The organism is Gordonia sp. McavH-238-E (assembly GCF_022348225.1).
GTDB classification, from domain to species: domain Bacteria; phylum Actinomycetota; class Actinomycetes; order Mycobacteriales; family Mycobacteriaceae; genus Gordonia; species Gordonia terrae.
The window spans coordinates 1-57,671 of sequence record NZ_JAKRFE010000001.1 but is presented as its reverse complement, the minus strand read 5'-3'; the positions used below and the strand labels follow the sequence as shown (position 1 = coordinate 57,671).

At 68.4% G+C, this 57,671-nt stretch carries 54 protein-coding genes and 1 riboswitch (1 of these 55 running past the window's edge); of the genes, 10 read left to right on the top strand and 44 right to left on the bottom strand.

Features of this window, described 5'->3' with window-relative positions:
- Positions 1-139, top strand: partial view of a quinone oxidoreductase gene (locus tag MHN80_RS00270; RefSeq protein ID WP_239398619.1) — the 3' portion only. 836 nt of this gene lie to the left of the window's left edge; the window shows 139 of its 975 coding nt (coding positions 837-975); its start codon lies beyond the left edge, outside the window; it ends in the stop codon at positions 137-139.
- Between the two features lie 7 nt (positions 140-146).
- Here MHN80_RS00270 and MHN80_RS00265 read toward each other — a convergent pair whose 3' ends face one another.
- A complete protein-coding gene (locus tag MHN80_RS00265) occupies positions 147-1,142 on the bottom strand; it encodes a heme o synthase (protein ID WP_086535445.1) in 996 nt (331 codons plus the stop codon).
- Positions 1,143-1,480: 338 nt separating this feature from the next.
- Between MHN80_RS00265 and tkt the strand changes: the two genes are divergently transcribed.
- From tkt to pgl, 5 genes are read left to right on the top strand one after another with little or no spacing between them, the layout of a single operon-like run.
- Positions 1,481-3,559: a transketolase gene (tkt, locus tag MHN80_RS00260; protein WP_004021954.1), complete on the top strand. Its 2,079-nt coding sequence runs from the start codon at positions 1,481-1,483 to the stop codon at positions 3,557-3,559.
- A gap of 27 nt (positions 3,560-3,586) precedes the next feature.
- Positions 3,587-4,708: a transaldolase gene (gene tal / locus MHN80_RS00255; RefSeq protein WP_239398617.1), complete on the top strand. Its 1,122-nt coding sequence runs from the start codon at positions 3,587-3,589 to the stop codon at positions 4,706-4,708.
- Positions 4,709-4,714: 6 nt separating this feature from the next.
- Positions 4,715-6,268, top strand: a complete 1,554-nt coding sequence (zwf, locus tag MHN80_RS00250) for a glucose-6-phosphate dehydrogenase (protein ID WP_239398615.1) — start codon at positions 4,715-4,717, stop codon at positions 6,266-6,268.
- Positions 6,269-6,317: 49 nt separating this feature from the next.
- Positions 6,318-7,250, top strand: a complete 933-nt coding sequence (locus tag MHN80_RS00245) for a glucose-6-phosphate dehydrogenase assembly protein OpcA (protein ID WP_239398613.1) — start codon at positions 6,318-6,320, stop codon at positions 7,248-7,250.
- Positions 7,247-7,984, top strand: coding sequence for a 6-phosphogluconolactonase (gene pgl, locus MHN80_RS00240; RefSeq protein ID WP_239398611.1), 738 nt, complete (start codon positions 7,247-7,249; stop codon positions 7,982-7,984). The genes MHN80_RS00245 and pgl overlap by 4 nt, the downstream gene beginning before the upstream one ends.
- A gap of 8 nt (positions 7,985-7,992) precedes the next feature.
- Here pgl and ppc read toward each other — a convergent pair whose 3' ends face one another.
- From ppc to MHN80_RS00145, 19 genes are all read right to left on the bottom strand, one after another.
- A complete protein-coding gene (gene ppc / locus MHN80_RS00235) occupies positions 7,993-10,824 on the bottom strand; it encodes a phosphoenolpyruvate carboxylase (protein WP_239398609.1) in 2,832 nt (943 codons plus the stop codon).
- A 45-nt stretch (positions 10,825-10,869) separates the two neighbouring features.
- Positions 10,870-11,106, bottom strand: a complete 237-nt coding sequence (secG, locus tag MHN80_RS00230) for a preprotein translocase subunit SecG (protein WP_010841002.1) — start codon at positions 11,104-11,106, stop codon at positions 10,870-10,872.
- Between the two features lie 121 nt (positions 11,107-11,227).
- Positions 11,228-12,016 (bottom strand): triose-phosphate isomerase, encoded by a 789-nt coding sequence (gene tpiA, locus MHN80_RS00225; protein WP_064570776.1) that lies wholly within the window; start codon positions 12,014-12,016, stop codon positions 11,228-11,230.
- Positions 12,017-12,019: 3 nt separating this feature from the next.
- Complete coding sequence (pgk, locus tag MHN80_RS00220) at positions 12,020-13,231, bottom strand: phosphoglycerate kinase (protein ID WP_239398607.1); 1,212 nt, start codon at positions 13,229-13,231, stop codon at positions 12,020-12,022.
- Positions 13,232-13,264: 33 nt separating this feature from the next.
- A complete protein-coding gene (gene gap / locus MHN80_RS00215; RefSeq protein ID WP_004021964.1) occupies positions 13,265-14,284 on the bottom strand; it encodes a type I glyceraldehyde-3-phosphate dehydrogenase in 1,020 nt (339 codons plus the stop codon).
- A gap of 192 nt (positions 14,285-14,476) precedes the next feature.
- Entirely contained in the window at positions 14,477-15,454 is a 978-nt protein-coding gene (gene whiA / locus MHN80_RS00210) for a DNA-binding protein WhiA (RefSeq protein ID WP_174316851.1), read from the bottom strand.
- A gap of 70 nt (positions 15,455-15,524) precedes the next feature.
- Entirely contained in the window at positions 15,525-16,550 is a 1,026-nt protein-coding gene (gene yvcK / locus MHN80_RS00205; protein WP_101818829.1) for a uridine diphosphate-N-acetylglucosamine-binding protein YvcK, read from the bottom strand.
- Positions 16,547-17,479, bottom strand: coding sequence for an RNase adapter RapZ (rapZ, locus tag MHN80_RS00200; RefSeq protein WP_101818962.1), 933 nt, complete (start codon positions 17,477-17,479; stop codon positions 16,547-16,549). Before rapZ ends, yvcK begins: the two co-directional genes overlap by 4 nt.
- A complete protein-coding gene (uvrC, locus tag MHN80_RS00195; RefSeq protein WP_239398605.1) occupies positions 17,472-19,523 on the bottom strand; it encodes an excinuclease ABC subunit UvrC in 2,052 nt (683 codons plus the stop codon). The genes rapZ and uvrC overlap by 8 nt, the downstream gene beginning before the upstream one ends.
- 10 nt (positions 19,524-19,533) lie before the next feature.
- On the bottom strand, positions 19,534-20,028 hold the full coding sequence (locus tag MHN80_RS00190) for a PH domain-containing protein (RefSeq protein WP_004021969.1): 495 nt from the start codon (positions 20,026-20,028) through the stop codon (positions 19,534-19,536).
- The gene (gene ribH, locus MHN80_RS00185; RefSeq protein WP_101818827.1) at positions 20,025-20,537 is read right to left on the bottom strand and encodes a 6,7-dimethyl-8-ribityllumazine synthase; all 513 of its coding nucleotides are present in this window, start codon (positions 20,535-20,537) and stop codon (positions 20,025-20,027) included. Before ribH ends, MHN80_RS00190 begins: the two co-directional genes overlap by 4 nt.
- The gene (locus MHN80_RS00180; protein WP_064570772.1) at positions 20,534-21,859 is read right to left on the bottom strand and encodes a bifunctional 3,4-dihydroxy-2-butanone-4-phosphate synthase/GTP cyclohydrolase II; all 1,326 of its coding nucleotides are present in this window, start codon (positions 21,857-21,859) and stop codon (positions 20,534-20,536) included. Before MHN80_RS00180 ends, ribH begins: the two co-directional genes overlap by 4 nt.
- Before the next feature lie 20 nt (positions 21,860-21,879).
- Positions 21,880-22,518, bottom strand: a complete 639-nt coding sequence (locus MHN80_RS00175; protein ID WP_239398603.1) for a riboflavin synthase — start codon at positions 22,516-22,518, stop codon at positions 21,880-21,882.
- Between the two features lie 44 nt (positions 22,519-22,562).
- Positions 22,563-22,719, bottom strand: a riboswitch (FMN riboswitch).
- Between the two features lie 82 nt (positions 22,720-22,801).
- Positions 22,802-23,827, bottom strand: coding sequence for a bifunctional diaminohydroxyphosphoribosylaminopyrimidine deaminase/5-amino-6-(5-phosphoribosylamino)uracil reductase RibD (gene ribD, locus MHN80_RS00170; protein ID WP_239398601.1), 1,026 nt, complete (start codon positions 23,825-23,827; stop codon positions 22,802-22,804).
- 4 nt (positions 23,828-23,831) lie between these two features.
- Positions 23,832-24,536 (bottom strand): ribulose-phosphate 3-epimerase, encoded by a 705-nt coding sequence (rpe, locus tag MHN80_RS00165; RefSeq protein ID WP_239398599.1) that lies wholly within the window; start codon positions 24,534-24,536, stop codon positions 23,832-23,834.
- A gap of 53 nt (positions 24,537-24,589) precedes the next feature.
- Positions 24,590-25,318: a hypothetical protein gene (locus MHN80_RS00160; protein WP_239398597.1), complete on the bottom strand. Its 729-nt coding sequence runs from the start codon at positions 25,316-25,318 to the stop codon at positions 24,590-24,592.
- A 52-nt stretch (positions 25,319-25,370) separates the two neighbouring features.
- Entirely contained in the window at positions 25,371-27,491 is a 2,121-nt protein-coding gene (locus tag MHN80_RS00155; RefSeq protein WP_239398595.1) for a hypothetical protein, read from the bottom strand.
- Positions 27,492-27,879: 388 nt separating this feature from the next.
- A complete protein-coding gene (locus MHN80_RS00150) occupies positions 27,880-28,188 on the bottom strand; it encodes a hypothetical protein (protein WP_239398593.1) in 309 nt (102 codons plus the stop codon).
- 96 nt (positions 28,189-28,284) lie between these two features.
- A complete protein-coding gene (locus MHN80_RS00145) occupies positions 28,285-29,544 on the bottom strand; it encodes a DUF222 domain-containing protein (protein ID WP_239399252.1) in 1,260 nt (419 codons plus the stop codon).
- Between the two features lie 190 nt (positions 29,545-29,734).
- Between MHN80_RS00145 and MHN80_RS00140 the strand changes: the two genes are divergently transcribed.
- The 3 genes from MHN80_RS00140 to MHN80_RS00130 are packed head-to-tail and all read left to right on the top strand — an operon-like array spanning position 29,735 to position 31,106.
- On the top strand, positions 29,735-30,070 hold the full coding sequence (locus MHN80_RS00140; RefSeq protein ID WP_064570765.1) for a helix-turn-helix transcriptional regulator: 336 nt from the start codon (positions 29,735-29,737) through the stop codon (positions 30,068-30,070).
- Positions 30,067-30,546, top strand: coding sequence for an SRPBCC domain-containing protein (locus MHN80_RS00135; protein ID WP_239398591.1), 480 nt, complete (start codon positions 30,067-30,069; stop codon positions 30,544-30,546). The genes MHN80_RS00140 and MHN80_RS00135 overlap by 4 nt, the downstream gene beginning before the upstream one ends.
- Positions 30,543-31,106 (top strand): dihydrofolate reductase family protein, encoded by a 564-nt coding sequence (locus tag MHN80_RS00130; protein WP_239398589.1) that lies wholly within the window; start codon positions 30,543-30,545, stop codon positions 31,104-31,106. The genes MHN80_RS00135 and MHN80_RS00130 overlap by 4 nt, the downstream gene beginning before the upstream one ends.
- A 70-nt stretch (positions 31,107-31,176) precedes the next feature.
- Here MHN80_RS00130 and MHN80_RS00125 read toward each other — a convergent pair whose 3' ends face one another.
- The 18 genes from MHN80_RS00125 to MHN80_RS00040 form a co-directional block, all read right to left on the bottom strand.
- Complete coding sequence (locus MHN80_RS00125) at positions 31,177-32,550, bottom strand: RsmB/NOP family class I SAM-dependent RNA methyltransferase (protein ID WP_239398587.1); 1,374 nt, start codon at positions 32,548-32,550, stop codon at positions 31,177-31,179.
- The gene (gene fmt, locus MHN80_RS00120) at positions 32,547-33,509 is read right to left on the bottom strand and encodes a methionyl-tRNA formyltransferase (RefSeq protein ID WP_239398585.1); all 963 of its coding nucleotides are present in this window, start codon (positions 33,507-33,509) and stop codon (positions 32,547-32,549) included. Before fmt ends, MHN80_RS00125 begins: the two co-directional genes overlap by 4 nt.
- On the bottom strand, positions 33,510-35,474 hold the full coding sequence (locus tag MHN80_RS00115; protein WP_004021984.1) for a primosomal protein N': 1,965 nt from the start codon (positions 35,472-35,474) through the stop codon (positions 33,510-33,512).
- 64 nt (positions 35,475-35,538) lie between these two features.
- Positions 35,539-36,747 (bottom strand): methionine adenosyltransferase, encoded by a 1,209-nt coding sequence (metK, locus tag MHN80_RS00110; RefSeq protein WP_004021985.1) that lies wholly within the window; start codon positions 36,745-36,747, stop codon positions 35,539-35,541.
- An 89-nt stretch (positions 36,748-36,836) separates the two neighbouring features.
- Positions 36,837-38,108: a bifunctional phosphopantothenoylcysteine decarboxylase/phosphopantothenate--cysteine ligase CoaBC gene (coaBC, locus tag MHN80_RS00105; protein WP_239398583.1), complete on the bottom strand. Its 1,272-nt coding sequence runs from the start codon at positions 38,106-38,108 to the stop codon at positions 36,837-36,839.
- A gap of 13 nt (positions 38,109-38,121) precedes the next feature.
- Positions 38,122-38,421, bottom strand: coding sequence for a DNA-directed RNA polymerase subunit omega (rpoZ, locus tag MHN80_RS00100; RefSeq protein WP_004021987.1), 300 nt, complete (start codon positions 38,419-38,421; stop codon positions 38,122-38,124).
- Between the two features lie 41 nt (positions 38,422-38,462).
- Entirely contained in the window at positions 38,463-39,092 is a 630-nt protein-coding gene (gmk, locus tag MHN80_RS00095; protein WP_180819267.1) for a guanylate kinase, read from the bottom strand.
- A gap of 40 nt (positions 39,093-39,132) precedes the next feature.
- Entirely contained in the window at positions 39,133-39,447 is a 315-nt protein-coding gene (gene mihF, locus MHN80_RS00090) for an integration host factor, actinobacterial type (protein WP_004021989.1), read from the bottom strand.
- Positions 39,448-39,954: 507 nt separating this feature from the next.
- Positions 39,955-40,785 carry an orotidine-5'-phosphate decarboxylase gene (gene pyrF, locus MHN80_RS00085; protein ID WP_239398581.1) on the bottom strand — a complete coding sequence of 277 codons (831 nt, stop codon included), beginning with the start codon at positions 40,783-40,785 and terminating at the stop codon, positions 39,955-39,957.
- Positions 40,782-44,117, bottom strand: a complete 3,336-nt coding sequence (carB, locus tag MHN80_RS00080; protein ID WP_239398579.1) for a carbamoyl-phosphate synthase large subunit — start codon at positions 44,115-44,117, stop codon at positions 40,782-40,784. The genes pyrF and carB overlap by 4 nt, the downstream gene beginning before the upstream one ends.
- Positions 44,117-45,304 carry a glutamine-hydrolyzing carbamoyl-phosphate synthase small subunit gene (carA, locus tag MHN80_RS00075; RefSeq protein ID WP_004021992.1) on the bottom strand — a complete coding sequence of 396 codons (1,188 nt, stop codon included), beginning with the start codon at positions 45,302-45,304 and terminating at the stop codon, positions 44,117-44,119. The genes carB and carA overlap by 1 nt, the downstream gene beginning before the upstream one ends.
- Positions 45,301-45,975, bottom strand: coding sequence for a hypothetical protein (locus MHN80_RS00070; RefSeq protein ID WP_239398577.1), 675 nt, complete (start codon positions 45,973-45,975; stop codon positions 45,301-45,303). Before MHN80_RS00070 ends, carA begins: the two co-directional genes overlap by 4 nt.
- Positions 45,972-47,297 (bottom strand): dihydroorotase, encoded by a 1,326-nt coding sequence (locus MHN80_RS00065; RefSeq protein ID WP_239398575.1) that lies wholly within the window; start codon positions 47,295-47,297, stop codon positions 45,972-45,974. The genes MHN80_RS00070 and MHN80_RS00065 overlap by 4 nt, the downstream gene beginning before the upstream one ends.
- A 31-nt stretch (positions 47,298-47,328) precedes the next feature.
- Positions 47,329-48,279: an aspartate carbamoyltransferase catalytic subunit gene (locus MHN80_RS00060; protein WP_239399250.1), complete on the bottom strand. Its 951-nt coding sequence runs from the start codon at positions 48,277-48,279 to the stop codon at positions 47,329-47,331.
- Positions 48,279-48,863, bottom strand: a complete 585-nt coding sequence (gene pyrR, locus MHN80_RS00055; RefSeq protein ID WP_033203415.1) for a bifunctional pyr operon transcriptional regulator/uracil phosphoribosyltransferase PyrR — start codon at positions 48,861-48,863, stop codon at positions 48,279-48,281. The genes MHN80_RS00060 and pyrR overlap by 1 nt, the downstream gene beginning before the upstream one ends.
- A gap of 118 nt (positions 48,864-48,981) precedes the next feature.
- Positions 48,982-49,458, bottom strand: coding sequence for a transcription antitermination factor NusB (gene nusB, locus MHN80_RS00050; RefSeq protein ID WP_004020881.1), 477 nt, complete (start codon positions 49,456-49,458; stop codon positions 48,982-48,984).
- 3 nt (positions 49,459-49,461) lie between these two features.
- Positions 49,462-50,025, bottom strand: a complete 564-nt coding sequence (gene efp / locus MHN80_RS00045) for an elongation factor P (RefSeq protein WP_004020880.1) — start codon at positions 50,023-50,025, stop codon at positions 49,462-49,464.
- Between the two features lie 21 nt (positions 50,026-50,046).
- Positions 50,047-51,156, bottom strand: coding sequence for a Xaa-Pro peptidase family protein (locus MHN80_RS00040; RefSeq protein ID WP_239398573.1), 1,110 nt, complete (start codon positions 51,154-51,156; stop codon positions 50,047-50,049).
- Between the two features lie 96 nt (positions 51,157-51,252).
- On the opposite strand from MHN80_RS00040, the gene MHN80_RS00035 reads away from it, so the two are divergent.
- Positions 51,253-51,783 carry a B-4DMT family transporter gene (locus MHN80_RS00035; protein ID WP_004020878.1) on the top strand — a complete coding sequence of 177 codons (531 nt, stop codon included), beginning with the start codon at positions 51,253-51,255 and terminating at the stop codon, positions 51,781-51,783.
- 40 nt (positions 51,784-51,823) lie between these two features.
- On the opposite strand, the gene aroB is transcribed toward MHN80_RS00035, so the two are convergent.
- From aroB to mltG, 6 genes are all read right to left on the bottom strand, one after another.
- Positions 51,824-52,939, bottom strand: coding sequence for a 3-dehydroquinate synthase (aroB, locus tag MHN80_RS00030; RefSeq protein ID WP_239398571.1), 1,116 nt, complete (start codon positions 52,937-52,939; stop codon positions 51,824-51,826).
- An 11-nt stretch (positions 52,940-52,950) separates the two neighbouring features.
- Positions 52,951-53,499, bottom strand: coding sequence for a shikimate kinase (locus MHN80_RS00025; RefSeq protein WP_004020876.1), 549 nt, complete (start codon positions 53,497-53,499; stop codon positions 52,951-52,953).
- Positions 53,496-54,704 carry a chorismate synthase gene (gene aroC / locus MHN80_RS00020; RefSeq protein WP_004020875.1) on the bottom strand — a complete coding sequence of 403 codons (1,209 nt, stop codon included), beginning with the start codon at positions 54,702-54,704 and terminating at the stop codon, positions 53,496-53,498. The genes MHN80_RS00025 and aroC overlap by 4 nt, the downstream gene beginning before the upstream one ends.
- A 51-nt stretch (positions 54,705-54,755) precedes the next feature.
- A complete protein-coding gene (locus MHN80_RS00015) occupies positions 54,756-55,160 on the bottom strand; it encodes an A24 family peptidase (RefSeq protein ID WP_239398569.1) in 405 nt (134 codons plus the stop codon).
- A gap of 86 nt (positions 55,161-55,246) precedes the next feature.
- Positions 55,247-56,107, bottom strand: coding sequence for a shikimate dehydrogenase (locus MHN80_RS00010; RefSeq protein ID WP_239399248.1), 861 nt, complete (start codon positions 56,105-56,107; stop codon positions 55,247-55,249).
- Between the two features lie 23 nt (positions 56,108-56,130).
- Positions 56,131-57,671: endolytic transglycosylase MltG (gene mltG / locus MHN80_RS00005; protein WP_239398567.1), on the bottom strand; the 1,541-nt coding region annotated here is incomplete at its 5' end.

The following is a 57,671-nucleotide window of genomic DNA, read 5'->3' as shown; positions in this document are numbered from 1 at the left end:
CTTCGAGGCGATCGTCGACGGCGGCGTGGAGGTGCGCGTCGGTCAGCGGTACCGACTGGCCGACGCGGCGGTCGCGCACGCCGACCTGGAGGCTCGCGTCACGACAGGCACCACGGTGCTGCTGCCGGCCGGGGTGTGAGCCGGACTCAGAAGTACGACGAGATGGTCTGCAGTCCGACGACCGCGTCGATCGCGAGTCCGCAGAACACGATGGCGAGGTACTCGTTGGACTGCAGGAACACCTTCAGCGGAGCGACCTCGGCACCACGCTTGGTGTCGCGGTAGAGCTTGTGCACGCGCTCCAGGAACCAGCCACCGGCAGCCAGGGCGATCACGGTGTAGATCCAGCTGGTCGCCGGGATGAGCAGGAGCGAGCTCACCACGGTGAGCCACGTGTAGATCAGCATCTGCCGGGTGACGCGTTCCTCGGTCGCGATGACCGGGAGCATCGGCACGCCGGCGGCCTTGTAGTCCTCCTTGTAGCGCATCGCGAGCGCCCAGGTGTGCGGCGGCGTCCAGAAGAAGATGACGGCGAAGAGCACGATCGGCTGCCAGCTCAGCGAGCCGGTGACCGCGGCCCAGCCGACCAGGGTCGGCATGCATCCGGCGGCACCGCCCCAGACCACGTTCTGCCAGGTGCGGCGCTTGAGGATGAGCGTGTAGACGCCGACGTAGAAGAGGATCGTCGCCGAGACGAGCAACGCCGAGAGCAGATTGGCGGCGAAGTACAGCACCGCGAACGACGCCGCCCACAGGAGGAGTCCGAAGATGAGGGCGCTGCGGGTCGCGACGGCACGACGCGCCAGCGGACGCCGGGCGGTGCGCTTCATCTTCTTGTCGATGTCCGCGTCGGCCACCATGTTGAGTGTGTTGGCACTCCCGGCTCCGAGCCAGCCGCCGATCAGCGTGAAAGCGATGACCGCGATGTCGACGTGGCCCCGGTCGGCCTGCAGCATGACCGGGATCGTCGCGACGAGAAGCAACTCGATGACACGCGGCTTGGTCAGTGCGATGTAGGCGAGCACCGTCGCACGCACGCGCCCGGCCCACGACTGATCGGCCGGCGCGACCGGATCGGTCGATACCTGCGGATTCGATGCGGTGTCGGTCGAGTGAGATGCGGCGGAACTGTCCCCGCTCACACGCTCCCCTATCCTCACGAACACTCCTCGTCCGCCCGCACAGACGCCCGCGGGCTACTACAGAGCATGGTAGACGTTTGCCTTTGCGAACCGTGAATCGAGGCGGGGCGACGGCGCGAGCGGGCCCACGACCGGCGACGACACCCGAACTCGCCGGTAACCATCGGTCGCCGCGCAGCGTGTCCCCCGCGCCGATTACTCTGGACTCGTACGCGCCGACGATCGTCGGTTGCCCGAATACGGATAGCCCAGTACCGATCGCCCCGAGTACCGATCACCCAGTACAAGACGGACCGAGTACGAATCGCACCGAGCAGGCACAGGAGACAATCAGCATCGTGGCCGACACAGACGAGATCCGCGCATTGACCACCCCCCGTCACCCGGACGACTGGACCGACCTCGACACCCGCGCCGTCGACACCGCCCGGATCCTGGCGGCCGACGCAGTGCAGAAGTGCGGAAGCGGCCACCCCGGCACCGCGATGAGCCTCGCGCCGCTCGCCTACACCTTGTTCCAGCGGGTGATGCGTCACGACCCGACCGACACCGACTGGGCCGGCCGCGACCGCTTCGTGCTCTCGTGTGGACATTCGAGCCTCACGCTCTACATCCAGCTCTATCTCGGTGGGTTCGGGCTCGAACTCTCCGACATCGAGGCGCTGCGGACCTGGGACTCCCTCACACCCGGTCACCCCGAGTTCCGCCACACGCGGGGCGTCGAGATCACCACCGGACCGCTGGGCCAGGGTCTGGCCTCGTCGGTCGGTATGGCGATGGCCGCCCGTCGCGAACGCGGCCTCTTCGACCCCGACGCCGCGCCCGGCAAGAGCCCGTTCGACCACTACATCTACGTCATCGCCTCGGACGGCGACATCGAAGAAGGCGTGACATCGGAGGCCAGCTCGCTGGCCGGCACCCAGCAGCTCGGCAACCTGATCGTGTTCTACGACCAGAACCAGATCTCGATCGAGGACGATACCGACATCGCGCTCTCGGAAGATGTCGCCAAGCGCTACGAGGCCTACGGGTGGCATGTGCAGACCGTGGAGGGCGGCGAGGACGTCGTCGCCATCGAGGCGGCGATCAAGGCAGCCCAGGAGGTCATCGACCGGCCGTCGATCATCTGTCTGCGCACGATCATCGGCTACCCCGCGCCGAACATGATGAACACCGGCATGGCGCACGGCGCGGCCCTCGGCGAAGACGAGGTCGCGGCGACGAAGAAGGTCCTCGGGTTCGACCCGGAGAAGAACTTCGAGGTCACCGACGAGGTGATCGGCCACACCCGCAAGCTGGTCGACCGCGGCGCGGAGGAGCGCACGGCGTGGACGTCGTCGTTCGACGCCTGGGCGGAGAAGAACCCCGACGCGAAGAAGCTGTTCGACCGGCTCACCGCCCACGAACTGCCCGAGGGCTGGACCGATGTGCTGCCCAGCTGGAACGTGGGCGACAAGGACGTCGCGACCCGCAGCGCGTCGGGCAAGGTCCTCGGCGCCCTCGCGCCCGTGCTGCCCGAGCTGTGGGGCGGCTCGGCCGACCTCGCCGGCTCGAACAACACCACGATGGACGGCGAGCCGTCGTTCGGACCGACGTCGATCAGCACCAAGAAGTGGTCGGCGAACCCGTACGGCCGCACCCTGCACTTCGGCGTCCGTGAGCACGCGATGGGATCGATCCTGTCGGGCATCGCCCTGCACGGTCCGACCCGCGCCTACGGCGGCACCTTCCTGCAGTTCGCCGACTACATGCGTCCCGCGGTCCGCCTCGCGGCACTGATGGAGATCGACCCGATCTACGTCTGGACCCACGACTCGATCGGTCTGGGCGAGGACGGCCCGACCCACCAGCCGATCGAGCACCTGGCCGCGCTGCGGGCGATCCCGAATCTCGACGTCGTGCGTCCCGCCGATGCCAACGAGACCGCCTACGCGTGGCAGCACCTGCTGACCCGCCGCAACCACCCGGTCGGCCTGGCGCTCACCCGCCAGAACATCCCGATCCTCGAGGGCACCTCCGCGCAGGGAGTCGCCAACGGCGGATACGTCCTGAGCGACTCCGAGGGCGACCCCCACGTCGTGCTCATCGGCACCGGCTCCGAGGTCCACCTGGCCGTCGATGCGCAGAAGGCGCTGGCGGAGAAGGGAATCAAGGCGCGCGTCGTCTCGATGCCGTGTGTCGAGTGGTTCGACGAGCAGCCGCAGGGCTACCGCGACCACGTGTTGCCGCCGTCGGTTCCGCGCGTGGCGGTCGAAGCCGGCATCGCCATGCCCTGGTACCGCATCGTCGGCGCCGGTGGCGAGATCGTCTCGATCGAGCACTTCGGGGCCTCCGCCGACTACAAGGTGCTGTTCACCAAGTTCGGCATCACCGCCGAGGCCGTGACCGCGGCCGCCGAGCGCGCCGTCGCAGGCTGAGTGCCCACAACCCAAGAGGAGAGAATCGTGACCCAGAACGAGAAGCTCGCCGAACTGTCCGCCGCCGGAGTCTCGGTGTGGCTGGACGACCTGTCCCGGGACCTGATCAGCTCAGGCGATCTCGCGGACCTCATCGCGACCAAGTCGGTCGTCGGGGTGACCACCAACCCGTCGATCTTCCAGGCCGCGCTCTCGAAGGGCAATGCCTACGACGACCAGGTCAACGAACTGGCCGCACGGGGCGCCGACGTCGACGCGACCATCCGGACGGTCACCACCGACGACGTGCGCAACGCCTGTGACGTCCTCGCCCCGACCTTCGAGTCGACCGATGGCGTCGACGGACGCGTGTCGATCGAGGTCGATCCCCGCCTGGCCCACGACACCGACGCGACGGTGGCACAGGCCGTCGAACTGTGGAAGATCGTCGACCGGCCGAACCTGCTCATCAAGATCCCGGCCACCGAGGCGGGGCTCCCCGCGATCAGCAAGGTCATCGCCGAGGGCATCAGCGTGAACGTCACGCTGATCTTCTCGGTCGAGCGCTACGAGAAGGTCATCGAGGCATACCTCGACGGACTCGACGCCGCGGCCCAGGCCGGTCATGACCTCTCGCGCATCCACTCGGTCGCATCGTTCTTCGTGTCTCGGGTCGACACCGAGATCGACAAGCGGCTCGACGCCATCGGCACCCCGGAGGCCGTCGAGCTGAAGGGCAAGGCGGCACTGGCCAACGCGCGCCTCGCATACTCGGCGTACCAGCAGGTCTTCGAGGTCGAATCCCGCTTCCCCGACCTGCTCGCCAAGGGCGCCCGGCCGCAGCGCGCCCTGTGGGCGTCGACGGGTGTGAAGAACCCCGACTACCCGGACACCCTCTACGTGAGCGAGCTCGTCGCACCCAACACGGTCAACACGATGCCGGGCAAGACGATGGACGCCTTCGCCGACCACGGCTGGGTCAACACCGACTCCATCATCGGTCTCGCCGCGGAGTCGCAGGAGATCTTCGACAAGATCGCCGCGATCGGTGTCGACGTCGTCGACGTCTTCAAGGTTCTCGAGGACGAGGGCGTCAGCAAGTTCGAAGACGCCTGGAACGACCTGCTCAGCGCGACCGCCGAACAACTGTCCGCGGCGAACAAGGGCTGAACCCAGGTGGCGGGAGGCGAGGACTCAACCGGGACCGGTCCGTGGACCAACCCGCTCCGTGACCCCCAGGACAAGAGGCTGCCGCGCATCGCGGGACCGTGCAGCCTGGTCATCTTCGGGGTCACCGGCGATCTGGCACGCAAGAAGTTGATGCCTGCGGTCTACGACCTCGCCAACCGGGGCCTCCTGCCACCCTCGTTCGCCCTGGTCGGTTTCGCCCGGCGCGACTGGACCGACGAGGACTTCAGCGCCGTCGTCCACGACGCCGTCCGCGACCACGCGCGAACCGGATTCCGCGAAGAGGTGTGGGAGCGGCTCGCCGAGGGATTCCGGTTCGTGCAAGGCGCTTTCGACGACGACGCCGCCTTCGACAGGCTGCGCGACACGCTCAAGTCACTCGACGCCGAACGCGGGACCGACGGCAATCATGCGTTCTACCTGTCGATCCCGCCCAAGGCGTTCCCCGAGGTCTGCGAGCAGCTCGAGCGCAGCGGGCTCGCCGCCCCGACCGGCGACAGCTGGCGGCGGGTGGTGATCGAGAAGCCGTTCGGTCACGACCTCGAGTCCGCCCGCGAGCTGAACGCGATCGTCAACAACGTCTTCCCGGAGTCGTCGGTGTTCCGGATCGACCACTACCTGGGCAAGGAGACCGTCCAGAACATCCTGGCCCTGCGGTTCGCCAATCAGCTGTTCGACCCGCTGTGGAGTTCGCACTACATCGACCACGTCCAGATCACCATGGCCGAGGACATCGGCCTCGGCGGTCGGGCCGGGTACTACGACGGCATCGGCGCGGCCCGCGACGTCATCCAGAACCACCTGCTCCAGCTGATGGCCCTGATCGCGATGGAGGAGCCGATCTCCTTCGAGCCCAAGCAGTTACAGGCCGAGAAGATCAAGGTCCTCGCCGCGACACGCAACGCCATGCCGATCGACGAGAACACCGCCCGCGGCCAGTACGGCCCCGGTTGGCAGGGCAGCGAGAAGGTGCCGGGCCTCAAGGAGGAGGAGGGTTTCGCGAAGGACTCGACCACCGAGACCTTCGCCGCCATCGCCCTGGAAGTCGACTCCCGCCGCTGGGCGGGCGTGCCGTTCTACCTGCGCACCGGCAAACGGCTGGGGCGGCGGGTCACCGAGATCGCGCTCGTCTTCAAACGCGCGCCGCACCTGCCGTTCGACCAGACCATGACCGAGGAGCTCAGTCAGAACGCGCTGGTGATCCGGGTCCAGCCGGATGAGGGCATCACCCTTCGCTTCGGCTCCAAGGTCCCCGGGTCGAGCATGGAGGTCCGGGACGTCAACATGGACTTCAGCTACGGCACCGCCTTCACCGAGGCCTCCCCGGAGGCCTACGAGCGGCTCATCCTGGACGTCCTGCTGGGTGAACCCTCGCTGTTCCCCGTGAACGAAGAGGTCGAGTTGTCCTGGCGCATCCTCGATCCGGTGCTCGAACACTGGGCCGCGTCGGGGTCGCCCGACACCTACGAGTCCGGGACGTGGGGTCCGCGTTCGGCCGACGAGATGATGGCCCGGACCGGTCGCGCGTGGCGCCGACCGTGACGAGAAGTCCACACGCCCTCACCGACCGTTCCGTTCAGGAGGCCTCCCGATGATCGTCGAACTGCCCGACACGTCGACCGGAAAGGTCGCGAAGAAGATCATCGAGGTGCGCGCCGCGGGTGGCGCACTGAGCCTCGGGCGCGTCCTCACCCTGGTCGTGTGCGTCGAACTCGGCGAACCGATGGAAGGTGCCATCGAGGCCGCGGTGGGCGCCAGCCGCGAACATCCCAGCCGCGTGATCGTCGTGTATCGCGGTGTGCGCGAGGGAGACTCTCGGCTCGACGCGCAGATCCGCGTGGGTGGGGATGCCGGGGCCTCGGAGGTGGTGGTGCTGTCGCTTCAGGGTGAGCTCGCCGACCACCCGGACAGTGTCGTGACCCCGTTCCTCCTCCCCGACACCCCCGTCGTCACCTGGTGGCCCGGAAAAGGTCCCGAGCGGCCCGCCGACGATCCACTCGGCAAGCTCGGACACCGGCGCATCGTCGACGCCGGCAAGGCCGACGACTCGGTCGCGGTACTCGCCAAGCGGCTCGCGACCTACTCCCCCGGCGACACCGACCTCGCCTGGACGCACGTCACGCACTGGCGCGCGATCCTCGCCTCCGCATTCGACCGTCCGCCGCACACCCCGGTCACCGAGGTCCAGGTGACGGGCGCGCAGAACTCGCCGTCGGTGGATCTCCTCGCCGGGTGGTTGCGGTCGACCCTGCGGGTTCCGACGCGACGACGCCGCGGCAGTTTCGAGATCCGGCTCCTCCGTGACGACGGCCCGACCATCCTCGCGGTGGACGAGGAGAACAACGCGGTGCTCTCGATGCCGGGCAAACCCGACGGACGCGTGGCGATGGGCCGACGCGAACTGCCCGCCTGTATCGCCGAAGAATTACGACGACTCGACACCGACGAGGTGTATGTCGAGGCACTCAAGGGAGTGCCCGAGGTCGAGTTCGCAGACGACGCCGAAGGAGTTGCCGCCCGATGACCACCGAGACCCTCGTCTTCGATTCCAAGCAGGAACTGGTCGAGACCGCCGCCACCCGGTTCGTGGACCTCGTCACCCGCGCCCAGGCCGAACGCGGCGTCGCCAGCGTCGTGCTGACCGGTGGCAGCAACGGTATCGGGATCCTCACGGCACTGGCCGCCGACAGCGGCACCATCGACTGGTCCAAGGTCGACATCTACTGGGGCGACGACCGATTCGTCCCCGCCGACGATCCGGAACGCAACTCCGGTCAGGCACGCGAGGCACTCCTCGACAAGGTGCCCGTCGACCCGTCGCGGGTGTTCCCGATGGCACCGTCCGACGGTCCGCTCGGCGACGACATCGAGGCGGCCGCCGCCGACTACGCCGCGATCCTCGCCGGGCGGTCGAGCGACGGCGTGGCACCCGAGTTCGACCTCCACCTGCTCGGCATGGGTGGTGAGGGGCACATCAACTCATTGTTCCCGCACACCGCCGCGACCGCGGAGACCACGAAGTCGGTTGTCGCCGTCGAGGATTCACCGAAGCCGCCGCCCCGCCGGCTCACCCTGACCCTGCCCGTGGTGAACCGCTCGCGGCAGGTGTGGTTCCTCGTCGCCGGGGCCGACAAGTCCGAGGCCGTCGGCGCCGCCCATCGCGGCGCGGATTCGGCCGACTGGCCCGCCGCGGGCGCCCGCGGCACCGAGGAGACGATCTGGTTCCTCGATGACGCGGCCGCCGCCGAACTGACCTGATTCCCCGGCTAGCCCGAGTTCCGTAGCGCGGTCGCGAGACCGTTCATGGTGAGCTGGATTCCGCGTCGGACGATGGGGGTGTCCTCCCCCGCCCGGAAGCGACGGAGCAACTCGACCTGCAGCAGGTTCAGCGGTTCGAGGTAGGGGAACCTGTTGTACACCGACCGCTTGAGGGCGGCGTTGTCGTGGAGCAGGTCGTCGGTGCCGGTGATCTTCGCGCACATCGCTATCGTGCGTTCGTGTTCGGCGACGATCATGCCGAACACCTTGTCGCGCAACTCCTCGTCGGGAACGAGCTGTGCATACCGGTGTGCCAACCCCATGTCCGACTTCGCCAGCACCTGCGCCATGTTCGACATGACGGTCCGGAAGAACGGCCACTTCTCGTAGTACCGCCGCAGCGTCTCGAGACGTTCGGGATCGTCGCCGACCCACTCCTCGAAGGCCGAGCCCGTCCCGTACCAACCCGGCAGCATCACACGGGATTGCGTCCACGACAGGACCCACGGGATCGCGCGTAGATCGGAGATCTTCTCGGTCTGCTTGCGCGACGCCGGACGGCTGCCGATGTTGAGCGCGCCGATCTCCGACAGCGGCGTCGAGGTGGTGAAGTACTCGACGAAACCCGGTGTCTCGTGCACCAGGCGGCTGTAGGCGGCGCGGGCCTTCGCCGCGATGTCGTCCATGATCTCGTAGGCCGAGTCGGATTCGTCACCGAGGCCCTCGGTGTCCAGGAGCGAGGACTCGATGGTCGCGGCGAGCAGGGTCTCGAGATTGCGCCGCGCCGCGACCGGCTCGGCGTATTTCGCGGCGATGATCTCACCCTGCTCGGTGATGCGCAGCGAGCCCTGGACCGCGCCCGGCGGTTGGGCCAGGATGGCGTCGTAGCTGGGACCGCCGCCACGGCCGACGGTGCCCCCGCGTCCGTGGAACAGCCGCAACCGAATCCCCGACTGCGAGGCCGCGTCGACCAGATCGAGTTCGGCACGGTAGAGCGCCCAGTTGGCGGCCATGTAGCCGCCGTCCTTGTTGGAATCGGAATAACCGAGCATGATCTCTTGGATCCCGTTCTGGGAGTCCACCATCGCTCGGTAGAACGGGACGTCGAGGACCGCGAGCAGCGTCTGCGCACCCTGCTGGAGATCCTCGATGGTCTCGAAGAGCGGGACCACACGGACCGTACAGCGCGGTGATCCGCCATCGGGGTCGTAGAGGCCGGCCTCCTTGAGGAGGATCAGCGCCTCGAGCATGTCACTCACCGAGGTGCACATGCTGATGATGTAGTTGGGCACCGCCGCCGGCCCGAAGGTCGCAACCGCTCTGGCGGCCGCCCGGACTATACCGAGCTCCTTGGTCGCGAGCTCGCTGAGTTCGGCGTCGGGGCTGGTCAACGGACGACGCGCGCTCAGCTCGGCCGAGAGGATCTCCACCCGCGCGGACTCCTCGAGCGACGCGTAGTCCGGATGCACCCCCGCCCACGCGAGCAGCTCGGCGACCACTTCCTCGTGCGTGTCGGAGTTCTGCCGCATGTCCAGCCCGGACAGGTGAAAGCCGAAGGTGCGCACGGCTTCCCGGAGTGCGAGCAGCCGATCGTCGGCGATCGGGTCGTCGTTGTTGGCGCGGAGTGCGCCGTCGATCACATCGAGGTCGGCGAGCAGTTCGGCCGCGTCGCCGTACGGTTGCCGTCCATCGATCAGATTCTCCTCGCTCGAGGTGAGGAAGTCGCCGTCGAACATGTCCCGCGCGGTCGCCAGCAGACGGGAGCGGATGGCGCGCAGAGCGAGTCGGAAGGGTTCGTCGGCCCCCGGATCGTCGGCGTCGGCCCCGGCGAGGTCGAACAGGGTGTCCGTGGCGTCGATCAGTCGCGCCGACATGCTCAGTTCCTGTGCGAGACTCTCGAGTTCGGACAGGTGGTGTCCGACGGCGGCCTGCGCCGCGAGGGTCGTGGCCAGGGTCACCACGTCGGAGTTCACGAACGGATTGCCGTCGCGGTCGCCGCCGATCCACGACCCCATCCGGATCATCGGATCGTCGGCGAGCCCGGCATCGGGGTATGTCGAGCGCAGCGCGGCGCGCACCGCGGTGTTGATCGCCGGCACGACCTCGAAGAACGACGCGTCGTAATACCGCAGACCCGAACGGATCTCGTCCTGGATGGTGAGACGTTCGAGGCGGATGAGGGCGGTCTGCCAGAGCGTCAGGATCTGACGCCGGATGGACTCGGTGACCTCCGCGTCCTCGTCCGGCATCAGCTCGGTGCGGCCGCGGAATCGCATCAGCTCGGTGATGCGGTTCTGGGCCTCGAAGACGGTGCGGCGGCGAGTCTCGGTGGGGTGTGCGGTGATGACCGGGATCACCGCGGCGTCGGTCAGGGCTCGACCGACCTCGTCGTCGCCGAGACCGGCATCGGCGAGTTTGCGGTAGGTGGCGGCGAGACTACTGTCCTGGGGCGGATCGCCGGCTCGGACGTGAATGGCCCGGCGCCGCTCGCGGTGGATGTCCTCGGCCAGATTGGCCAGCAACGCGAAGTGACTGAACGCCCGGATGACCGGGACGGCAGTGGAGACGTCGAGATCGACGAACATGTCGGCGAGCTCGGTCCGGTCGATCTCGTTGCGGCGCACGCGGAACGCGGCCACACGGGCGGATTCGACGAGATCGAACACGTCGCGTCCCGAATGTTCTCGGACGACGTCGCCGAGGATTCCGCCGAGGAGGCGAATGTCCTCGCGCAGCGGTTCGGTGAGTGCCCGGCCCTCGTCGTCGACGACGATGTGGTCGACGATGGAGATGGATGGGCGCCAGTCCGGGACTCCCCGTGCGGGGGCGGTTTCACTCATGCCGTCAAGTATCCCGGGACAGCCCGGGCGCGGCATCCCGAGATGCTATCCGGACAGTTTGATGTCGACGCCCACGCCGACGATGAAGATCACCCAGATGAGTCCGACGAAGATGGTCAGCCGGTCGAGGTTGCGTTCGACGACGCTCGAGCCCGACAGGCTGGACTGGACACCGCCGCCGAACAGCGACGACAGACCGCCACCCTTGCCGCGGTGCAGCAGGATGAGCACGATCAGCAACACGCTGGTCACGATCAATCCGATGTCGAGTGCACCTTGCACAGTCACGAGTCGCAACGCCCTTCCGTAAAGCCCCTACATACAGCTGTGTCAGGCCGGCCCGATCGACGAAGTGAATCGACTCGAGGCCAACCTGCCACAGTGTACGCGTGGGTATGACCCGTCAGGGCAAGGGGCCACCCGCGGCGATCGCCGACAGCGTCGCGAACTCGTCGGACTTCAACGATGCGCCGCCGACCAGAGCGCCGTCGACGTCCGGACGTCCGACGAGGTCGCCGACGTTCTTCGCGTTGACCGATCCGCCATAGAGGATGCGCACCGACGCCGCGGTCTCGGCGTCGGCGATCTCCACCAGCGCCTCGCGAATGGCCTTGCAGACCTCCTGGGCGTCGTCCGCGCCGGCCACGCGGCCGGTGCCGATCGCCCAGACCGGCTCGTAGGCGATGACGGTCTTGGCGATCTCGGCCGCGGACAGACCGGCGAGCGAGCCCTTGAGCTGCGCCACGTTGTAGGCCACGTGCTCCCCGGCCTCGCGGACGTCGAGTCCCTCTCCGATACAGACGATCGGGGTGAGGTCGTGCTTGAGGGCCGCCTTGGTCTTGGCGAGCACGATCTCGTCGGTCTCGCCGTGCAGCGTGCGACGCTCCGAGTGTCCGACGACCACGAACGTGCAGCCCAGCTTGGCGAGGAACGCTCCGCTGATCTCGCCGGTGTAGGCGCCCGAGTCGTGCTGTGACAGGTCCTGCGCTCCGTAGGTGAGCAGGAGCTTGTCACCGTCGACGACGGTCTGCACGCTGCGGATGTCGGTGAACGGCGGGATCACCGTGACGTCGACCTTGTCGAAGTACTTCGCCGGAAGGGCGAAGGCGATCTTCTGAACCAGCGCGATGGCCTCGAGGTGGTTGAGGTTCATCTTCCAGTTGCCCGCGATGAGCGGTTTACGAGTTGCCATGGTTCAGCTCTCCAGAACCTTCAGTCCGGGGAGTTCCTTGCCCTCGAGGTACTCCAGCGATGCGCCACCTCCGGTGGAGATGTGCGAGAAATCGGAGTCGGGCAGACCCAGGGTGCGCACCGCGGCCGCCGAGTCGCCGCCGCCGACCACGGTGAACGCGCCGTTTCCGGTCGCGCCCGCGATGGCCTCGGCCACACCACGGGTACCGGCCGAGAACTTCTCGAACTCGAACACGCCCGACGGGCCGTTCCAGAAGATGGTCTTGGCACCCGAGAGGACCGCGGCGAATCGCTTCACCGACTCCGGTCCGACGTCCAGACCCATCCAGCCGTCGGGAATGGCGTCGGAGGCCACCGTGTCCGACTCGGCGTCAGCGGCGAACTTGTCGGCCACCACGACGTCGACGGGCAGGTGGATCACGTCGCCGAACCGCTCCAGCAGGCTCTTGCAGACATCGATCTGATCTTCCTGCAGGAGCGACGTACCGACCGAATGGCCCTGTGCGGCAAGGAATGTGAACGCCATGCCGCCGCCGATGACCAGCGTGTCCACCTTGGGAGCCAAGGCCTCGATGACCCCGAGCTTGTCCGAGACCTTCGACCCGCCGAGGACGACCGCGTAGGGACGGGTCACCTCGTCGGTGAGCTTCGACAGGACGTCGACCTCCGCGGCCACCAGCTCCCCCGCGTAGTGCGGGAGCAGCTTGGCGACGTCGTAGACCGACGCCTGCTTGCGGTGCACCACCCCGAAACCGTCGGAGACGAACGCGCCGTCGTCGCCGACGAGCTCGACGAGCGCCTTGGCGAGCTTCTCGCGTTCGGCGTCGTCCTTGGAGGTCTCCCGCGGATCGAAGCGGATGTTCTCCAGGAGCAGGACGTCACCGTCGGTGAGACCCTCCGCACGGGCGAGCGCGTCGGTTCCGACGACATCACCGGCCAGCTGCACGTTGCGGCCGAGTTCCTCGCCGAGACGGGCGGCGACCGGCGCCAGCGAGAACGCCGGATCCGGCTCACCCTTCGGACGACCCAGGTGCGCGGTGATGATCACCTTGGCACCGGCGTCGATGAGTGCGTTGAGCGTCGGCAGGGACGCGAGGATGCGACCCGGATCGGTGATCGTCGACCCGTCGAGCGGGACGTTGAAATCCGACCGGACCAGCACACCCCTGCCCGAAACACCTTCGTCCAGAAGGTCTTTCAGAGTGGGAACACCCATGAGGCGTTGACTCCTAAGGTCGTTGGGGGCGGGTCAGAGCGACTTGCCGACGAGACCGATGAGGTCGACGAGGCGGTTGGAGTAGCCCCACTCGTTGTCGTACCAGGACACGACCTTGGCCTGGTCGTCGATCACCTTGGTCAGGCCGGCGTCGAACAGCGAGCTGTGCGGGTCGGTGACGATGTCGGACGAGACGATCGGCGCGTCGTAGTACTTGAGGATGCCCTTGAGCGGACCGTCGGCAGCCGCCTTGAGCGCCGCGTTGATCTCGTCGGCGGTGGCGGTCTTCGACAGCTGCGCGGTGAGGTCGGTGACCGAACCGGTGGGGATCGGGACGCGCAGGGCGTAGCCGTCGAGCTTGCCCTTCAGCTCCGGGAGCACCAGGCCGATGGCCTTGGCGGCACCGGTCGAGGTCGGCACGATGTTGATGGCCGCGGCGCGGGCGCGACGCAGGTCCTTGTGCGGGCCGTCCTGCAGGTTCTGGTCCTGGGTGTAGGCGTGGATGGTGGTCATCAGGCCCTTGACGATGCCGAACTCGTCGTTGAGGACCTTCGCCAGCGGGCCGAGGCAGTTGGTGGTGCACGACGCGTTGGAGATGATGTTCTGGCTGCCGTCGTACTTGTCGTCGTTGACGCCCATGACGATCGTGATGTCCTCATCCGACGCCGGAGCGGAGATGATGACCTTCTTGGCGCCGGCGTCGAGGTGTCCCTGCGCCTTGGCGCGAGCGGTGAAGATGCCGGTCGACTCGACGACGACGTCGACGCCCAGGTCGCCCCACGGGATCGCGGCCGGGCCTTCCTTGACCTCCAGGGCCTTGATCTTCTGCTCACCGACGACGATGGTGTCGTCGCCCTCGAGGGTGACGTCGTCGGCGAGGCGACCGAGGATGGAGTCGAACTTCAGCAGGTGTGCGAGGGTCGCGTTGTCGGTCAGGTCGTTGACCGCGACGATCTCGATGTCGGTGGTGCCCAAAGCCTTTTGCGCTTCGACGGCGCGGAAGAAGTTGCGGCCGATCCGGCCGAATCCGTTGACGCCTACCCGAACAGTCACAGTTGTGCTCCTTAGCGGTATTCATGGTCGGGCCTGGTGGTCAAGCCCTGTCTGGCCGCGCGTGAGCGGTCAGCGAAAGCACACCTGAGTGGTCACGCCTCCGCGCACGTCGCCACCAGCCTAGTAGGCGACCCTGTGCTCGGCACACCGCAGGTCCGGGTCGGGCACACCGGTGGTCCTCCGGCGCGTGACTCAGGCCTCGTCGAGCAGCTCGGAGGTGACCGCGGATTCGGTGTCGGGGATGCCGTCCTGGCGCGCCTTCTTGTCGGCCATCGACAGCAGCCGCCGGATTCGACCGGCGACGGCGTCCTTGGTCATCGGCGGGTCGGCGAGCTGGCCGAGCTCTTCCAGAGACGCCTGCCGGTGCGTGATGCGGAGCTGCCCGGCGGCGATGAGATGGTCGGGCACCTCGTCGCCGAGGATGTCCAGCGCACGTTCGACGCGGGCCGCGGCCGCGACCGCCGCACGCGCCGAGCGACGCAGGTTGGCGTCGTCGAAGTTGGCCAGGCGGTTGGCGGTCGCGCGGACCTCCCGCCGCATCCGGCGTTCCTCCCAGACGAGCCTCGTGTCGTGGGCGCCCATGCGGGTGAGCAGCGCCCCGATGGCCTCGCCGTCGCGGATGACGACCCGATCGGCGCCGCGGACCTCACGCGCCTTGGCCGTGACACCGAGTCGCCGCGCCGCGCCGACCAGGGCGAGCGCCGCCTCCGGTCCGGGGCAACTGACCTCCAGGGCCGACGACCGGCCCGGTTCGGTGAGCGAGCCGTGGGCGAGAAACGCTCCGCGCCAAGCGGCCTCGGCGTCGGCGACACTGCCGCCGACGACCTGTGCGGGCAGGCCGCGCACCGGCCGGCCACGCAGGTCGAGGAGTCCGGTCTGCCGGGCCAGGCCTTCGCCGTCCTTGGTGATCCGCACGATGTAGCGCGCCGACTTGCGCAGTCCGCCGCCCCGCAGGACGTGGACGTCGGAGGCGTAGCCGTACAGGTCGTGGATCTCCCGTCGCAGCCGGCGGGCCACGTTGCCCATGTCGACCTCGGCCTCCACCACCACGCGGCCCGCGACGATGTGCAGGCCACCGGCGAATCGAAGCAACGCCGACACCTCGGCTCTCCGGCAACTCACCTGAGTCACCGACAGGCGACTGAGTTCGTCCTTCACCGCCGCCGTCATCGCCACCGGTACCTGTCCTCCTGTCAACAGACCACACGTCCCTCGAAGAATCGCGGAGACTTCGCCTGGGTCAGGCGTCCGCTCGGCCAGAGTAACGGGTCAGTTCACCTTCGCACAGTTCGTTCACCACGGCGGCGACTTTCGCCGGGTCATGGACCTGTCGGCCGGGCACTGCGACGTCCCCGACATTCAGCTCGGCGCCGAACAATCCGGCCGCCCGCACCAGGTGGTCACGTTCCCGCCCGGCGGGGACCGACGACGCGTCCACGAGGACGTGGTCGACCCGGAACGTGTTCGCGTGCGCGTGCAGCACATGGAGGTGCCGCTCGACCGAGAACCCCGGCGTCTCCCCCGGCTCGGGTGCCAGATTGACCACCAGCACCTTGCGAGCGTGGCTGCGCTGCAGTGCCTTCAGCTGCTCGGGCACCAGCACATGCGGGATCACACTGGAGAACCAGGAACCCGGCCCCAACATCACGAGATCGGCCGATTCGATTGCCGCGAGGGCTGATTCGCAGGCCGGCGGATCGTTCGGCAGCAGCCGGACGCGGCGAACCTTGCCGGGTGTGGTGGCCACGGCCACCTGGCCGCGGATCTCGCGACTGATCCGCGGGTCCGCCTCGAGTCCGGAGACGTCGGCCTCGATGTCGAGCGGCACGGTCGACATCGGCAGCACGTGCCCCGTGATGCCGAAGATGGCCCGCAACTCGGCGAGCGCCCCGACCGTGTCGCCGAGGACCTCGGTGAGCCCGGCGAGGAGGAGGTTGCCGATGGGATGTCCGGCCAGTGCCCCGCGGCCGCCGAATCGGTGCTGCAGGACCTCGGCCCACAGCTCCTGTCGACGGCGGGCGAGCGGATCGGCGGTCGGCGAGTCCTCGAGCCCCGTGGGGGTACTCATCAACGCGGCGAGCGCCATTCGCAGGTCGCCGGGCGGGATGAGTCCGAGCTCGGCACGCAGGCGCCCGGACGATCCGCCGTCGTCGGCGACGGTGACCACCGCGGTGATGTCGGCGCTGAGGTAGCGCATCGCGGTCAGCGTGGCGTAGAGGCCGTGTCCGCCGCCGAGGGCGACGATGCGGGGCTCCCGGGCACTCATTCGCGCCCCAGGTCGCGGTGCATCACCCGGACGTCGTAGGACGCGGTCCCGGCGTCGTCGACGGCGCGGCGCAGACGAGCCGACAGTTCCTCGGCGATGGCCACACTGCGGTGTTTTCCGCCGGTGCACCCGACGCTGATCGTCATGTAGCGCTTGCCTTCCCGGAGATAGCCGCGTCCGACGATCGACACCAGCCCGGTGTAGAGGTCGAGGAATCCGTCCGCGTCCGGCTGACCGAGGACGTAGTCGCGGACCGGCGCCTCCCGGCCGTTGTGATCGCGCAACTCGTCGATCCAGTGCGGGTTGGGCAGGAACCGGACGTCGGCGACGAGATCGGAATCGATGGGCAGCCCGTATTTGAAGCCGAACGACTGCACCGCGATCGAGAGCCGGGGTTCGGTGTCACCGGGCGCGACGCCCTCGACGATCGCGCGGAGTTTGGCCGCGGTCAGCGCGGAGGTCTCCACGACCAGGTCGGCGACGTTCTTGATCGGGGCCAGGATCGCGCGCTCGCGGGCGATCCCTTCGACGAGGGTCTCCTTGCCCTGCAACGGGTGCCGCCGGCGTACCTGTTCGAAGCGCCGGACCAGCACCTGGTCACTGGCGTCGAGGTACAGCAGCCGGGTGCGAATCCCGGACTGCTCCAGGCTGTCCCGCAGTTGTTCGAGCTGGTGGGCGAGGTTGTCGTCGGAGGCGCGGAGCACCATGGCGAGCCGGGTGATGGCGGGATCGTCCGCCCGGACCATCCCGACCATCGTCGAGATCAGTGACGGGGGCACGTTGTCGGCGACGTACCAGCCGTCGTCCTCCAGCACGTTCGCCGCGGTGGATCGCCCCGCACCGGACATCCCCGTCACGAACAGCACCGTGAAATCGGTTCCGGTCTGCGTCGCGGTCACCGTGCTCTCCCCTTCGGTGTGGTCACTCATCGCCACCACGTCCCGCGTCACCGGTCGCCACCGTCATCTCCTTCTCGGCTCCCGCCGGGGCCGGGGTCGGGGTCTGTTCGGGCGCCGGGGTCTCGTCGGAGAGCGCGGTCTTGACCGCACGCGCCGTGGTGAGACCGATTCCGGGCACCTGGGATATCTCGTCCAAGGATGCCTCACGGAGGCGCGCCACCGACCCGAAGTGGGTCACGAGCGCGGTGCGGCGGGTCCGGCCCAGACCGGGGACGCCGTCGAGCACCGACTCGGTCATCCGCTTGCTGCGCTTGCTGCGGTGGAACGTGATGGCGAAGCGATGCGCCTCGTCGCGGACGCGCTGCAGCAGGAACAGGGCCTGGCTGTTGCGCGGCAGGATCATCGGGTCGTCGTCGCCGGGCACCCACACCTCCTCGAGGCGTTTGGCGAGTCCGATCACCGAGACATCGGTGATGCCGAGCTCGTCGAGCACCGCCGCCGCGGCGTGCACCTGGGGCGCGCCACCGTCGACGACGAAGAGGTTCGGCGGGTAGGCGAACTTCCGGGGCTGGGCCGGCGTGTCGGCGGCGGCGCTGATCTCCCCGGACACCGGAGGCGGCGCGTCGGAGTCGGTGCGGTGCCGGAGGAACCGGCGTCGCGTGACCTCGGCGATGGACGCGACGTCGTCGGAGTGCCCCTCGCCGGCCGCATGCCGGATCGAGTAGTGCCGATAGTCGGACTTGCGCGGCAGACCGTCTTCGAAGACGACGAGCGAGGCGACCACGTCGGTGCCCTGGACGTGCGAGATGTCGACACACTCGATGCGCAGCGGCGCCTGGTCGAGCAGCAGGGACTCCTGTAGCTCGGTGAGGGCCGCCGAGCGGGTCGTGAGGTCGCCCGCGCGCCGGAGCTTGTGCTGCGCAAGGGCTTCGCCCGCGTTCCGGGCGACGGTCTCGAACAGCGCCTTCTTGTCGCCGCGCTGCGGCACCCGCAGCCGCACCCGACTGCCCCGGAGACCGGACAGCCACTCCTCGAGTTCCCCGGCGTCGGACGGCAACTCCGGGACCAGCACCTCGCGCGGGATCGACTCGCCGTGTGCACGGTCGGTTCCGACGTCGACCGTGGCGTCGAAATCGACCTGGGCGCCGTAGAACTGGGTGACGAACTCCCCCACCACATCGCCGTCGGTGCCGTTGTCGCTGCGCTCGACGACCCATCCGCGCTGACCGCGCACCCGTCCGTCGCGGACGTGGAAGACCTGGACCGACACCTCGAGCTGGTCGCCGGCGAGCGCGATGACGTCGGCGGTGGTGCCGTCGCCGAGCACGACGGCCTGCTTCTCCATCGCGCGTCGCATCGCACCGATGTCGTCACGCAGCCGGGCGGCACGCTCGAAGTCGAGGTCCTCGGCCGCGGCGGACATGTCTCGTTCCATCCTGCGGATCATCAGGTCGGTGCGGCCGGCGAGGAAGTCGCAGAAGTCCTCGACTATCTCGCGATGTTCCTCGGCGTCCACCCGTCCCACACAGGGAGCCGAACACTTGTCGATGTAACCGAGCAGGCACGGCCGGTCGATCTGCCGGTGCCGTTTGAACACCCCGGCCGAACAGGTGCGGGCCGGGAACACCCGGGTCAGCAGGTCGACCGTCTCGCGGATCGCCCAGGCGTGAGCGTACGGGCCGAAGTACCGCACGCCGCGCCGACGCGGCCCCCGGTACACGAACAGGCGCGGGTACTCCTCGTTCAGCGTGACCGCGAGCATCGGATAGCTCTTGTCGTCGCGATACCGGACGTTGAAGCGCGGATCGAATTCCTTGATCCAGTTGTATTCGAGCTGGAGCGCCTCCACCTCGGTGCCGACGACGGTCCACTCGACCGACGCGGCCGTCGTCACCATCTGGCGGGTGCGGGGGTGCAGCGAGGTGATGTCGGCGAAGTACGACGTCAACCTCGACCGGAGGTTCTTGGCCTTGCCCACGTAGATGACGCGACGATGCTCGTCGCGGAACTTGTACACCCCGGGATCGGTCGGGATGGACCCCGGCGCGGGGCGGTAGGTAGTCGGGTCGGCCACGTGTTCCAGGCTAGTGGCCGGGCCGGACAGTCCCGCGGTAGCGCTCCTCCAGCTCGCGGAACCGGCCCATCGCGTCGATGGCGCGCTGACCGTCACCGGCCTGAACAGCCAGGACGGTGATGTGTTCGTCGGCGGGGAACAACAGCCACGCGCCGAAACCCTTCTCCGGGTACGTGAGACCGAGAACACGATCCCACTCGAAGAGTCGGACCGTCGCGAGATTGCGGACCTCGACACCGGCGGCGCCGACGCGCAGCCGCGGCCGGGTGAACAGCAGGATGGCCGCCGAGACCAGCACCCCGATGAGGATGATCGCGACCTGGTCGGAACCGCCGAGGTTGCGGACGCCGACGTCGTCGATCGTCAGCAGCAGACCGAACGTGATGTGGATCGCGAGCACCACCACGGCCGCCGCGATGGCCCACCGGGGCAGGTTGCGGGGCCGGTAGACCAGGTCCCACCCGGCCGCGTCGGATCCGGTCGGCGGGGTGTCCGCAGGACTCACGCCGATGCTCCTCCGACGGCCGCCGGGAGGCTCTCGCCGCGCTGCAGTGCGCGCAGGGTCAGCGCCGACGCCAGCGCGGCGACGGTTGCCTGGGCGCCCTTGTCCTCCGTCGAGCCCGGGAGGCCGGCACGCGCGATCGCCTGGTCCTCGGTGAGCACCGTGAGCACGCCGTTGCCGACCGGTGTCGACTCGTCCAGCGACACCCGCGTGAGACCCGCGGTGACGGCGTCACACACGTAGTCGAAATGCGGTGTCTCGCCTTTGATCACGACACCGAGGGCGACCACCGCGTCGTGGGTGCGGGCCAGCGCCTGCACGATCACGGGCAGTTCGATGGCGCCCGCGACCTGCACGATCGTCGGTTCGGTCACGCCGTTGTCGCGCGCGGCCCGGATGGCCCCGTCGAGCAGTGCGCCACAGACGGTCTCGTGCCACTGCGACGACACGATGGCGAGACGCAGGGCCCCGGCGTCGGCGAGTTCGAGGGTCGGCTCTCCGTGGCCGCTCATGCAGGTGCTCCTTCGGATGCGCCGTCGGTGGGCTGTGCGTGATCGTCGAGGCCGACGAGGTCGTGGCCCATCCGATCCCGCTTGGTGCGCAGGTAGCGCAGGTTCTCGGCGTTGGCGCGCACCGGCATCGGGACGCGGTCGACGATGTGCAGGCCGTATCCGTCGAGCCCGACGCGCTTCGCCGGGTTGTTGGTCAGCAGTCGCATGGACCGCACCCCGAGGTCGACCAGGATCTGGGCGCCGAGTCCGTAGTCGCGCGAATCCGCGGGCAGACCGAGTTCGAGGTTGGCGTCGACGGTGTCGGAGCCGGCGTCCTGCAGCTGGTAGGCCTGCAGCTTGTGCAGCAGGCCGATGCCGCGGCCCTCGTGGCCCCGCATGTACAGGATGATGCCCCGGCCCTCGGCGGCCACCATCTCCATCGCCGCGTCGAGTTGCGGACCGCAGTCGCAGCGGAGCGAACCGAAGACGTCACCCGTCAGGCACTCCGAGTGCACGCGCACCAGCACGTCGTGTCCGTCGGCGTCACCGCCGGCGATGTCGCCCTTCACGAGCGCGACATGTTCGACGTCGTCGTAGACGCTGGAGTACCCGACCGCGCGGAAATCGCCGTGGCGCGTGGGGATCCGGGCGTCGGCGACACGCACCACATGCTTTTCGTGACGACGACGCCAGGCGATGAGGTCGGCGATCGAGATCAGCGCCAGGTCGTGTTCGTCGGCGAACACACGCAGCTCGTCGGTCTGCGCCATCGAGCCGACGTCCTTCTGGCTGACGATCTCGCAGATCACCCCGGCCGGCGCCAGATCGGCGAGGCGGGCGAGGTCGACCGCTGCCTCGGTGTGCCCGGGACGGCGCAGCACGCCGCCTTCCTTCGCCCGCAACGGGACCACGTGGCCGGGGCGGGTGAAGTCCGCCGCGGCGGCGTCGGGATCGGCCAGCAGGCGCATCGTCGTGGCACGGTCGGCGGCACTGATGCCGGTCCCGATGCCCTCGCGGGCGTCGACGGTCACGGTGTAGGCCGTGCCGTGCTTGTCCTGGTTCATCGAGTACATCGGCGGCAGACCGAGTCGGTCGCAGGCGTCGCCGTCGAGCGGGACGCACAGGTAGCCGGAGGTGTAGCGCACCATGAAGGCCACCAGTTCGGGGGTCGCCTTCTCGGCCGCGAAGATCAGATCGCCCTCGTTCTCGCGGTCCTCGTCGTCGACCACGACGACGGCCTTGCCCGCCGCGATGTCGGCGATGGCGCGTTCGATCGTGTCGAACGCGACGCCGGTCTGCCCGGCTGCGGTCACGTCATCACCGTCATTTGGCGACTCGCTCATCAGAACCTCACTCGTTGTGCTCATTTCGTCCCCGCAACATCAGGAGTACCAGTCGTGTCCGAACCCAGATGAAGGCGCTCGACGTATTTGGCGATGACGTCGACCTCGAGGTTGACCACGGTGCCGGGCCGGGCGGCGCCGAGATTGGTCTCGTTGAGGGTCGTCGGGATCAGGGAGATCTCGAACCAGGAGTCGTCGCCCGATCCGCCGACCGCCGACACGGTGAGGGAGACACCGTCGACGGTGATCGATCCCTTCTCGACGAGGTAGCGCGTGAGCGTCGCGGGAACGGCGATCCGCACGACCGTCCAGTTCTCCGACGGGTCGACCGCAGCGATCGTTCCCGTGCCGTCGACGTGTCCCTGCACGATGTGGCCGCCGAAACGACCGTTCGCGGGCATGGCGCGCTCGAGGTTGACGGTGCTTCCGGCGGCGAGGTCGGACAGCGAACTGCGGCGCAGCGTCTCGCCCATCACGTCGACGGTGAACTCACCGGGACGGAGGTCGACGACGGTCAGACACACGCCGTTGACGGCGATCGAGTCGCCATGACCGGCGTCGGCGGTGACCACTGGGCCGCGCACGGTGAATCGGGCGGCGTCGGAGAGATCCTCGCGGTCGGCGATGACGCCGAGTTCTTCCACGATTCCGGTGAACACGCACTCCTCCTGCTCGCTCGGAGCAGACAGGGCGGCCTCGTGTCGCCTGTTCTCTCGCATCCGGACTGTGACCGTCGGCTTCGGATTCGCACCGAATCTGCTGTCCCTGCCTGGTGGCAGGCGCTCGCGGGCTGGACGATGCGGATCCACCGCACCCTCATCACCGCCGGTGGGGAATCTCACCCCGCCCCGAGAACTGGTGACATCGACGCTAGCACGGTCCGCGATGTCAGTCGCATTGCGATTCCGGTGAGTGAAAAGCGTCGCCGACATGTCGCGTCGCTCAGATGTCGCGCGAGGTTGTCGACGGTCGCGCCAGGGTGACGAGGACGTCCTCGCCGAGCCGGGTCACCGAGCTCGTGCGGAAGCGCAGGCCGTCGGCGAGGGTGGTCACCCCCGGGATCTCGACCGAGCTGCGTCCGGCGCCCAGCACCAGCGGGGCGACGTAGGTGTGTACCTCGTCGACGAGTCCGGCCGCGAAGAACGCCCCCAGGATGTGTGGCCCGCCCTCGACCAGCACCCACAACGCGTCGGGCAGTGCTGTGAGGACGTCGGCGGGATCGTGGGAGTCGACCTGGATCAGCGGGCCGCCGGCGGGCTCGCGGAGGCGGGCGTCGGCCGGGAGGTCGCGATGGCCGAGAACGACCCGCGCCGGCTGGTGCGGATACAGCATGCCGTCGGCCGTGCGCGCGGTGAGCGTGGGGTTGTCGGCCAGCGCGGTGCCGGTACCGATGACGATGGCGTCGATCCGGGCGCGCTGTGCGTGCGCGTGATCGCGGGCCGCCGGACCGGTGATCCACTGGCTGGTGCCGTCGGGCGCGGCGATCCGGCCGTCGATTCCGGCGGCGATCTTCGCGGTGACGTGCGGGCGGCCGAGACGCTGCCGGGTGAGCCAGGGGCGGAGCGGACCGTTCTCGACGTCGGCGGCGCCGACTCCCCCGGTGACGCGCACCCCGGCGGCCCGCAGTGTGTCGGCGCCGCCGGCGGCGACCGGGTTGGGGTCGCTCACCGCGTAGTGGACCTCGGCGATGCCCGCCTCGACGAGGGCCTGCGCGCACGGGCCGGTCCGACCGGTGTGGTTGCACGGTTCGAGGGTGACGATCGCGGTGCCACCGCGCGCGGCGTCGCCCGCGGCTCGTAGTGCCATCACCTCGGCATGCGGTCCGCCGGGTGGTTGGGTCGACCCGACGCCGGCGACAGAGCCGTCGGCGTCGAGGATGATCGCGCCGACGGGCGGATTCGGTGAGCTGATCCCCATCGCCTCCCGGGACGCGCTGATCGCGCGTTCCATGGCGGCGGCGATGTCCATCGGGTCAGCCCTGGCTCTGAGCCCGAGCGGTGGCGGCCGATTCGCGGAGCGCAGCGACGGCCTGTCCGGGGTCGTCCGCACCGTAGACGGCCGATCCGGCGACGAAGCAGTCGATGCCGGCCTCGGCGGCCTCTTCGATCGTGTCCGCGTTGATCCCACCGTCGATTTCGACGAGCAGCCGCAGATCCTCGGAGTCGATGAATTTCCGGATGGCGCGGGCCTTCTCGAGAACCTCGGGAATGAACTTCTGACCACCGAAGCCCGGTTCGACGCTCATGATCAGCAGGGTGTCGAAGTCGCGCAGGATCTCCAGGTACGGCTCCAGCGCGGTTCCCGGCTTGATCGAGAGCCCCGCCTTCGCCCCCGCCGCGCGGATGTCACGGGCGACGCCGATCGGGTTCTCGGTGGCCTCGGCGTGGAAGGTGACGTTGTGCGCGCCGGCCTCGGCATACGGCGGCGCCCAGCGCTCCGGGTTCTCGATCATCAGATGGCAGTCGAGCGGGATGTCGGTGGCCTTCAGCAGGCTCTCGACGATGGGGAGTCCCAGGGTCAGGTTCGGCACGAAGTGCGCGTCCATGACATCGACGTGCAACCAATCGGCGCGGGTCTCGCCCGGCCGCGCCACGGCAGCGGCCTCGGCCGCGAGGTTCGCGAAGTCCGCGGAGAGGATGGACGGGGCGATCATGGGCGCGGTACCAGCGGTGCACATGGTCGACAAGTGTAGGGCGCGACCCACTCCGCGGACGAAAGCGCTCCGGGGTCTCAGAGGCCGTTGGCCGGCCAGCCGGGTGTGGGTGGCAGCACCGGCCACGGCTCGGGTCCCGTCTCGACCCCGACTCTCGGAAGGTCGGGGTTCGGCGGCAATGCGTTGCACGCGATGTGGTCGGCCCGATTCTCCGGACCCATTCCCAAGCGGTCGAAGAACGATACCTGCCAGCTACCGAAAACCGGAGTTGAAGGCGTGATCTGATGTCCATGGCGATCAGCAGGCGGCAACCTCTCCCCTGTGCGTATGAACTCGATCGTGATCGGATACGCCCAACGTTTCCCGATATTGCGCCACTCGACGCCAGAATCCGATCGTTGCTCGATGGACAGCAACTCACTGCGGCATAGCGTGAACCGACTGCGATCACCGGCGTCCTCTCGGCGCAGAGGCCGCATAAACAATGTGTTCACCACCCGGCTTGTCAGGCTATTGCTCGCCACCAGACGGATTCGCTCGTCGGTACCTGGCGGCGATGCCGCCGCGAAACCCGGATATCCCCACTCCATCGACTGCCCCTCAAAGGCAAGTTCGAACGACTCCGTGTACGCACGCACAAAAGTTGCTTCAGCGCTAGACAGGTCGAGGATGTCTGTCGGAATCCACCGGAAAGAAATATCCAAATCAGGTGGTAGCCGCTTCCCAGCGGGTACTACCGAAGAGCTAGTCGTCGTTTGCTCGGAGGGCGACGGTGTTACACCACAACCAGCGATGAACAGGGCCATACTAAGCATCGCCGCGACAAAGACACCTGGCGAGCGGCCAAAGTTGCCGCCTCTAACGTTTGTAAGCATCTTCTAGGTTTTCATTGTGGCGATCAGCGAAAAGACTGATGTCTACTCGCATCTTTCTTTGGATGAACGAAGCAGCTTCGCTTTCGTCAGTAACGTTCGACATCACACCGGAGCGCTTCATTTCGGCGAAATCTGCGCTGCTGTCACCCAAGAACAGATCACGAAAGTCGGGATCATCCGCGAGTTCCGGATGGGTCTCGAAGTATCCCGCGAGAATCTGCACGTATTTCGCGTTGGGATTGACATCGTCGTCGAACATGTCGTTGCGCAGCTGCTGGATTTCCGGGTCGGCCTTGATCATGTCCGGATCGGTCGGTAGCCCGGACAAATCCAGCTTGACCTGGGGCGCCGCGGCGTCGACGAGTAGCTTGACGGCTGGATCAAGACCTGGAACCGCGGTGAGAAGCGCCTTCGCGCTGTCGAACATGGCGCCGGCGACCGCCGCGTCGTGGGCGGCCAGGTGTCTGCCGTCGATCTTCGTTTCCTCGATGTGTGCATCCAGTCCGCCGATCATGGCTCCTTCGAGGCGTCCGGTGACCTCTCCGAGCCCGTAGTCGTGCGGGTTCTTGCCGAACTCCTGTTGCATCACATCGATCTGCAGGGCGGTCAAGGAGTTGACAATCCTTCCTGCGGCTGCATCCGAGTTCAGTATTTCGAGGGTCGACTTCAAGTCGCTCGCGTCGACTTCTGACACTCCATGCGTGTGAAAGAGCTGTGGATCGGCGCCTGCCAGAACAGCAGTGTGCGAGCCGATCGCGGAGGCCAGCGTGCGAGTGAGCTCGGGGTTGAGTTCGCCCAGCGCCGGTTTCCGATCTCCGATATCGATCAGCGCATCTTTGTTGTCGCCGAAGTACTGCGTGAGCGCAGTCGAAATATTGCCGGCTCGCTGGCTTTCGAGTATTGCCTCCGGAGAACTGCCGTCCGGCGCATATGCCGCGCCTGGCATCCAGTTGAAGAGTTTGTTGATGCCGTCGCTCTCACGCCCCGCCTCATCGGTCCAATCGAACGTCAGTAGATGCTTGAGGGCTTCGGCATCCTTGAATGACCGCTCGGTGCCGTCCATATCGAACGTGGTCGGCATCGTGCTGCTGGACGGATTGCCGGTTGCCGACATCACTGCGTCGTGTACCGCGATGTGATCACTGCCCGCGACCCCGAGCATGTGAACCAGGAGACTTTCGACTTCGCCCTTACCGACGAGATTGTGATCCAACAGGCCCGGATTGGAGGCATATTCAGTGGCACCTGCACCTGCGATCTCACTGGCTCTCGCGATCAATGCCCGGTCGACGTCGCTTCCCAACTGTACGGACTCCGAACCGTACACTCCACCTGCCGGATCGACCGAGCGATGTTCCAAGATGTCCATCACCGACTTGAGGTCGTCGAAGGTCTTCAGATCGGTGACCGACCTGTGGCCGCCGGAGTGCGCGCCCGAGTCCGGAACCGTCAGTCGGCCCTTACTCGCAGCAGATTCGGTCAGCGCGTCCCGGATCGGCGCCGGAAGTTGACTCATGCCGCCGGTCACGAATGGTGCTTGAGTCCCCCAGATCTCGGCAAACACATTCGAGTCGGTCTGCCCGGTCCGCAGGTTGCGGTTCCCGAGCATGTACACACCGTCAGCGAGACTCTGCTTCAGAGTTTCTCGCTCAGCGCCGGTGTACTTGTCGCCGAACGACTTCAGTGCGTCGAGCGAGAGGGGCTGCCCCTCGGGTCCGCCGCCCCAGTTCGGCGTGTAGATCGCTTTCAGGTAATCGAACTGTTCCTTGGGAATGACCGCAGAATCTCCGCGGGCCAGCGCTGCACGCTGTTCCGGGGTCAGGCTGGTCGCGCTGAAGAACCGATCCTTCTGCTCCCTCGTGGCGGTCCCACTCATGATGGCTTGGACATCGATACTGGCCTGGCCCGGTGAGTAGCTCGACGCCATCGGCGCATTGCCCTCCGCGTCCCCGAAGGCCGTCGCGAGCACTCGCGCCCCATTGCGATCGTCCTCACCCATCTGGTCTGCCAGTGACTGAAGCGAGAGGGTGGCCGTTTTGGCTTCTTCAGAACGCGACGCCTGGTCGGCGAGAATCGCACTTTCGGTCGCGCTCCCCGCCTCCACGCCCTTGAGCTCGGCCGCATAGTCCCGGGTGTCTCGTACAGTCCAGTCGTCGGCAACGCTGAATTTGTCCCGTTCCAGTCCGAGCGCGCGAAGCAGCGCCGTGGTGCGATTCGGGCCGATCGCTGACGAGGTATTCGTAGGACGTTGGCAGCGTGGGTGAGGTCGGCGCCGAGCTTGTTGATCTCGACCCGATCAGAGCCGGCGCGGGCTTCACATCCGAGCTGTGAGGCGCCGACCCACCCCTTCGAGTCACCGGCCCTCATCGGCGCGTCCGCCATCGCCTGCGTCTGTTTCCGTAGACCATCCACCCCGGCGTCGAGCGCGTTCGCCGCAGCATCCAGCGACATCACGTCCCACCCATTGACAATGGACCTCGATGGTCGTGACATCAGAACTCGCTGATCGCGCGGAAGCCGCTGGCCAGTGACTCCTCCGTGTCGGCAACGTCTCCGGCTGCCTGGTAGCAGGTCTGCGACACCTGGTCCATCCTCGCCGCCGCGCGACCCAACAACGAACGAACAGTGCCGTCTTTGCCTGCGCACGCCGCGCCGATCACCGACGCCGGCATCGCGGCCGACGCATCATCGAACGCAGACTTCCCCGACCACAACGCTCGCGTCTCCGACGAGCATCGAGCCAGTGTGTCGCCGACGCCGGTGATGATTCCCAGCTCCTCGACCCCGAACCGCTCAGCCATACAAACCCCCGAGTTTGCAGCAATCTACGACATGGCACACCGCCACGACGAACAACCTAGTACGACATCACCCCGCCACGCGTCCTCTATCCACACTCAGGACGCGGCGAGAATCTGGATCAGGCGCGTTTCGACGCCACTCCGTGTCCTCGGCCGGTGCCCGACCGCAGGTGGAGGCGCGCTCCGATGTCGGGCCCTGGTCGGTGTGATCACGTCGATCACGCGCACGCCGTCGACGACCTTCACGTCGTAGTACCAACCGCGGGCCTCCTTCGCGCGGTTGTGCACGACGCAGGTTCCGTCGGCGTTGACGGCGCTGGTCGGGCCGTGGCGGCGATGCGGTGTGGCGTGGTCGATCTCAGCGACCGGCGCACCGCAATAAGGGGCGCGGCACCGTTGATCTCGTAGACGGATGTATCCGGCGAGTGCGGTCGGAAAGCCGCGCGATCGCGATTCCATCGTCACCAGCGCCCCGTTCGACGGTCGGGCATACAGGCGGCGGAGCGTCGACGCGGTCTCACCCTCCGGTGTCACCGAATCAGCGACCAGGTGTCGGGCGACGGTCGCCGGGATCGGTCCATACCCGAGGACGTCCGCAGCCGAATCGTCGAACCCCAGCAAGGACTGCTCGGAAAGGACGAGATTCAGCGCCACCGGCGTCGGCTCGGCGACGGAACGACCGGTGACGCGTTCAACCAGGGTGTCGGCCATGACTTCTGCGTGCGAGCGGCCATCGGACCCGCGCACCGAGTCGGCGTGTTTCTTGAGCGCCGCGTACACCGCGATGCCGTCCGTCATCGGCAGAAGTGCCGAGAACTGCGTCATCAGGTCGGGTGCCGGCCGGACGCTCACGTGACGATCCTTTTCCGCCTTGGCCTTCCGAGCCACCACTGCTTCGGGTTCCAACTCATAGGCATGAGACTTGGCGAGCGCCTCGATCTCGCGGTCGGACATACCCACCAGCGCCGCTGGATCACCGCAGATGCGACGGTCGACCTCCTCACGCGATTCACGTATCAGGAAGGCGGTCTCACGAACCAGGATCGTCGCGCGCCACTCGGTGAGGACTCCTGCGGTGAGCGCCGCCAGAGTATGCGGCATCTCGTGCGCCAGGGCGCGGGCGAACCCGAGGCACTGACTCCCCTTGCGAGGCGACACCTTCCGTGCCAGACCCACTTCGGCAGCCAGGCCGCGCCCGCGCCGCCGTTGAGGGACGTTGCGCGCGGCCTCGTCAGCCGCGCGTAGGTCATCGAGATTCGCAGTCTCACGCACCTGAGCCGCGGTGCAGGCCGACTTGATCTCCTCGAGAAGGGTGAGCCTGCCCACCGATTCCGACTCGTCGAGGCCGACCGGCATCGCTGACAAGCCATCCACGATGGCCCGCAGATAGTCGGTACCCAAGAAGGATTTTATGTCCGGAGATGCCTCGTACATACATTCGATAGTACCTGAATATGCGCTGTTTGGGAGCAAGTTTACGCATCTCCGAGCAGTCTCTTTCATTTAGCCGTTGAGTTCAGTGAACAATCCTGCAACACTTAGCCACATGGCACATGGTTCGGCACCTCTGGACGACATCTTCGGCGCTCTGTCGGATCCAACGCGCCGCGCAGTCGTCGAACGACTGGGTCATGGGCCGGCGAGTGTCGGCGAACTCGCCGACCCCTTCCCCATCACCCTGCCGTCGTTCATGAAGCATCTCCGCGTTCTGGAGGACAGCGGGCTCGTCTTGACCAAGAAGGTCGGACGCACGCGGATGTGCACCCTCGACAGGCGCCGTATGCGCCGTCTGTCCACGTGGCTCGAACACCAACGCACCGTGTGGACCGAACGCACCGACCGTCTCGAAGACTTCGTCACCGACACCGAGGAGACACCATGATCGACCCCGAACTCGACCTCACGCTGCACCGGGTGATCCGCGCTCCGCGACAACGGATCTGGGATGCCTGGACCCGACCGGAGCTGTTCGCCAAGTGGTGGACGCCGGCTCCGACGGGCACCCGCGTCGACCGACTCGAAGCCAAGCCCGGCGGCGCGCTCGTGACCCGGATGAGCGAGGACGGAACCACTTTCGTCCCACACATGGACGCTGTCTTCCTGGTCGCGGACGCCCACGAGCGCCTGGTGTTCACCAATGCCGTCGACAGCTCATGGCGTCCCGCCGATCCATCGCCGGTTCCCATGACCGCGGAGATCACCCTCGGCGAACACGAGGACGGGACCGAATACAACGTCGTGGTGCGCCATCGCAGCCCGTCCGACCGTGACCGACACGACGAGCTGGGGTTCTACGACGGCTGGGGTTCGGTCACCGCTGCGCTCGCGGCCATCGTGGAAAACGAAGTCGTGCAGTGAAGATCACCGTCACCGAGTTCATCACGCTCGACGGGGTCACCCAGGGTCCCGGCGCCGCCGACGAAGACACCTCCAACGGATTTCACGCGGGCGGGTGGCTGGTACCTCACATGGACGAGTACTTCATCCGCCAGGCGTCGGAGTGGCTCGATCTGGCCGACGGACTGCTTCTCGGGCGGCGCACCTACGAGGCATTCGCCCGCGATTGGCCCGCGATCACCGATCCCGACGACCCGTTCACCGCTCGGATGAACGGGCTGCCGAAGTACGTGGTGAGCACGTCGCTCACCGATACGGAACTGGCGTGGCAACCGGCTACCCTGCTGTCCGACGACCCCATCGACGCGATCCGGGACCTGCGCGCGGACTCCGATCGAGAACCGCAGGTGCACGGGAGCGCGACGCTGGCGGCCGCACTGCTCGAGGCCGGCGTCGTGGACGTTCTCCGTCTCGTCGTGGCTCCGACCGCACTCGGCTGCGGGCGATCGCTGTTCGGACGCAACGAGATCGGACTCGGATTCCGGCTGATTCGGCACGATGCCACTGCCGGGGGCTGTTGATCCTGGAGTACGAGCCGGTGGGTCCGGCCGCGGTCGCGGACTACGCGGGGGCCCGTTCCGTGATGGGCACCTAGTCCCGCGTCAACGCCGCCAGGAACATGGCGTCGGTGCCGTGGACATGTGGCCAGAGCTGTACGTGGGGGCCGTCGCCCAACAGGTCTGGACCCAGCTTGCCCACCGTCACCAACGGGCGGGCATCGAGTTGGCGCACGCCGTCGACCGATGCCACCACGTCGGCCACCACCGCGGTCGTCTCGGCCGGGTGTGGCGAACACGTCGAATAGACCACCACACCACCGGGCTTGACCAACCGCAGGGCTTCGGTCAGCAGTTGCTGCTGGAGGACGACGAGTTCGTCGACGTCGGCAGCGGTCCGGCGCCACCGGGATTCGGGGCGTCGGCGCAGCGACCCCAGCCCCGAGCACGGGGCGTCGAGCAGGATCCGGTCGTAACCAGCATCGAGCCCACTGGACCGGGCGTCGGCGACATGGATGGTCACCGGCAGGTCGGACACGACCTTGCGGATCAGGCCGGCACGATGCTCGGACACCTCGACCGCATCGAGTCGGGCACCGTCGATCTCGGCGAGCGAACCGATGAGCGCGGCCTTTCCGCCGGGGCCGGCGCACATGTCGAGCCATCGACCGCCGTCGTCGGCGACCTCCGCCACGGTCACCGCACGAGCGATCAGCTGACTGCCCTCGTCCTGCACGCCCGCGTACCCCTCGCGAATCGCGGCGACGTCGCCGGGATCGCCGCCCGGCAGGTAGACGCAGTACGGGGAGAAGTCGCCGACCTCGCCCTCGCTGGTCAGAGCGAGTTCCTCGGCGGTGATGAGACCGGGACGCGCCACGAGATGCACCGGCGGTCGCTCGTCATCGGCGGCCAGCGCAGCCTGCAGTTGTCCCGCCGAACCGCCGAGCGCATCGCGGAACACCTCCGCGATCCATCGCGGATGCGCGTACTGGAAGGCGAGATAGCCGACGAGATCGTCGGCAGGTGACGGAGCGAGCTCCTCCACCCACATGTCCTCGTCCTTCTGCGATACCTTGCGCAGCACGGCATTCGCGAAACCCGACGGCCCCATTCCGTTCTCGGAACGCACCAGATCGACCGACGTGGACACCGCGGCGTGCGCACCGACCCTCGTCCGCAACAGCTGATAGGTACCCAGGCGCAAGACGTCGAGAACCGTGCCGTCGATGTCGGCGGCGGGCCGTTTCGCGGCGGCCGAGATCACCGCGTCCAGCAAACCCTGTGCTCGCGCCGCACCGTAGGCCAGTTCCGTGGCGAAGGCAGCGTCGCGTCCTTCGATTCTTCTGTCCCGCAGCATCTTCGGAAGAACGAGGTTGGCGTAGGCGTCGCGTTCGCGCACTGCGCGCAAGGTGTCGCGGGCCGCCACGCGGGCGGGATCGAGATCCTTCTGCCGGAACTTCCCGCTCATCCCAGTACCGTCCCGTCGGTCAGACGCGCGCCGCGGGCCCAGTCGGGCGCGGGCATCGGCTTCTTTCCGGGCGGTTGCACGGTGCCCAGTGTCACCGGCTGCGAGCCCGTTCCGACGAACACCGCCTTCTTGCTGACCGCGAGAGCACCGGGCGCGAGTGAACCGTCCCGCACCGCCTCGGGCAGGCCGGGATCATCGGTCGACGACACGATCGACACCGGCCCCACCTTGATCCGCGCGTCGTCGAGACTCGTCCACGGTCCGGGGGCGGGGGTGTACGCGCGGATCAGTCGATCGATGATGTGCGCCGGCAGGTCCCATCGGACCTTGGCGTCGTCGACCTCGATCTTGGGCGCGTGGCTCACGCCGGCCGTGGGCTGTGGTTCGGGGGCGAGTTCGCCGGCCTCCAGGCCGTCGAGGGTGGACAGCAACAACCCGGAGCCGGCATCGGCCAGCCGTGCCAGGAGGTCGCCGCTGGTGTCGGTGGGCCGGATGGTCTCGGTCAGCACGCCGAAGACCGGGCCGGTGTCGAGGCCCTTCTCGAGCCGGAACGTGCTGGCGCCCGTCACCTCGTCGCCGGCCGCGATGGCGGCCTGGACCGGAGCCGCACCGCGCCAGGCGGGCAGCACCGAGAAGTGCAGATTGATCCAGCCGTGTCGCGGGAGGTCGAGCAGTCCGGGTGGTACGAGCCCGCCGTAGGCCACGACGGCGCCGCAGTCGGGAGCCCAGCGCCGGAGCACGTCGTCGACCTCCGGCTCGGACAGCCGACGCGGGGTGATCACCTCGAGCGAGTGCTCGTCGGCGAGCAGGCCGACGGGAGACCGCATCACCTTGCGGCCGCGGCCGGACACCGCATCGGGACGGGTGATGACCCCGACGACCTCATGAGACGGCGAGTCGATGAGGGCCTGCAACGACGGCACGGCGACCTCGGGGGTCCCGGCGAAAACGATGCGCATTCATCCGATCGTAGGCGGGTCGATCTGCACCCGGATCGGCCCGGTCTGCCGATGCGTGTTCCGGCGGACCTGGCCCGCGACGAGCGCCTCCGCGAGGAACCGTCCGTCCTTACGCGGCAACCGCACCAGAATTCGATCCATCTCGTCATCTGCCGCGGCCTCCCAGTCAGCGCTTCCGGCGGGGGGTCGCACTCCTGGAGGTAGGGGCACGGGTCCGAGAACGTCCGCGTCAGTGGGCAATTCGAGATGCTCGACGAAGTCCGTGATCACCCCGGTCGGCCCGTCGACCGAGGCCATCGTGACGGCCGGCGGAAAGCCGAGTTCCACCCGCTGCCGCAACTGGATCGACGCGAATCCCACCGGGTCCCAACGGATCAGCGCTTGCACGGGAGCGAGTGACGAGTCGGCGACGATCACCACCCGACCGCCATCGCCGTGCGGCGTGACCATCGCGGCGAGCGCCATCCAGCGCCGGACCGCGTGCTCCTCGGCGCGCAGGTCGGCACGGTCGAGCTGCGCCCAGGTGTCGACGACGACCGCCGCGCCGTACCCGCCCGGAGCCACTGGTTCGGCGCCCGGTGTCGCGACCACGAGCCGCGCACCGGGTTCGATCTCGTCGAGGATCGTGTCGCCCCCGCTGGTCAGGACGGGCACACCGGCGAACGCGCGACCCAGCTCCTCGGCCGTCCGGCGGGCACCGGTCACCGTCGCCCGCACCGAGGTGTTGCCGCACTCCGGGCAGCGGAAGGATCGTTCGGGGCGCCCACACCATCGGCAGCTCAGCCGCTGGTCGGCGTCGAGTTGGAGGGGACCGTGACAGGCGCGGCAGCGCGCGTGTTCCCGGCAGCGCGTGCACGCCAGCGACGGCACATACCCGCGCCGCGGGACGCTGAACACCACCGGACGATCGGCCGCGAACGCCGAGCGTGCCGCGTCGAACGCGACTTCGGGGATACGTGCCGACCTCGCCATGGGGTCGCGTGCGATCTGGCGGTCGTCGTCGGAGATGGCCTGGACGCGTGGGCTGCGGCCACGGACGGTCGCGCGATCGGCGACGAGATCGTGCGCCCAGCCCGACGCGACCAGCGCCTGGGCCTCGGCGGTCCGGGCGAAACCGCCGAGCAGCAGGCCGCATCGCTCGTGGTGCGAGCGCAGCACCGCAACCTCGCGGGGGTGCGGATACGGCGCCCGCGGGTCCGACATGCTGTCGTCGCCGTCATCCCACACGACGACGAGGCCGAGATCGGCGACCGGCGCGAACACCGCGCTGCGGGTGCCGATCACCAGTTGCGCGGCGCCCCGCCGCACGGCCAGCCACCTGCGATAGCGCGCGGTGGGTCCGAGACCGGCCGACAGCGCGACACCACGATCGCCGATCAGCGGCTCACACTCCGCCCATACGCGATCGAGATCCCGCTGATCGGGGACGATGAGAATGCACCCGCGCCCGGACGCGAGCGTCGCCGCGGCGAGCTCGGCGAGACGACGTGGCCAGTCCTCCCCCGGCAGGGCCTGCCAGACGGCGCGCGGATGGCCGTCGACGAGATTCTCGACGTAGGAATCGGCGAGCGGATACCGATGCCAGTCGGCGAGCTCGGGCGTCTCCACGACGGAAGTCGGCTCTGGAGTCGTCTCCTTCTCGGTGCGCGCGTGCCGCGGCGGGATCGCCAGACGCACGACGTCGCCCATGGTCCCCGCATACCGATCGGCCACGGCGCGACACAGCGTCGCCAGTTGCGGGGTCAGCACCGGTTCCGCGGACACGACACGGTCGAGCCATCCCAGCTTGCCGGGGTGATCGCTCTTCTCGATGCGATCGAGAAGGTAACCGTCGACGAGCCGGCCGGAGAATCGCACGCGGACGCGCACGCCGGGCTGCGCGGCCTCGTCCTGGTCGGCGTCGATCAGGTAGTCGAACGGCCGGTCGAGATGCGCGAGTCCCAGAACAGGCAGAACACGGGCCACCGGCAGCTCAGCGGCCGGGACCCGTGCTCCTTTGGGTGTCAGTGAGAGTACTTCCGCAGAGGGTCTACAGACCCGCGGCGGCCCGCAGCTTCTCCGCGCGGTCGGTCCGCTCCCACGGCAGGTCGACGTCGGTGCGGCCGAAGTGGCCGTAGGCAGCGGTCGGCGCGTAGATCGGGCGCAACAGGTCCAGGTCGCGGATGATCGCGAGCGGACGCAGGTCGAAGTTCTCCTTGATGACGCGCTCGATGACGGCCGGATCGACCTTCTCGGTGCCGAAGGTCTCGACGAACAACCCGACCGGTGCGGCCTTGCCGATGGCATAGGCGACCTGGACCTCGATGCGGTTGGCGAGCCCCGCCGCCACGGCGTTCTTGGCGACCCAGCGCATCGCGTAGGCGGCGCTGCGGTCGACCTTCGACGGATCCTTGCCGGAGAACGCGCCACCACCGTGGCGGGCCATGCCGCCGTAGGTGTCGACGATGATCTTGCGACCGGTCAGCCCGGCGTCACCCATCGGGCCGCCGAGGACGAACTTGCCGGTCGGGTTCACCAGGAGGCGGTAGTCGGTGGTGTCGAGCGTCGGCAGGTCGATCTCGGCGAGTACCGCGTCGACGACCTGCTTCTTGATGTCCGGGGTGAGGAGGTTGTCGAGGTCGATGTCGGCCGCGTGCTGCGTCGACAGGACCACGGTGTCCAGACGAACCGGCGTGTCACCGTCGTACTCGATGGTGACCTGTGTCTTGCCGTCCGGGCGCAGGTACGGCAGCGTGCCGTTCTTGCGCACCTCGGTGAGGCGGCGCGACAGGCGGTGGGCCAGCGCGATCGGCACCGGCATGAGCTCGGGGGTCTCGTTGGTGGCGTAGCCGAACATGAGGCCCTGGTCACCGGCGCCCTGGCTGTCGATCTCGTCCTCCGAGATGCCGCTGCGGCTCTCGTGCGAGTTGAAGACGCCGCCGGCGATGTCCGGGGACTGCGCACCGATGGCGACGTTCACGCCGCATGACGCACCGTCGAATCCCTTCGTCGAGGAGTCGTAGCCGATCTCGAGGACCTTGTCGCGCACGATCTTGGGGATGTCGGCGTAGGCGGTGGTGGTGACCTCGCCGGCGACGTGCACCTGCCCGGTGGTCACGAGGGTCTCGACCGCGACACGCGCCTTCGGATCGTCGGTGAGGATGGCGTCGAGAATCGAGTCGCTGATCGCGTCACAGATCTTGTCGGGGTGTCCCTCGGTGACGGATTCGCTCGTGAACAGGCGTGACGAGGTGGTCATCAGATCCTCTCGAGATCTACGCGCGTCGGTGGTCGACGCGCCGCTGGCAGTGTCGGCCAGGTCCGACTGGCCGGGTGAATACATCCAACCTAATCGGTCGGTCGAGCTCCTCGACCATCAGGCACCAGTTGGCGCACTTCGTCAAGTATCCGGCTCGACATGAGTGTTTTCGACCCGAAGGGCAATGCGGTCTCGTCGCCGGTGGCGGCGAGCAACCAACCGGTGTTGTCCTCGGTCCCGAAGGCCTTGCCGTCGCCGACGGCGTTGACGACGAGCAGGTCACAGCCCTTGCGAGCGAGTTTTGCGCGACCGTGGTCGAGGACTCCGCCCGTCTCGTCGCCGGTCTCGGCGGCGAAGCCGACGATCACCGTCTCGCGGGGGATCCGGCCCTCGTCGCGGGCGGTGACCAGCCCGCGCAGGATGTCGGGGTTGGTGGTGAGTTCGATGGGCGCCGGGCCCGTGTCGCCCTTCTTGATCTTGGCGTCGGCGACGGCGATCGGGCGGAAGTCCGCGACCGCGGCGGCCATGATGACGACGTCGGCGTCGGCCGCGCGCTTGGTCATCTCGTCGGCGAGTTGTTCGGCGGTCGAGATCCGCACGATCGACACACCGGCCGGGTCGCCCGGGTCGGCGGTGGACCCGGCGACGACGGTGACGCTCGCACCGCGTTGCGCAGCGGCGCGGGCAAGCGCGAAGCCCTGCTTGCCGGAGCTGTGATTGCCGAGGTAGCGGACCGGATCGAGTGGTTCTCGGGTGCCGCCGGCACTGATGAGCACCCGGACCCCGGCGAGGTCGTATGGGAGTGCATCGGACCGGGCGAGGAGCAGTTCACCGATCAGTGCGATCTCCTGCGGGTCCGGGAGGCGGCCGCGGCCGGAGTCGGTACCCGTCAGGCGCCCCGACGCCGGGGTCATCACGACCGAGCCGTGGGACCGGAGCGTCGCCACATTGGCCTGCGTGGCGGGGTGCTCCCACATCTCGGTGTGCATGGCCGGGACGAACAGCACCGGACAGCGGACGGTCAGCAGCGACGCGGTCAGCAGATCGTCGGCGCGTCCCTGGGCGGCGCGGGCCATGAGGTCGGCGGTGGCCGGGGCGATGAGGACCAGGTCGGCACCCTGCCCGAGGCGGACGTGGGCGACCTCGTCGACATCGTCGAACACGGTCGTGGAGACGGGATTACCGCTCAGCGCCTCGAAGGTCGCCTTGCCGACGAACTCGAGTGCTGCCGGCGTCGGCACGACACGGACGTCGTTGCCGGCCTCGGTGAAGTGCCGGATCACCGAACAGACCTTGTAGGCCGCGATCCCGCCGCCGACGCCGATCAGGACGCGACGCCGGGTTCCGGTCGCTGTCGTCATCAGGGGGCCGGGACTATTCGCCCTCGGTGTGCTCGAGCAGGTCGGAGTGGATCTCGCGCATGGCGATCGAGAGCGGCTTCTCCTGGAGGCCGGGCTCGACCAGCGGGCCGACGTATTCGAGGATGCCGTCGCCGAGCTGGTTGTAGTAGTCATTGATCTGGCGTGCACGCTTGGCCGCGTAGATCACGAGCGCGTACTTCGACGACGCGCGATCGAGCAGGTCGTCGATCGGCGGATTCGTGATGCCCAACGGCGTGTCGTAGGCCGGTGCGTCGGCGATCTCGGTGATGTCGAAATTGGTCGGGGTGCTCACACGAACTCCTGCGTCGAGGTCTGGGTGTCGGAAAGGGCCGGTCAGGTCGCGGATGCGGCCGGCTGTTCAGGTCCGACCAGCAAGGATACCAACTGATCGGCTGCTCGGTCGACTTCGCTGTTCACGATGACGTGGTCGAACTCGTCCTGAGCGGCCATCTCGGTGCGTGCGGTGGCCAGTCGGCGCTCGATGGCCTCGGGCGTCTCGGTGGCCCGGCCGGTCAGTCGGGACACGAGTTCGTCCCAGCTCGGCGGTGCGAGGAACACGGTGACCGCCTCGGGGAGTCGAGCGACGACATTGCGTGCGCCGACCAGGTCGACCTCGACCAGAACCGGCTTGCCGGCCTCCAGTGCGGCCAGGACCGGGGCGATCGGGGTGCCCGAACGCTGCAGGCCGCCGTGGATCTCGGCCCACTCCAGGAGCTCGTCGGCGGCGATCATCTTGTCGAAGTCGGCGGCGGAGACGAAGTGGTAGTCGCGGCCGTCGACCTCGCCGGGCCGCGGATCGCGGGTCGTCGCCGACACGCTGAAGTAGACATCGGGCATCGCGGCGCAGACCTTGGCGACCACGGTGGACTTGCCGACGGCCGAGGGGCCGACCAAAACGATCAGTCGACCCCTCGTGCGTCCGGTTCCCTCGCGGTCCGGGCGGTTGTTCACCGTCCGGACCACGGGTTCGTCCCGCTGCCGTATTCGGTTCGCTTGCTCACGCTCAGGAGCTGAACTTCTCGAGCAGAGCCTTGCGCTGACGGTCGCCGAGACCGCGCAGGCGGCGGGTCGGGGCGATCTCGAGCTCGGTCATGATCTCCTGCGCCTTGACCTTGCCGACCTTGGGCAGGGCCTCGAGCAGGGCCGAGACCTTCATCTTGCCCAGGATCTCGTCGTTCTCGGCATCCTTGAGCACCTGCTGGAGATCGGTGCCACCGCGCTTGAGGCGCTCCTTGAGCTCCGCGCGGACACGACGAGCGGCAGCTGCCTTCTCCAACGCAGCGGCGCGCTGCTCATCGGTCAACTGGGGAAGGGCCACGGGGTTCCTCCGTCTTTCGTTCTCGAGTGGGACTGCATCGTTCGCCCAGAAGGGCGTCCGAGGCGCTGTTGCCGTGCGACCGCGGCTGGATCGCCATCGCCGGCCTGTCAGCCGGGTGTGCACCCGGCCGACGCCATCAAATGTTGGCGGCGAATGCGACCGTACCGACGTGAGCAGGCATTTGCGAGTGCGACCCCCCGTTTTCGCGATCTTTTCTCATGTTGTAGGGCTCTCGGTGCGTTCACGCGGGCACAGCGCCGATTCACTGTTCGTGCCATCGCCCTGACTACGTGTTTTGCATCATCACCGCAGGTCAGCGCGGCATCGCGCAGCCAGCGGTTCGCTAGCAACGCGAAAGACCCGCGTCCGGACCCCGGACGCGCTGATACGCGTGTGACACGAGTGGTGTGACCTGAATTTCTGCGATTGAGGTGGGGGGTCGCGCGTGTCGCGCCGTCCGGGGGGCCGGCGGACGTGCGGGTGACGGGCAGGCCCGCCACCGGTGTCTCAGCCCAGCGCGGCCTCGACCTCGTCGCGAGTCCTGACGAACGCGTCGCGCAACGAGGTCGGGTCCGGCCCGGCGCGAAGAACCCCGCGAGAACTGGCAGGCAGCACCCAGGCCGGATCGGCGCCGTCGAACACCACGGGCAGATCGGCGGCCGTGGCACCCTGGGCGCCCAGACCGGGCGCCAGGATCGGGCCGCGTAGATCCGCCAGATCCAGGCCGTGCTCGCGGGTGGCTCCGACGACCAGACCGACCGTCGCGGTGCCGTCAGTGTTCTCGGCGGCGGCGGCATCGACGATCGACTGAGCGACCGTCTGCTCCCCCGCTCGCGCCCGCTGGATGTCGCCGCCCTCGGGGTTGGAGGTCCGCGCCAACACGAACACTCCCCGGGAGCCCTCGCGAGCGAGGTCGAGCGCGGGGCGGAGGGACTCGTAGCCGAGGTACGGCGACGCGGTCACCGAGTCGGCGCACAGCGGCGACGACTCCGACAACCACGCCTGCGCGTAGGCCGCCATCGTCGATCCGATGTCACCGCGTTTGGCGTCGGCGATCACCAGCGCACCCGCATCCCGGCAACCCGCGATGACCCGCTCGAGCACCGCGAAACCGGCCGCGCCGAACGGCTCGAAGAACGCGACCTGAGGTTTGATCACCGCGGCCACCGGCCCGAGCGAATCGACGCAGATGTCGGCGAAGCGGGACAGGCCGTCGACGGTGACCGGCAGCCCCCACTCCTCGAGCAGCGCCCCGTGCGGATCGATCCCCGCACACAGACGCCCGCGCTCGGCGACCACACGTGCGTAGCGGTCTCCGAACCCGGACGCGTCGATCACGACCGGCCGGCCAGGTCGGCGTGCCGATTCTGCAGTGACCGCACCCCGATGTCTCCGGTCATCGCGGCCTCGATGCCCTGCACGGCGGCGGAGGCCCCCTGCACGGTGGTGATACACGGGATGTTGACCGACACCGCCGCGCTGCGGATCTCGTAGCCGTCGACGCGCGGACCGGAGTTGCCGTACGGGGTGTTGATGACCATCGTCACCTCGCCGCCCCGGATGATGTCGACGATCGTGCGCTGCCCCTCGGCGGCCTCGAAGTGCTTGCGCACCGTCTCACACTTGATCCCGTTGCGCCGCAACACGTCCGCGGTGCCCTCGGTGGCCAGGATCTCGAATCCGAGGTCGGCGAGGTGCTTGACCGGGAAGATCAGCGCCCGCTTGTCCTTGTTGGCCACCGACACGAAGATCTTGCCGCTGGTGGGCAGAGACCCGTAGGCGGCGGTCTGCGACTTGGCGAAGGCGCGCCCGAAGTCGGCGTCGATGCCCATGACCTCACCGGTCGACTTCATCTCGGGGCTGAGCAGGTTGTCGACGCCGCTTCCGTCGTGTCGCCGGAACCGGTTGAACGGCAGGACCGCTTCTTTCACCGAGATGGGTGCGGTGGCCGGGGCCTCGCCCCCGTCGCCGGTGGCCGGCAGGATGCCCTGCTCGCGCAGGTCGGCGATCGACGCGCCGAGCATGACCCGGGCACATGCCTTGGCCAGCGGCACCGCGGTCGCCTTGGAGACGAACGGAACCGTCCGGCTCGCACGCGGATTCGCCTCGAGCACGTAGAGGATGTCGTCCTTCAGCGCGTACTGGACGTTGAGCAGCCCCTTCACGCCGATGCCCTTGGCGAGCGCCTCGGTCGAGGAACGCACCATCTCCAGATCGGCGCGCCCGAGAGTCACCGGCGGCAACGCACAGGCGGAGTCACCGGAGTGGATACCGGCCTCCTCGATGTGCTCCATCACGCCGCCGATGTAGACCTCGTCACCGTCGCACAGGGCGTCGACATCGATCTCCACCGCATCCTCGAGGAACCGGTCGACCAGCACCGGGTGATCCGGGGTCAGCTCGGTCGCCCGAGAGATGTAGTCCTCCAGGGACTTCTCGTCGTAGACGATCTCCATGCCGCGTCCACCGAGAACGTACGACGGCCGGACGAGCACCGGATAACCGATCCGTGCGGCCGTGTCGCGCGCCTCGGCGAAGCTCGTCGCGGTGCCGAACGCCGGTGCCGGTAGCCCGGCAGCGGTGAGGACCTTGCCGAACTCACCGCGGTCCTCGGCCAGGTCGATGGCGGCCGGACTGGTGCCGACGATCGGTACGCCGGCCTCCTCGAGCCGATGCGCCAGTCCGAGCGGGGTCTGTCCGCCGAGCTGCACGATGACTCCGGCGACCGTCCCCGACTGCGACTCGGCGTGGTACACCTCGAGCACGTCTTCGAAGGTCAGCGGCTCGAAGTACAGGCGATCGGCGGTGTCGTAGTCCGTCGACACGGTCTCCGGGTTGCAGTTGACCATCACGGTCTCGTACCCGGCCTCCGACAGCGTGAGCGCGGCGTGCACACACGAGTAGTCGAACTCGATGCCCTGTCCGATGCGGTTGGGGCCCGACCCCAGGATCAGGACCTTCTCCCGATCGGTCTGCGGTGCGATCTCGCTGGTCGCCGCCGGATCGAGCTCGTAGCTGGAGTAGTGGTACGGCGTCTTCGCCTCGAACTCGGCCGCGCAGGTGTCCACGGTCTTGTAGACCGGACGCACGCCCAGCTCGATCCGATGCGCGCGCACGGCCGCCTCGTCGGCGAAATCCGTGCGCAGCGCGGCGATCTGACGGTCCGAGAAGCCGGTCGACTTCGCCTCGCGGAGCAAAGCCTCGTCGAGGGTGTCGGCATCGCGCAGCTCTGCTCCCAGAGCGGCGATGCCCCCGATCTCGGCGAGGAACCACGGGTCGATCGCGGTGGCCTCGTAGAGGTCCTCGATCGTCGCGCCCGCGTCGAAGGCCAGCATCAGCTTGTACAGCCGACCGTCCTTCGGGGTCCTGATGTCCTCCAGCAGCGCGGGCAGGTCGACCGTGGCCGGGTCCGGGCGGTTCGGCTCGGCCCAGAATCCACCGGCCTTCGTCTCGAGCGAGCGCATGACCTTGCCGAGCGCCTCGGCGAAGCTGCGGCCGAGGCTCATCGCCTCACCCACCGACTTCATGGTGGTGGTGAGCGTGTCGTCCGCGCCCGGGAACTTCTCGAACGCGAACCGCGGAGCCTTCACCACCACGTAGTCGAGCGTCGGCTCGAAGCAGGCCGGGGTCTCCTTGGTGATGTCGTTGACGATCTCGTCGAGGCTGTAGCCGATGGCCAGCTTGGCGGCGATCTTCGCGATCGGGAAGCCGGTGGCCTTCGACGCCAGTGCCGACGACCGCGACACGCGCGGGTTCATCTCGATGACGACGAGCCGGCCGTCGCGCGGGTCCTGCGCGAACTGGATGTTGCAACCGCCTGTGTCGACGCCGACCTCGCGGAGGATGTCGATGGAGAGGTCACGCATGATCTGGTACTCGCGATCGGTCAGCGTCATCGCCGGGGCGACCGTCACCGAGTCGCCGGTGTGTACGCCGACCGGGTCGAGATTCTCGATCGAGCAGACGACCACGACGTTGTCGCGGTTGTCGCGCATGAGCTCGAGTTCGTATTCCTTCCACCCGAGGATCGACTCCTCGATGAGGACGTTGGCCGTCGGCGACGCGGCCAGGCCGCCGCCGGCGATGCGGTCGAGGTCCGCGTCGTCGTAGGCCATGCCGGAACCGAGGCCGCCCATGGTGAACGAGGGTCGGACGACCACCGGGAAGCCGAGTTCGGCGACGGTGTCGCGCACCTCGTCCATGGTGTGGCAGACCCGCGACCGGGCGCTCTCACCGCCGACCTTCTCCACGATGTCCTTGAACATCTGGCGGTCCTCACCACGCTGGATCGCGTCGAAGTCGGCACCGATCAGTTCGATGTCGTACTTCTCCAGCGAACCCCGATCATGCAGTGCGACAGCGGTGTTCAGCGCTGTCTGCCCGCCGAGGGTGGCCAGCACCGCGTCGATGGGATGTCCGGCGTCGCGTTCGGCCTCGATGACCTTCTCCACATACTCGGCCGTGATCGGCTCGATGTAGGTCGCGTCGGCGAATTCCGGGTCGGTCATGATCGTCGCCGGGTTGGAGTTCACCAGGGACACGCGCAGGCCTTCGGCCTTGAGCACACGGCACGCCTGGGTCCCGGAGTAGTCGAACTCGCAGGCCTGACCGATGACGATCGGCCCGGACCCGATGACCAGGACGTGGTTGATGTCTTCGCGGCGCGGCATCAGGCACTCGCTCCTTGGTTCTTGGTCTTGCGGGACTCACGGTCGCCCTCGAGCAGGGTGACGAACTTGTCGAACAGATACGCGGCATCGTGGGGGCCGGCCGCCGCTTCCGGGTGGTACTGCACGGAGAAGGCGCGACCGGAGAGCAGTTCGACGCCCTCCACGGTGCCGTCGTTGGCGCAGACATGGCTGACGCGGGCGCGGCCGAAGTCGGAGTCGAACTCCTCCCCCGCCTCACCTTCTAGTGCGAAGCCATGGTTCTGCGAGGTGATCGAGACCTTGCCGGTGGCGTGGTCGACGACCGGGATGTTGATGCCGCGGTGTCCGAACTTCATCTTGTAGGTCGAACGGCCGAGCGCGCGGCCCAGGATCTGGTTGCCGAAGCAGATGCCGAACAGCGGGATGTCCCGGCCGAGAACCCCGCGGGTGAGTTCGACGATGTCGTCGGCGGTGGCCGGGTCGCCGGGACCGTTCGAGAGGAATACGCCGTCGGGCTCGAGGTCGGCGATCGCGTCGAGCGCGACCGTCGCGGGCAGCACATGGGTCCGCACTCCGCGTTCGGCGAACATCCGCGGCGTGTTCGTCTTGATCCCCAGATCGATGGCGGCCACCGTGAAACGGTGCTGATCGAGGGGTTCGACGACGTAGCCGTCGCTGGTGGTGACCTCGTCGGCCAGCCGGGCGCCCTTCATGTCCGGCTGATTGCGGACCCGGGCGACGAGTTCGTCGGTGTCGGCCAGGGCCGGACCGGAGAAGATACCGGCCTTCATCGAGCCGTGGTCGCGGAGGATGCGGACGACGGTGCGGGTGTCGATGCCGCCGATGCCGACGACGCCCTGGCGGTCCAGCTCCTCCTCCAGGGAGGTCGTCGCACGCCAGTTGGAGACGCGTCGGGTGGGGTTGCGCACGGCATAACCGGCGACCCAGATCTTCCCCGAGTCACCGTCGACGCCGGTGCTCCCGGCGCTACCGGTGCTCTCGCCGTCCTCGGTGTTCCAACCGGTGTTACCGATCTGCGGCGCGGTGGCCACCACGATCTGCCGGTGGTAGCTCGGATCGGTCAGGGTCTCCTGATAGCCGGTCATCGCGGTGCAGAACACCGCCTCGCCAAGGGTCTCGCCGACTGCGCCGTAGCTCCGGCCGGTGAACACCTGACCGTTCTCCAGCACCAAGACCGCTGTGTTCATTCCTGTGCCCCTTGTCCCTGTGGACCGTGTCCACTGTCATGCGTCCCCGCGAAGGCGTTCACCCAGCCGGGGTAGATCGATTTGTCGTCGGCGCGCACCCCGGAGTCGATCTCGGTTCCGCTGGGCAGGACCCAGCGGATGGCGAGGACGCCGTCGGCGGTCATCACCTTGCCCGCGATGCCGCGCTCCGTCCGGACCGCGGTGACCGACTCGCGCGGAATCCAGATGTCACTCGCACCCTGGCGCGCGATGAGGACGCCTGTCTCGAATTCGGTCAGCACCGACGACGCACGATCACCGATGTCACCGACTGTCACCCGGTTCTGCCAGCTCGGCGCGACGGTGCTGCCGAGGTAGAGGCCGGTGTCCGGGCCTCGGAGCACTGTGCCCGGGTCGGCGGGGATCGTCGGGAGGGCGCCGATGAGGTCGGCCTGCGCCGCGGTCTTCTTCCGGTTCCCCGTCACCAGCAGGTAGAACACCGAGAGGATCCCGATGGCGAGCAGTGCGACGACGCCGATGAACCATGCGTTGAAGACGATCTTGCCGTATCCGAGCAGCGAGGCGATCACCGAGGCGACGACCAGGACCGCGAGAATCCCCGGGATCAGTCCGCGCCTTGTCCTCGCGGGTCTGGTTCGGCCCGCTCGCTTCGCTCCCGGCGCCGGGGTCATCGGGTCACCTGCCCGTCGCGAGCGGTCACCACACCGCGCAGCACGGTCGCGGTGATCGTGGCGGGCATGGTCATCGCTTCGAACGGGGTGTTGTCCGACAGGCTCGCCAGGTCGGGACCATGGACCACCCAGGACGTGTCCGGATCGACAACGGCGAGGTTCGCGGGTTCACCCACCTCGATCGGACGGCCCTGATCGGTGAGTTCGACGATCTGCGCCGGTCGCTCGCTCATGACCCGCGCGACGCCGCGCCAGTCCAGCAGGCCGGGCTTCACCAGGGTCTCCACGATGATCGGCAGTGCCGTCTGCAGGCCGAGCATACCGGGCCTGGCCTGGGCGAATTCGCAGCATTTCTCCTGCGCGGCGTGCGGGGCGTGGTCGGTGGCCACACAGTCGACGATCCCCTCGGCGAGCGCCTGCCGCAACGCCTGCTTGTCGCGGACCTCGCGCAACGGCGGATTCACCTTGTTCACCGGGTCGTAGGTGTGCAGGACCGAGTCGTCGAGGAGCAGGTGGTGCGGGGTCACCTCGGCGGTGATCGCGATCCCCTGTTCCTTCGCCCACCGCAACAGTTCGACGGTGCCCTCCGTGGAGGCGTGGCAGATGTGGATACGCGCCCCGGCATCGCGCGCGAGGAGGGCGTCGCGGATGACGATGGACTCCTCGGCGGCGCGCGGCCAGCCCGCCAGGCCGAGACGCGAGGCCGTCGGCCCTTCGTTGGCGACCGCACCGACGGTCAGCCGCGGTTCTTCGGCGTGCTGGGCGATGAGGACCCCGAGCCCGGTGGCGTATTCCAGAGCACGACGCATCAGCAGCGGATCGTCGACGCACTTGCCGTCGTCGCTGAACATCCGCACGCCCGCGGCGCCGGCCGCCATCATGCCCATCTCGGCGAGCTGCTTGCCGCCGAGACCGACGGTCACCGCGCCGACCGGGTAGACGTCGACGAGCCCGACCTCGCGCCCCGACCGCCACACGTTGTCGGTGACGGTCGAGTTGTCGGCCACCGGGCTGGTGTTGGCCATCGCGAAGACGGCGGTGTAGCCGCCGAGCGCCGCGGCTGCCGAACCCGAGCGGATCGTCTCGGTGTCCTCGCGGCCCGGCTCACGCAGGTGGGTGTGCAGGTCGACGAAGCCGGGCAGGAGCACTCCGCCCTTGCCGTCGATCACCTCGGTCCCCTCGGGTGCGGTGACCGCCGAGCCCAGCTCGCTGATGACACCGTCGACGACGAGGACGTCGATCGGGTCTCCCTCGCCGTACGGGCGGACGGCTCTGATGAGAACGGACCCGGTCGGCGGTACGGATCCGGTTGTGGCGCTCACTGTCCAACTCCTGCAATGGTTGTGAGGGGGGTCATAGGTGGGCTCCCGCGGAATCGGAACCCACGAGCAGACGGAACAGGACCGCCATCCGGACGTGCACGCCGTTGCGGACCTGTTCGAGCACGGTGGCCTTGGGCGAATCGGCCACCGAGTAGCCGATCTCCATGCCGCGCAGCATCGGTCCCGGATGCAGGACGACCGCGTCATCGTGCAGCAGAGACAGTCGGCGGTCGTTCAGCCCGAACCGGACCGAGTACTCGCGGGCACTCGGGAAGAACCCGCCGTTCATGCGCTCGGCCTGGACCCGGAGAATCATGACGGCGTCGACGGCGGGGAGTTCGGCGTCGAGGCTGCCGGAGACGCTCACCGGCCACTGCTCGACCCCGACCGGCAGCAGGGTCGGCGGTGCGACCAGCACGACCTCGGCTCCGAGTGTCGAGAGCAGATGCGCATTGGACCGGGCGACACGGGAATGGATGATGTCGCCGACGATGGCGATGCGCCGACCGTCGAGTGATCCGAGGCGCTGGCGCAGGGTCAGCGCGTCGAGGAGTGCCTGCGTGGGATGCTCGTGCGTGCCGTCCCCGGCGTTGATGACCGCAGGGCCGTCACCGTCGGGAGTCGTCGTCCAGTCGGCGATCTGGGCCGGAGCACCCGAGGCCGGGTGCCGGACGATCAGCGCGTCGGCGCCCGCGGCGTGCAGGGTCTTGGCCGTGTCGCGCAGCGACTCCCCTTTGCCCGCAGAGGAACTCGAGGCGCTGACGTTGATGACGTCGGCGCTCATCCACTTGCCCGCGACCTCGAAGGAGACCCGGGTACGGGTCGAGTTCTCGTAGAACACGGTCATCACCGTGCGCCCGCGCAGTGTCGGCAGCTTGCGCACCTCGCGCCCGGTGAGCGCCTGCTCGAAGCGCTCGGCGTCGTCGAGGAGAGCGGTGGCATCGTCGCGGCTGAGGTCCTGCGTCGACAGCAGATGCCGCATCACGAATCACTCTCCGCCGCAGCCGAACTCGATGCCGACGCAAGGACGACCTCGTCGATGCCGTCGTGCTCGACGAGATGGACCGAGACCTGCTCGTCCCGGGCCGTCGGGATGTTCTTGCCGACATAGTCTGCGCGCAACGGGAGTTCGCGATGACCGCGGTCGACGAGGACCGCGAGCTGGACGGCCGCGGGACGACCGAGATCGCGCAGGGCGTCGAGCGCGGCGCGCACCGTCCGGCCCGAGTAGAGGACATCGTCGACCAGGATCACGATGGCGTTGTCGACGCCACCCGCGGGCACCATCGTCCGCTCCAACGGACGGTGCGGCTTGCCGCGCAGATCGTCGCGGTACAGCGTGATGTCGAGGTAACCCACCGGCACGTCGACACCCGCGAACTCACCGATCTTGGCACCCAGCCGGGTGGCGAGAGATGTTCCGCGAGTGGGGATTCCGATGAGAACGACGCGGGGTGCGTCGGGCGAGTCCAGAGCAGTCTTCTCGATGACCTGGTGCGCGACACGAGCAATCGTGCGCGACACGTCGGCGGCATCGAGCAGCACCCTGGGAGCGGGGCTGGCCAAAGCCGACCTCCTTCTCCGCCTCGCAGGACGGATCGTTAAAGGATGTCTGTCTCGCGACACTCTACACCGGGCGGCGACGCCGACGAATTCCCGCGACGTACGCCACACCCGGTGCGGATCAGTTCTGCTCCGGCCGTCCGGGTGCGGGTTCGGCGGACGCGGCCGCCCGGACCTGGGGAGCGAGTTCGGCGATCTTGGCCAGCACCCCGTTGACGAAGGCAGGCGAGTCGTCGGTGGAGAGTTCCTTGGCGAGCTCGACCGCCTCGTCGACGACCACGATCGTGTCGACGTCGAGCGAGTTGAACAGCTCCCAGGTCGCCAGGCGCATGATGGCGCGGTCGACGGCAGGGAGCCGTTCGAGGGTCCAGTCACGCAGATACGACGAGATGACCGCGTCGATCTGGGACTGATCGTCGGCCAGTCCCTGGATCACGGTCGCGGTGTAGTCGTGGATGGAGCCGACGCTCTCGTCCGATCGGACGTACTCGCGTCGTTCGGTGACCAGCTGGGCGGGACTGACGCCCTTGGCCTCCGCCTCGAAGAGGAGGTCCACCGCGCGGCGTCGGGCCTTGTGTCGGGTTCCGGGTTGTTTCACAGGTCAGGAGTTGACGCGGCCGAGATAGCTGCCGTCGCGCGAATCGACCTTGAGCTTGTCCCCGGTGTTGATGAACAGCGGCACCTGGATCTCGGCTCCGGTCTCCAGCGTGGCGGGCTTGGTCCCGCCGGTGGAACGATCGCCCTGCAGGCCGGGATCGGTCTGGGCGACGATCAGCTCGACGGTGACCGGCAACTCGACGAACAGCGGATTGCCCTCGTTCAGCGAGACCTGCACGGTCATGTTCTCCAGCAGGAAGCGCGCGCCGTCGCCGACGGTGGCCGGCGGCAGCGAGAACTGCTCGTAGTCCTGCGCGTCCATGAACACGTAGTCGGTGCCGTCGTTGTAGAGGAAGGTCATGTCACGACGGTCGACGGTCGCGGTCTCGACCTTCACGCCCGCGTTGAAGGTCTTGTCCACGGTCTTGCCGCTCAGCACGTTCTTGATCTTGGTGCGCACGAACGCGGGACCCTTGCCCGGCTTCACGTGCTGGAACTCCTGGATCTGCCAGAGCTGGTCGTCCATGCGCAGCACGAGGCCGTTCTTGAAGTCGGCGGTGGATGCCATGTGGTTTGTGTTCCCTTGCAGTCAGATGACGGTGAATGTCTTGTCGGTGGCGGTCAGCAGGTCGGGGTCGCCGTCGGTGACCACCAGTGTGTCCTCGATCCGGACCCCGCCCCATCCGGGCAGGTACACACCGGGCTCCACGGTGACCGCTGCACCGCATGGCAGTGTACCCGCCGCGAGTTTGCCGATTCCCGGCGCTTCGTGGATCTCCAGCCCCACCCCGTGGCCCAGGCCGTGCACGTAGTGCTCCCCGTGCCCGGCGCGGTCGATCACGTCGCGCGCCGCCGCGTCGACCGAACGGAGGTCGGCGCCGGGGGTCAGCGCCGCCCGGCCGGCGGCCTGCGCGGTCTCGACGAGCTGGTAGAGGTCACGCTGCCACGACGCGGCGCGCCGCAGGACGAAGGTCCTGGTCATGTCCGAGTGGTACCCGCCGACGACGGAGCCGAAGTCGATCTTGACGAGGTCGCCGTCGGCCAGCGCGGTGTGCGTCGGCCGGTGATGCGGGATCGCGGAGTGGGCGCCGGCCGCCACGATGGTCTCGAACGCGATCCCGTCGGCCCCGAGGCGGTACATCTCCCATTCGAGGGCCCGCGCGACCTCGCGTTCGGTCGTCCCGGCCCGCAGGACGCCGTCCGCGATGATTTGCGCCAGGGCCGCATCCCCGATCGCGCACGCCGCCCGGAGCAGCTCGATCTCCCCCGGCTCTTTGACGGCCCGGAGGTTCTGCACCAGACCCGACGTGCCGATCAGTTCGACCCCGGAGTCCCCGACGGCGGCGGAGAGTGCCCGGTGCCCGGCCACGGTCTCGGTGTCGGACTCGAAGCCGATTCGATCGGCCCCGCCGGAGCGGGCGTGATCGACGAGGGCCCGCGCCACGGCGCGTTCGATGATCGGTTCGACGTCGGGCACCTGCTGGGCGACCTGGGTGAGATAGCGGCCGTCGGTGGCGATGCGGTCACCCGCCGGGTCGTCCGCATCGATCAGCACAGCGGCATTGGAGCCGGTGAAACCCGTCAGATAGCGGACGTTGACGAGGTCGGAGACGACGAGGAACGAGACCGGGTCGTCGGCGGCCCGCAGTTCGGTACGCAACCGGGCGCGACGCCCGGCCGTGTCATGGTTGATCGGCACCCCCGCCACGCTACGGCGGGCACCCGAACCGCGCGAACCGGACCACTTCGACCAGGTGTGTCCGCTGTCACCAGCACCGTGCGTAAGATGACGCGCATGTCTTCGTGGTTGGTGCGCGGTCTGACGATGACCGCAGTTCACGTCCTCGCCCGGGTGTTGCTCGGATTCGCAGTGGTCCAGGCGCCGCTGAACTCCACCGTCTGGCGCACCATCGCGATCGCCGTCGTCGTCCTCATCGCCCTGCTGTGGGGTGGTTACGACGGCATCCGTGACGCGCGCGCCAACCCGGACCCCGACGACTACGAGGACCTCACGGTGCGGTGGCTGCAGGCCGGTGTCCTGGCCGGTGTCCTCGCCGGACTGATCTCCTGGATCCTCGGCACGGTCGTCCTCGCCGGGATCGGGCAGGCCAGCCTGTTCGTCGAACTCGTCGCGGGTGCGTCGTTCACCGCGCTGCTCGTCTTCGTCCCGGCCTTCGTCGGCGCGGCCATCGGCCGCTTCCTCGTGCGGCGCGACCAGAACAAGGGCGCCGCCGACGACGACTGGTCGGTCCACGAGGATCGCTCGACCCATCACGAGGACGGCATCCCGGCCGACGCGGACGCGCCGACCCAGCGCATTCGCTGAGTCGGCGCAAGGGTGACCGGCAGCTGACTGAGCGTCGGGCCTACAGCAGCACCGACGTGCTCTTCGCCGCCGGGCCACCCGCCACCGCGGAGTAGGCGGCCGCGATCAATCCGGGGTCGGGACCCTCGAGACGACCCGGCTTGGCCAGGCCGTCCAGGACCACGAAGCGCAGAACGCCCGAGCGGTTCTTCTTGTCCCCCGCCATGCCCTGCAGGAGATCGGCGAACGCGTCGGGGTCATACGTCGTGGGGAGCCCGACGAGATCCAGGATGGTCTTGTGCCGATCCGCGGTCGCATCGTCGAGGCGGCCGGCCAGGCGCGAGAGCTCGGCCGCGAACACGAGGCCCACCGACACCGCAGCGCCGTGACGCCACCGGTAGCGCTCCCGCCGCTCGATCGCATGTCCCAGGGTGTGGCCGTAGTTCAGGATCTCGCGCAGCGACGACTCCTTGAGATCGGCCGACACCACATCCGCCTTCACCTGGACCGAGCGCCGGATGAGATCGGGCAGCACCGGCGACGTCGGGTCGAGGGCGGCCTCGGGATCCGCCTCGATGATGTCGAGGATGGTGGGATCGGCGATGAACCCGGTCTTGATGACCTCGGCGAGTCCGGCGACGATCTCGTTGCGCGGGACGGTCTCCAGGGTGCCGGTGTCGATGAGCACGGCGTCGGGTTCGTGGAACGACCCGACGAGGTTCTTGCCGGCCTCGGTGTTGATGCCGGTCTTGCCGCCGACGGCGGCGTCGACCATCGCCAGCAGCGTCGTCGGGATGTGGATGACCCCGATGCCGCGCATCCAGGTGGCCGCGACGAAGCCGGCGAGATCGGTGGCGGCGCCACCGCCGAGGCTGATGACCTTGTCGTTGCGCTTGAGGCCGATGCGGCCGAACACCTCCCAGCAGAAGGACGCGACCGACAGGTCCTTACCGGCCTCCGCATCCGGGATCTCCACGCGATGGGCGTCGAATCCCTTGCCCGCCAAGTACTCTCGAACCTGCTCGGCGGTCTTGGCCAGCGGCGGCTGATACAGGATCGCGATGCGGTCGGCGCCCTGTGCCGCGACGGCCACCTCGCCGAGGAGTCCCCGGCCGATGGTCACGTCATAGGGCGCGCCGGCGTTGACCCGGATGGCGATGGGTTCGGTTTCGGACATTCTCGGCTTCCTCACATCAGTTCGCGGGCGAGTCGGACGACGACGGCGTCGGCAACCGTGTCGGGGTCGGCATCGGCATCGACGTCGAAGGTGCACACCGCCTCGTAGACGGCCGTCCGCCCGGCCAGCAGTTCGGCATATCGGGCGGCGGGGTCGGCGGTCGCCAGCAGTGGGCGGTCGGTACCGGACACGCGTTCGTATCCGCGCTCGGGCGAGACCCGCAGGTACACGACGCGCTGATCGGTCAGTGCGTCGCGCACGCCTGCGGTCGTCACCGCACCGCCGCCCAGCGACACCACCCCACCGTGGTTGTCCAGGACATCGGTGACGACGTTCTCCTCGATCGTCCGGAACGCCTCGACGCCATCGGATTCGAAGATCTCCGGGATGCTGCGTCCGGTGCGGCGGACGAGCTCGACATCGGTGTCGATGAAGTCGACACCGAGCCGGTCGGCGAGCACGCGGCCGACCGTGGACTTACCCGCCCCCATGAAACCGATCAGCACGGCCGCCGGACGACGACCGGTCGTCGCACGCGTCGGGGTCGGGGGCTGGGTCATGCCCGGGGCGGACGCGCGTCGACCGCGGCCCGGTAGGCGGCGAGGTTCGCGGCGGTCTCGCCGACCGAGTCACCGCCGAACTTCTCCAGGGCGGCCTGGGCGACGACGAGTGCGACCATCGCTTCGGCGACCACGCCCGCCGCGGGCACGGCGCAGACGTCGGAACGCTGATGGATCGCGCTGGCCGTCTCCCCCGTCGACATGTCGATCGTCGACAGTGCGCGCGGCACCGTCGAGATCGGCTTCATGGCGATGCGCACGCGGAGGTCCTCGCCGTTGGTCATGCCGCCCTCGAGCCCGCCCGCGCGGTTGGTCGAGCGCAGTACGCCGTCGGCGCCGGGCACCATCTCGTCGTGGGCCTCGCTGCCGCGACGGCGCGCGGTGGTGAATCCGTCGCCCACCTCGACGCCCTTGATGGCCTGGATGCCCATCAGCGCGGCCGCGAGCTTGGCGTCCAGGCGGGTTTCACCGCTCACGTGCGAGCCGAGCCCGACCGGTACCCCGGTCGCGACGATCTCGACGACGCCACCGAGCGTGTCGCCGTCCTTCTTCGCCGCCTCGATCTCGGCGATCATCGACTTCTCGGCATCGGCGTCGAAGGCCCGGACCGGGCTGGCGTCGATGGCCTCGAGGTCGGAGATGCGCGGCGGGGGGCCGACATAGGGATCGCTCGCGCCGATCGAGATGACATGGGAGACGACGTCGATGCCGAGCACCTGACGGAGGAAGTTGCGGGCGACCGTGCCCGCTGCGACGCGGGCCGCGGTCTCTCGCGCGCTGGCACGCTCGAGCACCGGCCGGGCGTCGTCGAAGCCGTACTTGAGCATGCCCGAGTAGTCGGCGTGGCCGGGCCGGGGACGGGTCAGCGGCGCGTTGCGCGCGCTGCCCTCGAGCTCGGCCTCGTCCACGGGGTCGGCGGCCATCACCGTCTCCCATTTGGGCCACTCGGTGTTGCCGATCTCGATGGCGACCGGACCGCCCATGGTCTGACCGTGGCGGACCCCGCCGAGCACGGTGACCTTGTCGGCCTCGAACTTCATCCGCGCTCCGCGGCCGTAGCCGAGCCGGCGGCGAGCCAGTTGCTCGCCGATGTCGGACGAGGTGACCTCGACACCGGCCACCATGCCCTCGACGATGGCGACCAGGGCGGGGCCGTGGGATTCTCCGGCAGTTATCCAGCGCAACACAGTGGTCGATTGTTCCATGCGGCCGTGCCCCGTCCGACGGCGGCGCCGCCGAATCACGGGTAGCACGCGTCACAGCAGACCGGCGACGACGATCGTCGCGGCGACGAGCGCCGGCCCGTGCGGATGCGCGGCGGTACCGGCCGGCTCCCGGCGGGCCACTCGGTCGGCGAGTACCACGCCCACCGCGATGAGCGACGCGAGTGTGACGACGAGAAGCGCGGCGCCCCAGTCGAGGGCGAGCGCACCGCACGCCGCGGCGAATTTGACGTCCCCGCCGCCGCACCATCGCCTTCCGAACGCCAGCGCGTACGGGGTCGCGGCCGTCAGGACGGCCACCGCCACCCCCGGGTGGACCATGCACGCGCCCATGGCACCGCAGATCCCCGGCCAGACGAGCGTATTCGGGATCCGGCGGGTCTCGGCGTCGGTCACCGCGACCACCGACAGCCACACCAGTATTGCGCATTCACCCATCCGCCGAGCATGACGCGGGACCGACGCATCACCGCACCTCTGTCCACACGCCATTCGTCGTGTGGACGACCTCGAACGTCGCGGCGTCAGTCGGCGGTGAGGGCCTCGATCATCGCCTCGCGGGGTGCGGGGAGCCCGGTGAAGAGTTCGACCTGCCGGAACGCCTGGTTCACCAGCATGACCAGACCGCCGACGACGGTTCCGCCGGCCGCACCGACCGCCGTCGCGAGCGGCGTCGGCCAGGGGTCGTAGATCACGTCCACGACCTTGCGGGCCTGAGCCAGCGTCGACGCCAGTCCGGCGGCCGCCTCGGCGGGCACGGTCGACACGACGACGGCGGAGTCCCGACACCGGCGGTCCAGGGCCTCGGCGGGTTCGAAGGGCAGGACCTCGCCACTCAGGCCCAGCCGTTCACAGAGGTCGAGGACGGGCGCGGCGCGGCCGGCGTCACGGGCGACGACCACGACGTCGGTGACGCCCGCGCCGGCGAGGGCCATGATCGTCGGCAGGGCCGTCCCGCCCGCCCCGACGACCACGGCGAGGGGCGTGGTCCCGGACGCGATGTCGGCGCCGACCGCGAGATCGGTGAGTGCACCGGCCATTCCGTCGATGTCGGTGCAGTCGGCGCGCCATCCGGACGGCACCCGCACGAGGGTGTTGGCCGACCCGACGAGCTCGGCGCGCTCGGTGCGCTCGGCCGCGAAGTCGAGGGCCGCCCGCTTGTTGGGCATGGTGACCGAGAAGCCGATGAAGTCGGCGTCGGCGCCGGACACGATCTCGGGCAGACGATCGGCGGTGCACTCGATCCGGTCGTATCGCCAGTCGGCCAGCCCCAACGCCCGGTAAGCGGCCAGATGGATGCGCGGCGAGCGCGAGTGGGTGATCGGCGAACCCAGGACCGCGGCCCGGCGGTGAGCGCCGTACGGGGAGCGGATGTCGGCGGGCATGGTGTTCACGGCGGGTCCGCCGGTCACTGACCACATCCCGTGGCCACCAGCTTGTTACGGCAGGCGACCTCGCGATTGCGCTTGTGGTCTTCGAAGGTGTTGGCGAACAGCGTCGTCCCGGCGGTGTCGACCGTGACGAAGTACAGCCATCCGCCCGGGGCCGGGTCGAGCATCGCCTCGAGGGCCGGTACGCCGACCGCCGCGATCGGTGTCGGCGGCAACCCCTTGTAGCGGTAGGTGTTCCACTCGTTGTCGTTCTTGTAGGCCTCGCCGTGGACGTCGATGTTCGTGATGTCGGCGGTGTAGTTCTGCGTGGAGTCCATCTGCAGCAACTGGTCGCGGTCGAGTCGGTTGCGGATGACCCGCGCCACCTTCGGCGCGTCCTCGACGTGACGGACCTCGCGCTCCACGATCGACGCCGCGATGAGGGTCTCGTACGGCTCGAGCCCGGAGTTGTTGCGGTCCAGCAGCCCCCACTGCTCGAACATCGCCCCGCTCTTGGAGATCATCTCCTGCAGGATCTGTGTGGCGGTGTGATCGGGTTCGACCCGCTCCCAGGTGGTGGGCGCGATGAGTCCTTCGATCCGCCGGTGGTCGCCCGTCATCGCGGCGACGTTCTGGCGGGCCCACTCGGGTACGCCGAGCTCCTCCGGGGTGGCCTGCGCCGCGGCCTTCTCGAGGTCGGCGACGGTCACCCCCTCCTGCTGTCCGTTGACCGAGAACGACGTCGCGTTCTCGATGAGCTGGAAGATGCCCGGGGTGACCTTGCCGTCGATACCCGTCTTCGAATCGAGCTGCAGTCCCGGCGGGATCACCACCCGCCCGACCCGGTGTTCGGCACCGTCGTCGGTCAGCATCTCGACGGCGGTGGTCGCCGGGATCTGGGTGCGCATCTTGTACAGCCCACCCGACATCGGCTGTCCGCCTGCGGCATCGACGAAGGCGCGCACGCTGCCGACCACGTCGGCGTCGACGAGGATGCGGCCGAAATCGGCGAGTGTGGAGTTGTCCGGGATGTCGACGACCACATCGCCGGCACCCGCCGCGTTGGTGTAGTCCTTGCGCGACTCGAGCAGGCCCGTGGCGCGCACGCCGTAGTAGCCGACGCCGGTGATGAGCGCGAGCATGAAGACGATCGCGAGAGCCAGCACCGCACGACGTCTACCCCGGCTGCGCGTGCGGCGCGGAGCACGGCGCGTCTGCGGCTCGGACTCGGTGTCGTCGACCCCGGCCCACCAGTCGTCGGGCTCGTCGGCACCCCGGCCCGACGCCGCGGCCGCCGGAGCGGGGTCGCGAACCGGACGTGCGCTCTCGACAGGGGGGCCGTACCGCGAGTCGTCGTATGACTCGTCGGCGTAGCGATCCTGCTCGTATCCGGCGGGTTCGTAAGCGACTGGAGCAGAACGGAATCCGTCGTCGCGGGACCGGCGGACGGGCGGCTCCGGGGCAGGCGGCTCCGGGGCGGGCCGCTCGGGGGCCGGCGGACGAGCCATCATGGCATCGGTGTCGGGCTGCGGCGGCGCGGGGCGCGGCGCGACCGGCGGCGGGGTCGGCGTCTGTCCCG

Coding starts and splice junctions, on each gene's coding strand:
- MHN80_RS00245 (WP_239398613.1), top strand. CDS start 6,318: ATGATCGTCGAACTGCCCGACACGTCGACCGGAAAGGTCGCGAAGAAG.
- pgl (WP_239398611.1), top strand. CDS start 7,247: ATGACCACCGAGACCCTCGTCTTCGATTCCAAGCAGGAACTGGTCGAG.
- ppc (WP_239398609.1), bottom strand. CDS start 10,824: ATGAGTGAAACCGCCCCCGCACGGGGAGTCCCGGACTGGCGCCCATCC.
- tpiA (WP_064570776.1), bottom strand. CDS start 12,016: ATGGCAACTCGTAAACCGCTCATCGCGGGCAACTGGAAGATGAACCTC.
- pgk (WP_239398607.1), bottom strand. CDS start 13,231: ATGGGTGTTCCCACTCTGAAAGACCTTCTGGACGAAGGTGTTTCGGGC.
- whiA (WP_174316851.1), bottom strand. CDS start 15,454: ATGACGGCGGCGGTGAAGGACGAACTCAGTCGCCTGTCGGTGACTCAG.
- yvcK (WP_101818829.1), bottom strand. CDS start 16,550: ATGAGTGCCCGGGAGCCCCGCATCGTCGCCCTCGGCGGCGGACACGGC.
- rapZ (WP_101818962.1), bottom strand. CDS start 17,479: ATGAGTGACCACACCGAAGGGGAGAGCACGGTGACCGCGACGCAGACC.
- ribH (WP_101818827.1), bottom strand. CDS start 20,537: ATGAGCGGCCACGGAGAGCCGACCCTCGAACTCGCCGACGCCGGGGCC.
- MHN80_RS00180 (WP_064570772.1), bottom strand. CDS start 21,859: ATGAGCGAGTCGCCAAATGACGGTGATGACGTGACCGCAGCCGGGCAG.
- ribD (WP_239398601.1), bottom strand. CDS start 23,827: ATGGACATCGCCGCCGCCATGGAACGCGCGATCAGCGCGTCCCGGGAG.
- rpe (WP_239398599.1), bottom strand. CDS start 24,536: ATGTGCACCGCTGGTACCGCGCCCATGATCGCCCCGTCCATCCTCTCC.
- MHN80_RS00160 (WP_239398597.1), bottom strand. CDS start 25,318: ATGGCCCTGTTCATCGCTGGTTGTGGTGTAACACCGTCGCCCTCCGAG.
- MHN80_RS00150 (WP_239398593.1), bottom strand. CDS start 28,188: ATGGCTGAGCGGTTCGGGGTCGAGGAGCTGGGAATCATCACCGGCGTC.
- MHN80_RS00145 (WP_239399252.1), bottom strand. CDS start 29,544: ATGCCGGTCGGCCTCGACGAGTCGGAATCGGTGGGCAGGCTCACCCTT.
- MHN80_RS00140 (WP_064570765.1), top strand. CDS start 29,735: ATGGCACATGGTTCGGCACCTCTGGACGACATCTTCGGCGCTCTGTCG.
- MHN80_RS00135 (WP_239398591.1), top strand. CDS start 30,067: ATGATCGACCCCGAACTCGACCTCACGCTGCACCGGGTGATCCGCGCT.
- MHN80_RS00125 (WP_239398587.1), bottom strand. CDS start 32,550: ATGAGCGGGAAGTTCCGGCAGAAGGATCTCGATCCCGCCCGCGTGGCG.
- fmt (WP_239398585.1), bottom strand. CDS start 33,509: ATGCGCATCGTTTTCGCCGGGACCCCCGAGGTCGCCGTGCCGTCGTTG.
- metK (WP_004021985.1), bottom strand. CDS start 36,747: ATGACCACCTCGTCACGCCTGTTCACGAGCGAATCCGTCACCGAGGGA.
- coaBC (WP_239398583.1), bottom strand. CDS start 38,108: ATGACGACAGCGACCGGAACCCGGCGTCGCGTCCTGATCGGCGTCGGC.
- carB (WP_239398579.1), bottom strand. CDS start 44,117: ATGCCGCGCCGCGAAGACATCAACCACGTCCTGGTCATCGGGTCCGGG.
- carA (WP_004021992.1), bottom strand. CDS start 45,304: ATGAACACAGCGGTCTTGGTGCTGGAGAACGGTCAGGTGTTCACCGGC.
- MHN80_RS00070 (WP_239398577.1), bottom strand. CDS start 45,975: ATGACCCCGGCGCCGGGAGCGAAGCGAGCGGGCCGAACCAGACCCGCG.
- MHN80_RS00060 (WP_239399250.1), bottom strand. CDS start 48,279: ATGCGGCATCTGCTGTCGACGCAGGACCTCAGCCGCGACGATGCCACC.
- efp (WP_004020880.1), bottom strand. CDS start 50,025: ATGGCATCCACCGCCGACTTCAAGAACGGCCTCGTGCTGCGCATGGAC.
- MHN80_RS00035 (WP_004020878.1), top strand. CDS start 51,253: ATGTCTTCGTGGTTGGTGCGCGGTCTGACGATGACCGCAGTTCACGTC.
- aroB (WP_239398571.1), bottom strand. CDS start 52,939: ATGTCCGAAACCGAACCCATCGCCATCCGGGTCAACGCCGGCGCGCCC.
- MHN80_RS00025 (WP_004020876.1), bottom strand. CDS start 53,499: ATGACCCAGCCCCCGACCCCGACGCGTGCGACGACCGGTCGTCGTCCG.
- aroC (WP_004020875.1), bottom strand. CDS start 54,704: ATGGAACAATCGACCACTGTGTTGCGCTGGATAACTGCCGGAGAATCC.
- MHN80_RS00015 (WP_239398569.1), bottom strand. CDS start 55,160: ATGGGTGAATGCGCAATACTGGTGTGGCTGTCGGTGGTCGCGGTGACC.
- MHN80_RS00010 (WP_239399248.1), bottom strand. CDS start 56,107: ATGCCCGCCGACATCCGCTCCCCGTACGGCGCTCACCGCCGGGCCGCG.